Source organism: Kribbella lupini (assembly GCF_039529595.1).
In the GTDB taxonomy this organism is placed as follows: Bacteria; Actinomycetota; Actinomycetes; order Propionibacteriales; family Kribbellaceae; genus Kribbella; species Kribbella lupini.
The window spans coordinates 724,908-780,881 of the sequence record NZ_BAAANC010000003.1 but is presented as its reverse complement, the minus strand read 5'-3'; the positions used below and the strand labels follow the sequence as shown (position 1 = coordinate 780,881).

The window sequence follows — 55,974 nt, the reverse complement described above, 5'->3', positions numbered from 1 at the left end:
AGCAGATCGAAGGCCGTTCGCTCGGGCAGATCGCCTGGGCGCGGCTGCGCAAGGACAAGATCGCGCTGATCAGCGCGATCATCATCGTGCTGATCATCCTGATCGCCATCTGCGCCCCGCTGATCGTGAAGATCAGCGGCTTCCCGCCGGACCAGCCGAACTTCAAGGACAGCCACGGCAACGACCTGCTGGACAACTCCCTGGGTGGCATCCCGGCCGGTGGTCTGTTCGGCAGCGGGATGAGCACCGAGCACTGGCTCGGCGTCGAGCCGCAGAACGGCCGCGACGTGTTCGCGCGGCTCGTGTACGGCGCCCGCTCGTCGCTGCTGGTCGCCCTCGGCGGCACCATCGTGGCCGTCGTCCTCGGCACCGTCATCGGCATGGTGGCCGGCTACTTCCGCGGCTGGGTCGACGCCGTGATCAGCCGCCTGATGGACATCCTGCTCAGCTTCCCGACCCTGCTGTTCATCCTGGCGCTGACGCCGGTGATCGCCGACCGGGCCCAGGACACGTTCGGCATCCCGGACAACAACTCCCTGCGCCTGGGGGTGCTGATCTTCGTGCTCGGGTTCTTCGGGTGGGCCTACCTGGCCCGGATCGTGCGCGGCCAGACGCTGTCGATCCGCGAGCGCGAGTTCATCGACGCGGCCCGCTCGCTCGGTGCCGGTCCCGGGTACGTGATCTTCAAGCAGATCCTGCCCAACCTGATCCCGACGCTGCTGGTCTACGCGACGCTGATCATCCCGACCTACATCACCGCCGAGGCCGCGCTGTCCTTCCTCGGCGTCGGTGTCAAGGAGCCGACCTCGTCGTGGGGCCTGATGATCTCCGACGCCTCGAACTGGTACGAGGGCAACCCGCTCTACCTTGCCTTCCCGGGCGCGATGCTGTTCATCACCGTGCTCGCCTTCAATCTGCTGGGTGACTCGGTGCGCGACGCGCTCGACCCGCGAGCCGGACGGAGCTGACTGAGCCGTGTTCAACTACATCGTCCGCCGGCTGTTGCAGATGATCCTGATCCTGTTCGCGATCAGTGCCATCACCTTCTTCCTGTTCTGGGCGACGCCGGCCAACCCGGCGCTGCTGATCTGCGGCAAGGACTGCAACACCGAGCGGATCGCCGAGGTCAACGCGTCGTACGGGTTCGACGACCCGCTGATCGTCCAGTACGGCCGGTACATGAGTGGCCTGGTGAACCCGGGCGGGCGCGAACTCGGCACCGAGGGGTCGCAGGAGCACTGCTCGTGGCCGTGCCTGGATCGTTCGCTGCAGAACGGCCTGCAGGTCACCGACTCGATCAAGGACGCCATCGGCCCGACGTTCTGGCTGGCCACCGGGGCCGCCGTCCTCTGGCTGGTCTCCGGCGTGCTGCTGGGGCTGGTCGCGGCGTTGCGCAAGGGCAAATGGCTGGACAAGCTCAGCGTCGGACTGGCGTTGTTCGGTGTTTCGTTCCCAACGCTCGTCCTCGGCTACCTGCTGGTGTTCGTCTTCATCGTGAAGGGCGGGCTGCTGCCGTACCCGGACCAGGCGAACTCCAGTCCATCGGCAGGGTTGGTGCCGTTCTTCCAGTTCTTCATCCTGCCGTGGGTGACGCTGGCGCTGGTCAACGCGGCCCTCTACACCCGACTGACCCGGGCCAACATGATCGACACGATGAACGAGGACTTCATCCGCACCGCGCGGGCCAAGGGCCTGGGTGAGCGCAAGGTGGTCTTCAAGCACGGCCTGCGCGCCGCGCTGACCCCGATCGTGACGATCTTCGGGCTCGACCTGGGCGCGCTGCTCGGTGGCGCCGTGATCACCGAACGGATCTTCAGCATCCAGGGCCTGGGCAAGCTGTCGATCGACTCCGTCCTCGGCAACGACCTGCCCGTCGTGATGGGCGTCGTGCTGGTCGCCGCGTTCTTCGTGGTTTTCGCCAACATCGTGGTCGACGTGCTGTACGCCTTCATCGACCCGCGGGTCCGGCTGTCGTGACCACGAGCCGCGTTGTCAGCAAGGAACCCAGCACCAGGATGGAGCCGACACTGTGAGCAAGACCGTTTCCACCAAGCCGGCCAGGCCGTCCGGCAGCCGGGACGCCGAGGCCTTCCTCGAGGTCCGCGACCTGCGGGTGCGCTTCCCCACCGACGACGGCCTGGTCCGCGCGGTGAACGGGCTGAGCTTCTCGCTCAAGCCCGGTGAGACGCTCGGCATCGTCGGCGAGTCCGGCTCGGGCAAGAGCGTGACCAGCCTGGCGATCATGGGCCTGCACAAGGGCAGCCGGGCCCAGGTCGAGGGCGAGATCTGGCTGGACGGCGACGAGCTGGTGTCGATGCGGGTCGAGGAGATGCGGCGGCTGCGCGGCAGCAAGGTCGCGATGATCTTCCAGGACCCGCTGTCGGCGATGCACCCGTTCTACCGGATCGGCGACCAGCTGGTCGAGGCGTACCTGGTGCACAACGACGTGTCCAAGGCGGTCGCCAAGAAGCGGGCGATCGACATGCTCGACCGGGTCGGCATCCCGTCGCCGGCCGGCCGGTTCCACGACTACCCGCACCAGTTCTCCGGCGGCATGCGGCAGCGCGCCATGATCGCGATGGCGCTGATGTGCGACCCGCGGCTGCTGATCGCCGACGAACCGACCACCGCGCTCGACGTCACCGTGCAGGCCCAGATCCTGGACCTGATGAACGACCTGCAGAAGGAGTTCAACTCCGCGATCATCATCATCACCCACGACCTCGGTGTGGTCGCCCAGATGGCGCAGAAGCTGGTCGTGATGTACGGCGGCCGGGTGGTCGAGGCCGGCGACGTCCGGGACATCTTCTACCGGCCCGAGCACCCCTACACCTGGGGCCTGCTCGGCTCGATCCCGCGGATCACCGGTGGTGGTGACCGGCTGAGGTCGATCAAGGGCTCGCCGCCCTCACTGATCAACCTGCCGACCGGCTGCCCGTTCCACCCGCGCTGCGACTTCCGCGGCAAGGTGCCCGGCGACCTCTGCGTCACCGAAGTACCGGAGCTGCTGCAGATCGGCGGCGGTCCGCACGCGGCCCGCTGTCACATCCCGAGCCCGGAGCGGCAGCGGTTGTTCACCGAGCAGATCAAGCCGGCGCTGTGAGCGCGGCCACCCAAGGGGACGACGTGACCACGACCTCCACTCCGAAGCCGACCCGCAAGACCAAGAACAAGCCCGAGCGAACCGGTGGGACGCGCGGCGAGGTGCTGCTGGACGTGCAGGGCCTGCAACGGCACTTCCCGGTCACCCAAGGCATCGTGTTCCAGCGCCAGACCGGCGCGGTCAAGGCGGTCGACGGGATCGACTTCCAGTTGATCGCCGGCGAGACCCTCGGCCTGGTCGGCGAGTCCGGGTGCGGCAAGTCCACCACCGGGCGACTCGTCACCCGGCTGGACGAGCCGACCGGGGGCAAGATCGTCTTCCAGGGCGCCGACATCACGCACATGAACCGGCGCACGATGCGCCCGTTCCGGCGCGACGTGCAGATCATCTTCCAGGACCCGTTCTCGTCGCTGAACCCGCGGCAGACGGTCGGCACGATCATCGCCGCGCCGTTCGACATCCAGGGCATCAAGTCCGAGGGCGGCACCAAGAAGGCCGTCCAGGACCTGATGGCCCGGGTCGGCCTGAACCCCGAGCACTACAACCGCTACCCGCACGAGTTCTCCGGCGGTCAGCGGCAGCGGATCGGGATCGCCCGCGCGCTCGCGCTGCGGCCGAAACTGATCGTCTGCGACGAGCCGGTGTCGGCGCTCGACGTGTCGATCCAGGCCCAGGTCGTGAACCTGCTGGACGACCTGCAGGACGAGTTCGACCTGACCTACCTGTTCGTCGCCCACGACCTGTCCGTGGTGCGGCACATCTCCGACCGGGTGGCGGTGATGTACCTGGGCAAGATCGTCGAGATCGCGACCCGGGACGAGCTGTACAACCACTCGCGTCACCCGTACACCCACGCGCTGCTGTCGGCGGTTCCCGAGCCCGATCCGGACGCGGTCAAGCGCCGCGAACGGATCCGGCTCACCGGCGACGTGCCCAGCCCCCTGAACCCGCCGTCCGGTTGCCGGTTCCGTACTCGCTGCTGGAAGGCGCAGGACGTCTGCGCCGAGCAGGAGCCGCCACTGGTCCAGATCGGAGCTCCCGGCCACTCGGCCGCCTGTCACTTCCCGGAGGAACGCGACGTCGTCTGACGGACACAGACGGTAACAAACGGTCTCCGTCCCGCACTGAAGTCGTCACGATCCGGTGACGGAGGCGAAGAACCGTTGAAGGGGAATCGAGGTCGTGAGTAGATGACCGGCATTCCAGTCACCAGGGCAGCCGTGACCCGGCGTCCCGATGGAGGAAACAGAAAGAAGGATGGCATGAGACACGCCAAGCGCGCCGGATCCGTGGTTGCCACGGGTCTGGCCCTGACCCTCACGCTGGCGGCATGCGGCGGGGACAACAAGAAGGACGACGCCGGCGCACCGAGCTCGCAGCAGGGGGCGAAGGGTGGCATCGTCACGGTGTACTACTCTTCGGACTTCGAGCACCTGGACCCGGCGCGAGCCTTCGTCACGGACACCGGCATGGTCGGCCAGCTCCTCTACCGCACGCTGACCGCGTTCAAGTGGGACCCGCAGGCGAAGAAGGTCTCGCTGGTGGGCGACACCGCGGAGAAGTGGGAGAAGTCGGCGGACTTCAAGACGTGGACCTTCACGCTGAAGGACGGCCTGAAGTACGAGGACGGCTCGCCGATCACCGCCAAGGACATCAAGTACAACGTCGAGCGGTCGTTCTCCGCCGACCTGTCCGAAGGTGCGCCGTACGGCAAGAACTACCTGGACTGCAAGGGCTACGCGGGCCCCTACACGCCGGCCGGCAACAACGGTGGCAAGGGCTGCACCGCGATCGAGGTCCCGGACGACAAGACGATCATCTTCAAGCTGAACCAGGCGGTCTCGGAGTTCGACATGACCGCGTCGATGAAGATCTTCGCGCCGGTGCCGCAGGCCAAGGACACCAAGACCCAGTACGACAACCGGGTGTGGTCCTCAGGCCCGTACAAGATCAAGACCTACACCCGCAACAAGACCCTGGTGCTGGAGCGCAACACCAACTGGGACCAGGCCACCGACCCGATCAACACCGCGATGCCGGACGGGTTCGAGTTCAAGTTCGGTGACGACGAGGCGATCGTCGACCAGCGCCTGATCGCAGGCACCGGCGCCGACGCCAACGCGATCAGCCTGACCGGTCTGCAGCCGCAGAACCTTTCCAAGCTGACCCAGGCCAACGTCAAGGACCGGGTCGTCGAGGGTCCCGACACCTGCCGTCGCTACATCGCGTTCAACCAGCAGAAGCCGCTGCTGAAGAACCAGAAGCTGCGCGAGGCGCTGACCTACGCCTTCGACAAGACCGCGTACATGACCGCCCGCGGTGGCGACAAGCTGAACGTTCCTTCGGACTCGGTCGTGCCGGAGAGCCTCGACGGTTACCGCAAGAACACCGCGTTCGAGGTGCCGCTGACCGGTGACCTCGAGAAGGCGAAGGCCGCGCTGGCCGAGTCCGGCTACAAGGGGGAGAAGCTTCAGCTCGGTGCGTCCGACGCGACCGACATCTCGATCAAGGCCGCCGAGTCGGCTCAGGCCGCCTGGAAGAAGATCGGTGTCAACGTCGACATCAAGAAGATCCCGGGTGACAACTACTACTCGACGCAGCAGAACGACGCGTCGGCGACCGATCTGATCACCGCCGGCTGGTGCCCGGACTGGCCGTCGCTGTCGACGGTCGTTCCGCCGGTCTTCGGCCCGGACAACTCCGCTCCTGGCAAGGCCGCGCAGAACAACTACGCCCGGTCGCCCGTCGGCTGGGACAAGATGAACGAGATCCCGAAGATGGCGGACCAGAAGGAGGCCACCAAGGCCTGGGCCGACGTCCTGGACGAGGTCATGAAGACGTTCCCGGTGATTCCGATCTCCGCGGACAACAACGTCTACGTCTTCGGTGGCAACATCACCGGCGCGACCGCCAACTCCGACATCGGTGGTCTTCCGGACCTGACCAAGATCGCCCTCAAGAAGGTCGGCTGATCTCGAGCAGGTAGCACGAACTAGCTGAACCCGAGGGCGGTACCGGATCTCCGGTACCGCCCTCGGTGCGTCCGGACTCGGTACCCTGTTCGCCTCAGCCGGCGGCAGACGGGACCGACCACGAGTGAACGAGACCTTTGGCGCCGTGCTTCGGCGCCTGCGCCACGTGCGCGGCCTCACCCAGGAACGCCTCGCGGAGACGGCCGGGGTCAGTGCGCAGGCAGTCCGGCTGCTGGAGGCCGGCCGGCGGCGGTTCCCGCGGCCGTCGACCGTGACGGCGCTCGCCGACGCGTTGCGGTGCACCGACAGCCAGCGAGAACTGTTGCTGTCGGCCTCCCAACGAGCCTCGGACCTCACCCGTGGGTTGCCGTCGGCAACGGTCGGCTTCACCGGGCGGGCCGGTGAGGTCGAGGAGCTGACGCAGTTCCTGGCCGCCGGGGTGACGGCACCGGCCGTGCCGATCGCGGCGATCACCGGGATGGGCGGTATCGGCAAGACCAGTCTGGCGCTGAAGGTTGCCGAAGAGCTGGCCGACCAGTTCCCGGACGGGCAGTTCTTGCTCGATCTGCGGGGGTTCAGCCGGTCCGGGGCACTCGATCCGTTGACCGCGCTGGAGTTGCTGCTGGGGATGGTCGGTACAGCCGATGCCGAGCTGCCGGACGACGTGGACCGAGCGTCGGCGCGGTTCCGCAGCGCGGTGGCCGGGCGGCGGATGCTGCTGATCCTCGACAACGCGGCCGACAGCACCCAGGTCCTGCCACTGCTGCCGGGGACGAGTGGCACGGCGGTCGTGGTGACGAGCAGGCGGCTGATGCCCGAGCTCGGCGGCGCACGCCAGCTCCAGCTCGACTCGCTGTCGGAGCAGGAGGCCGTGGACCTGCTGGCCGAGATCGGCGGTCCGACAGTGCGCGCTGAATCCGGCGCCGCGGTGAGAATCGTGCAGTACTGCGCCCGCCTGCCGTTGGCCGTGCGGGTCGCGGGAGCTCAACTGATCGGACGGCCTGCGAGTGCTGCCGGTGCGCTGGCCGATCGGTTGGCTGATCTGTCGGATCGCCTGTCGACGCTGGACGACCATGGGCGGGGGGTGCGCAGCAGCATCGCGGTGTCGGTCGAGCAGCTTGCGGACTCGGACGATCCGACCGATGTGGCCGCCGGTGGACTGCTGCCGCGGTTGGCCGTGCTCGACGGGGCAGATGTCTCCACGCGGGTCGCGAGCCGGGTCGCTGGCGTCTCGACGGGCCAGGCGGAACGCCTGCTGGAAAGGCTGTCCGACGTCAGTCTGACGGAAGCGCTGACGCCGACCAGGTACCGCCTGCACGACCTGGTCGCGGGCTACTTCGACGAGGTCGTGCCTGCTGCCGAGCGCCGTACCGTCCGCTGTGCGGCGCTGGAGACGTACAGCGCGATGACCTGGCAGCTGGGCGGGATGTCCCGCCGGCCGGCGGGACCGCGGGAGGAGTTGGCGGATGAGGGTTGGCGGGTGGGCGCTGCCGACCTGGAGGACCGCGACACGTTGCTCGACCTGCTGGACGACGAACGGGCCAACCTGGTCGCGACCGTACGCCAGGCCGTCGAGGCGAGTCCGGCGGAGCAGGAGCTGGCCGTTCGGCTGGGGATCGGGTTCAAGTACTACGGCGTCGCCCGGAAGCGCTGGGCCGAGTGGCGTGACGTGACGAGTGCGACGGCGCCGGCCGCCGGCGATGCGCTGCCGAAGGCCATGCTGTTCGCCGATCACGGCCTGGCCCGGGCCGAGCTGAACGACTTCGACCTGGCCGCGGACGCCCTGATCCGCGCTACCGAAGTGCTGGCGTCGATCGAGGCTCCGGAGTTCGAGGCGACCACGCTGGTCAACCTGAGCCACGTGCTCGAGCGAGCCGGCCGGATCGACGAGGGGCTCGTGTACGGCACCCGATCGCTGGACCGGGCGATCGCCACCGGATCGCGCGAGGAGGAGGCGGAGTCGTTGCTCGTCCTCGGCATGCTGCACGGCAAGCTGGGGAGTCCCGAGCGGTCGTCGTACTTCACCCGGGCGGTCGAGGTCATGCGTGCCAACGGTCCGCCTCGCGGGTTGGCGATGGTGTTCCAGCAGATCGGTCTGTCGTACCGGGAGTCAGGTGACTTCGCTGCGGCGATCAAGCCCTTGGAGGAGAGCCTGCGTCTTCTCGTGGCGGACAACGCGGGCCCCTACCTGTCGGAGGCCCATGAGGATCTCGGCTGGATCCGTTACCTCTCAGGGGATGCGGCCGGCGCGCTCAAGCCGCTCACCGAGGCACTGCGGGGCGCTCAGGAGTTCGAGTTGTGGGACCGGGAAGGCAGTGTGCGGCTGCACCTCGCGCAGGTACTGATGGCGTTGGGCCGCCGGGACGAGGCGCGCGAGCACCTGGATGAGGCACTGCAGATCTACGGCAGCCGGGGGATGGCCGCTGCTGACGAGGCTCAGGCCCTGCTGGACAAGCTCTAACGGACCGGCGGCTGCCCGAGCAGTTCGCGGAGCTCGGCGGTGCCGTGGGCGTTGTGCTGCTCGCGGATGGACAGGGCGATGCGCCACTCGCGGCGGGCCTCGGCAAGACGGCCCTGGAGGTGGCGGACCTCGCCGAGGGTCTTGCGGATGTCCGCCTCGCAGAGCCAGTCGCCGTGCTGGCCGGCGATGGCCAGGCCCTCGCTCTGGTGCGCCACTGCCTCGTCGAGGTGGTCCTGGGCCAGGCAGAGCTTGCCGAGCTCGTTGAGGACCTCGGCCTGCTGTACGGCGGCGCCCGCCTGGCGGTAGAGGGCGAGGCTCTCCTGGAGGCTGGCGGCGGCCAGCTCGTACCGGCCGGCCTCGCGGTAGGAGACGCCGATGTTCTGGGCGATCATGCCGCGGTAGCGCTCGTGGCCGGGCTCGACCAGGAGATCGAGCGCCTCGGTGAAGTGCCGCTGCGCGGCCTCGGTCGCACCGGTCTTCAGGTACAGCATCCCCAGCGCGAGGCAGGCCCAGGCGGCGCGCGGCGGGATGCCCAGGCGCAGGCCGATCTCGCGGGCGCGTTCGGCGTACGGGATGCCGTCGGCGGTCCGGCCCGTCCGGTCGAGGACGTGGCTGAGGCTGCTCAGGCAGAGGGCCTGCAGGTTGCCGTCGCCGGACGCGTCCGCTGCTTCGATCGCTCGGCGCAGCGGCATCACAGCCTGCTGGTACTGGTCCAGCTCGGCGTGGGCGGCGCCCAGGTCGTGCAGTACGAGTCCCTCGGCGACGCGGTCCGGGCCGCCGCTGACCAGGCGGAGCACCGCCTCGTTGACCTGCAGCCAGTCGAGCCACGCGCGCCGCTGGGCGTAGTACGCCATGAGACCGACCGCCACCCGTACGGCGAGCTCAGGCTGCTCGGTCGCCGCGTGCTGGATGGTGGTGACGAGACCCGAGCGCTGGGCGTCCAGCCAGCCGCGCACGTCCTCCGGCGTCGGCAGGTCGTCGGCGCCCTTCAGCCACTCCTGGTCGAGCCAGCGCTCCCGGGTGACTCCGTGGCCGGCGTACTCGCTGGCCCGCCAGACCACCGCCGAGATCCGCTGCATCCAGCGGGTGGTGACCGCCCGCCGGTCGTCGCGCGACAGCGTCTGCTCGGCGAACTCGCGCGCCGCGACCCGTACGAGGTCGTGCAACCGGTACACGCCGGGCGCCGGCGTGGTGAGCAGGTGGACGTCCACCAGCCGCTCCAGGACGATCTCCGCCTCCGGCTCGGGGCTGTCCGAGAACGAAGCGGCCAGTGCGGAGGTCAGGTCCGGACACTCGGCCAGACCGAGCAGCGCGAACATCGACACGGCCTGGACGTCGATCGGGTCCTCGCTGCCGGCCAGCTGCTCGATCGACAGCACCAGAGTCGCCCGTACGCCGGAGTCGTCGAGCTGGAGCTCGTCCAGCCGGCGGCGGCCGTCCGCGAGCCGGTCAGCCAGGTGCGCGACCGGCCAGGACGGCCTGGAGGCCAGACGGGCGCCGGCCATCCGGATCGCCAGGGGCAGGCCACCGCACTGCCGGACCACCTCGGCGCACTCGTCCTCGGGGGCGTCCGGACGACCGGAGATCCGCCGCAGCATCTCGATCGACTCGTGCAGGGGCGGCTCGCCCAGCTGGTACTGGCGGCCACCCAGTCCCGCCATACTGCGACGGCTGGTCACCACCGCGGCGCAGCCACCGGCTCCTGGCAGTAGCTGTCGTACCTGTTCGTGGTCGGCCGCGTTGTCGAGCAGGAGGACGAGCCGGCGCTCGGCCAGCACGGTCCGGAACCGGGCCGCGGCCGTGGGCAGGTCGGCGGCGGGAGTCTCGCCCAGGTCCTCGAGCAGGTAGGTCAGAGCCTCCAACGGCTCCAGCGGCGGGCCCAGACCGAAGCCGCGCAGGTCCAGGTACAGCTGGCCGTCCGGGAAGTGCTCGGCCACCTCGTGCGCGACGTGGATGGCCAAAGTGGTCTTACCGATGCCGCCCATGCCGGTGATCGCCGTGACGCTCACACCGGGGCTGTCGATCAGGTACCGGCTCAGTTCGGCCAGCTCCTGGACCCGTCCTGTGAAGTCACCACTGGCGAACGGCAGCTGTCGTGGCGAGACTACCGACGTCGCTGGCTCCTCCAGCGGCAGGCGGTCCGTGCGGCCGCGGCGGGAGGCCGCGGTGACCAGGGCGGCCTGCTGATCCTTGTCGAGCCGCAGGGCGGCCGCCAGCGCCTTGACGGTGGCCGGCTGGGGGTACCTCCGGGTGCCGCGCTCCAGCGTGCTGATGGCCTGCACGCTGATGCCGGACACCGTCGACAGCTCGTCCTGGGTGAGGCCGGCCGCCGTCCGGTGCCGGCGCAGCAGCGCCGCGAACTGCGACTCCAACGCCCGGTCACCCCTCACGATCGCGACTTTGTATGGGTGAACTGTATGGGTTGTACCTGGTGACCTCCCCGGGCCGTCAGAAGAATGGGCTGCGCTGGACCAATCTGGGGAGGAGTTGAGGATGTCCGTTTACCAGGCTGTCCCTGTGGTGCGCATGGAGGACTTCGCGCCGGAGGTCGTCTGCGAGGTGTACGAGCTGGGGTCGCGACGGGCCACACCGGCCGTCGTGAAGGACCTGACCACCCGTCAGGTGATGATCGGCCGGCTGATGGCGACCGGCGCCAAGGACGCCGCGATCGCGCGGCAGCTGGGGCTGTCGCTGCGGACGGTGCGGTCCGAGATCAGCGCGCTGATCGCCGGGCTGGGGGCCCGGTCGCGGTTCCAGGCCGGGTGCCTGCTGGTCCGCCGGTTCGGCTGAGCCCAAGCTGGGCCGTGACCTGGTGGTAGCGGCCCGCGGCGGCCGGTCTGCGTCGTCCGGAACTGTCCGGGGTGCGACGTAGGCTGGCCGCATGAGCGAGCTTCCTGACCGCCGGCTGCTGCTGGTGCACGCCCACCCCGACGACGAGACGATCAACAACGGCGCGACGATGGCGAAGTACGTCGCCGAGGGCGCCCACGTCACGCTGATCACCTGCACCCTCGGGGAGGAGGGTGAGGTGCTGGTGCCGGAGCTCGAGCACCTGGCCGCCGACCAGACCGACGGGCTCGGTACGCACCGGATCGGCGAGCTGGCCGCCGCCATGGAGGAGCTCGGCGTCACCGACCACCGCTTCCTCGGCGGCCCCGGCAAGTACCGGGACACCGGGATGATCTACGACGAGAGCGGCAACGCCGCCGTACCGCCGGACACCCGGCCGGACAGCTTCTGGCAGGCCGACCTGGTCACCGCCGCGAACGACCTGGTCTCCGTGATCCGCGAGATCCGCCCGCAGGTCCTGGTCACCTACGACCAGTGGGGCAACTACGGGCACCCCGACCACATCCAGGCCCACCGGGTCGCGACGTACGCCGCGGCGCTGGCAGCGGCCCGCTCGTACCGGGAGGACCTCGGGCCGGCCTGGGACATCGCCAAGATCTACTGGACCGCGATGGCCGAGGGCCCGATGCGCGACAGCCTCCGCAAGCTGCGCGAGGCCGGCGACACCACCACTTTCGAGGGGATGGACCCCGAGGGCCCGATGCCGCCGATGATCACGCCGGACCGGCTGATCGACTGCATCGTGTCCGCCGACGGGTACCTGGACCGCAAGATGAACGCGATGAAGGCGCACGCCACCCAGATCACCGTCGACGGGCCGTTCTTCGCCCTGTCCAACAACAACGGCAGCGAGATCTGGGGCGACGAGGCCTACCGCCTGGTCAAGGGCACGGCCGCCCCCGGCCCCGACGGCCTGGAGTCGGACCTGTTCGCCGGCCTCTGACACTGCGCGACGCCAGCCGTGCTCGCCTGACTACGATCAGGCAGCATGGCCGGCCTCGCTGAACTGCTCAAGGGTTTCCGCAGCGCTGCCGGCCTGACCCAGGAGCAGCTCGCCGAACGCTCCGGCCTCAGCGTCCGCGCGATCGCGACGCTCGAGACCGGGCGGCGCAGGCACCCGTGGGCGTCGACGATCGACCGACTGACCACCGCGCTGGAGCTGTCGGCCGAACAACGTCAGACGTTGGTCGACGCCGCCAGGCGGGGGCCGGCGTCCCCGCGGGACGGCCGGCCCGTGGACCTGACCGACTTCGTCGGCCGGGAGCAGGTCACGGCCGGGCTGGTGGACCTCCTCACCAGCAGGCGAGAGACCGCGGCAGCGCCGATCTCGATCTCCGGGATGGGTGGGATCGGCAAGACGGCTCTGGCCGTGCGGATCGCCGGCCAGGTCGCAGAGTCCTACCCCGACGGCAGCCTGTACCTGAACCTCGGCGGGCACGGTGGCAGTCCGCCACTGAGTCCGGTGCAGGCACTCGGCCACCTGCTCCGCAGACTCGGGGCCCAGCACGTGCCGGACGATCTGCAGACCGCCACGGCACGCTTCCGGTCGCTGATCGCGGACCGGCGGTTGGTGCTCCTGCTCGACGATGCGGCGGAGGTCGCACAGGTCGAGCCGTTGCTGCCGGGGACGGGCGGTTCGGCCGTACTGATCACCAGCAGACCCCGCCTGGTCGACCTGGCCGGCGCCCGCCAGGTCGCGCTGGACCTCCTCGCCGAGGAAGAGGGCCTGCGCCTGCTCGCCGCAGTACTCGACCGGCGGATCGACCAGGAGCCGGAGGCCGCCGCCGAGATCGTGCGCCTGTGCGGCCGGCTGCCGCTGGCTCTCCGGATCGCCGGCAGCCACCTCGCCGACCGGCCCCAGCAGCGTCTGGCCGAACTGGCTACTGCCCTCTCGGACGAGCGCGCCAAGCTGCAGGTCCTGACCGATGAGGACACCGGCGTACGAGCCACGATCGCGTTGTCGGTGCAGTCACTGGCTGCCGGTGAACGTGCGGTGCAGCGAGCGGCCGCACGGGCGTTGCCGCTGGTGTCCCAGCTCGAGGGGGACGAGTTCTCGCTGCGGATCGCGAAGGCGGCACTGGACGTGTCGCTCGACCAGGCCGAGGACGCGCTCGAGCACCTCGTGGATGCGAACCTGCTGGAGACACCGGCTGTGCACGTCTACCGGCTGCACGACTTGGTCCGCGCGGTCGGTCGGGAACTGTCCGGACCGGCTGCGGAGGAGGAGGTCCGTCTCCGGGCGTTGCAGGAGTACTCCGCTCTGCTCTGGCGTGGTGACGAACTGGGTTCCGAGCCCAGCGCCCTGGCCGAGGGCTGGCGGGAGGCGAGTTGGTCGCAGGCAGCCGTGGACCTCGATCAGGACCAGGCCGACGACATCGTCGACGCCGAGCGTGAGGCGCTGCTACGGACGGTGCGGTCGGCGGCGCGCGGATCGGCGGCTGCCCGCGAACTGGTCGTTCGGCTGGCGCCGGCGCTCAACCTCTTCGCGATGAACCGCAAGCGATGGATCGAGTGGCGGGACGTGAACCAGGCCGCCGCGGAGCTGGTCGACGAGCGGGCCGACCCGGTCGCGGCCGCGATGATCACCTTCGACCTGGGCCTGGCGCACAACGAGTTCGGCGACTTCGCCGCCGGAGCGGCTGAGCTGGAGCGAACGCGGCGGCTGGCCAAGGAGCTGGGCGACCGGGCGTTGGAGCACCGGTGCATGCTCAACCTCGCGCACGCCCGCGAGCAGGCGGGCGAGCTGGCGGCGGCGTACGAGCTGACCTTGGAGTGCCTGGAGCCGGCGGTGCAGAACCAGGACCCGGTGCAGGAGTCCTGGGTGCGCTTACTGCTAGGCATCATCGCCGGCAAGCAGGGACGCCAGGACGAGCAGCAGGCGGCCCTCGAACGAGCCGTGGAGCTGTACTCCGGACCGGCCATTCCCAGGACGCGGCTCGGGATGCGGCAACTCGTGGTCGGTGAGTCCTATCGGGAGGCCGGACGGTTCGAGCTGGCCTCCGCCGCGCTGGAGCAGGCGCTCGAGCACTACCGGAGCGAGGAGCGGTGGAACGGCGTGGCCGAGGTTCTCGACCACCTCGGCGCCGTGTCGTTCGGGCTGGGCCGCTGGGACGACGCCTTGGTACGCCACGAGCAGGCCCTGGCGCTGGCCGAGGAGCACAGCCTGTGGGACCGCGAGGCCAACATCCGGGTCAGGCGAGGCCACACCTACCGGGCGATCGGCCGGACGGACGAGGCTCGGCGGGACTGGCGGGAGGCGTTGCGGCTGTACGCGGCGCATGGCTCCGGCGCGGCTGACGACGTACGGGAACTGCTCGAAGGGTTGCCGGCTGCGTGACCGGGGCCACACACCGGGTTGAGACGTCAGCTTCTGGCGGGTCTTAGGCTGCTGGAGTGACCCCGGACTCCAGTGGCAGCATCGCGCCCGCGGACTTCCGTACGGCGTTGAGCCGGTTCGCGTCGGGGATCACGATCATGAGCACGCTGCAGGGTGGGGTCGCGCACGCGATGACGGCGAGCGCGTTCACCTCGGTGTCGCTGGATCCGCCGCTGGTGCTGGTCTGTGTGGACAAAGGTGTGCGGATGCACGAGGCGGTGCTGTCGCGCGGGGACTGGGCCGTGTCGGTGCTGGCCGCCGGTGACCAGGCGGTCGCGGAGCGTTTCGCCCGGTCGGGACGGGACCTCTACAGCCAGTTCGACGGGATTCCGACCGTGCCCGGGCCGAAGACGGGGTGCCCGCTCGTGGCCGGGGCGCCGGCCTGGCTGGAGTGCCGCACCTGGGCGACGTACGAGGGTGGTGACCACACGATCGTGGTCGGTGAGGTGCTCAGCCTGGGCGCCGCGGATGACCCCAGCGCCCTGATCTACTACGCGGGGCAGTACCGGGATCTCCGGGGCAAGTAGGGGCAGATCGGCGGCGAGCCGGCGTGCCCCGGTCGCGTAGGATGTGCCGTCTGTCATCTGGTTCGAGCAGGAGGACTCTGTCCGGTGGGGAGAAACAAGCTCGCGGGGATCATCGCCGCGGCGGGGTTCGGAGTGCTCGTCGTGGCGTACGGCGTGGCGTTCGCGCTGACCGGCGACAAGGTACCGGGGGACACGACCGTACTGGGCATCGACCTCGGCGGACTGTCCGAGAACGAGGCCAAGGCCAAGTTGCAGGCGGGCATCGACGACCGGCTCAAGCTGCCGATCAAGCTCAAGGCCGGCGAGACGACGTACCAGGTGAAGCCGGCCGACGCCGGGCTCAGCCTCGACGTCGACGCCACCGTTGCCGAGGCGGGCGCGGGCCGCAGCCTCAACCCGGCCCGGATGTGGCAGGTGCTGACCGGCAGTGACGCGGTCGCGCCGGTGATCGCGCAGGACGAGGGCAAGCTGAAGGCGGCCGTCGAGAAGCTCGCCCAGCAGGTCAACCGCCCGGCCACCGAGGGCACCATCACCTTCCCCGACGCCAAGGCCGTCCAGCACGCGCCGGCCGACGGGCTGCAGCTCGACAACGACAAGGCCGCCGAGACCGTGGTGTCCGGTTTCCCCTCCGACGGGAACCCGAAGGACCTGCCGGTCGGCGTGACCAAGCCGCAGGCCGGGACCGAGGCGATCACCAAGGCGATGAGCGAGTACGCCGAGCCGGCGATGTCCGGTCCGGTCCGGCTCACCGTCGGCGACAAGGGCGTGAACCTCACCCCGCAGGAGCTGGCGCCGGCGCTGAAGCTGGTCGCCAAGGACGGCAAGTTCACCCCTAGCCTGGACGCGAAGAAGCTCGAGCCGCTGTTCAAGAAGCGGTTCAAGGACCTGGAGACGCTGCCGAAGGACGCCACCATCCAGATCGTCGGTGGCCGGCCGCAGGTGGTGCCCGCGGTCGACGGCGAGGTCGTCGCGCGGGACAAGGTGATCCCGGCCATCCTGTCGATCCTGCCGAAGCCCGAGGGGGAGCGGAAGGCGTCGGTCGGACTGGCCAAGTCGAAGGCCGAGCTGACCACCGAGGCCGCGCAGGGGCTCGGGATCAAGGAGGTGATGGGGCAGTTCACCACCAAGTTCCCGCACGCCGAGTACCGCAACGTCAACATCGGGACCGCGGCCCGCAAGATCAACGGCACCCTGCTCAAGCCGAACGAGACGTTCAGCCTGAACAAGATCGTCGGCGAGCGGACCAAGGAGAACGGCTTCACCGAGGGCAACATCATCAACGGCGGCAAGTTCGTGCTCGACCTCGGCGGCGGTGTCTCGCAGTCGGCGACCACGACCTTCAACGCGGCCTTCTTCGCCGGGCTCAAGGACGTCGAGCACAAGGCGCACAGCGTCTACATCAACCGCTACCCGGTCGGCCGCGAGGCGACCGTCGCGTGGCCGTCGGTGGACCTGAAGTTCCTGAACGACTCCGGGCACGGGGTCTTCGTGCAGACGATCTTCTCGGCGTCGACACCCGGCAAGCAGGGCAGCCTGACGGTGAAGATCTGGGGCACCAAGGTCTGGGACATCACCGCCGGCCAGTCGGCGAAGTACAACTTCCGCTCGCCCGGCCTGGTCTACAGCCAGGAAGCCGGCTGCCGTCCGCAGGCGCCGACCGGTGGTTTCGACATCAAGATCTACCGCTACTTCGCCAAGAACGGCGCCCGCGTGAAGACCGAGTCGTTCACGACGAACTACAACGCGGCCGACGACATCCGCTGCGGCCCGAAGCCCGGCACGCCGCCGAACACCCCGGACACGCCGCCGACCCCCGGCGCGGGCAAGCCGTCCGGCACCACCCGCCCGCCGAGCTGAACCACCGAACAACGAAGGGCCGCCTTCACCGGCGGCCCTTTGTCATGCTCGGTGAAGTTCGTGCAGTTCCGCCGCGACCTGGTTGAACAGCACCTCGCCGATCACCGCGCCCTCCCGGCGGACCTGCGCCGGCTCCACCCGCAGCACGCGGTCCAGGCGGACCTCGCTGTTGCGACCGGCCTTGTCCCACGGCCCGCTGCCGATGTCGAGCCAGACCCGCCCCCAGCGCGCCTCGTCGGCGGCGTCGCGGTCGTGGTCCTTGCTGGTGAGGATCAGCGCCAGCAGGTACGGCCCGTCCGAGCCGACCACGAGCACCGGCCGGTCCTTGCCACGGTGGTGGTCCTCCTCGAACGGCACCCACGTCCACACGATCTCGCCCGGGTCCGCCACGCCGTCGTCCGGGTGCGGCGTGTACTCGACCCGCACGGTCCCCTCGTAGTCACCCGGGTACTCCGGCCGCTCAACCACATGGTCCGCCATGAGCAGACCCTAGTACGCCGCCCTCACACGCCGGCCGTTCCGCACGTTCCACCCCCGTGACAGTGCGGACAACAACCACTCCCAGCCGCGGCGCCATGCTTGCCGTCCTGCTGACCGGGCAGTTCATGGCCAACGTCGACACAGCCGTCGCCAACATCGCGGCCCCGGCGCTGCAAACCGATCTCCACGCCACCGAAGGCCAGGCGGCGCTCGTCGTCTCGGCGTACGTCGTCGCCTTCGCGGTGCTCCTGGTCACCGGCGCCCGCCTCGGCTCGTCGATGGGCTACCGCCGCGTCTTCCTCACCGGCCTGCAACTCTTCACGCTCGCCTCCCTGGCCTGCGGCCTCGCGCCCGACATCCGCACCCTGACCGCTGCCCGCTTCCTCCAGGGCGCCGGAGCCGCGCTGATGGTCCCGCAGGTCCTCAGCGGCATCCAGCTCTCGTACGCCGGACGCGACCGCGTCAAGGCCCTCGGGTGGTTCTCCATCGCCCTCTCCGGCGGTGCGGTCGCCGGCCAGGTCCTCGGCGGCGTGCTGATCTCCGCCGACCTGTTCGGCACGAGCTGGCGCCCGATCTTCCTCGTCAACGTCCCGATCGGCATCGCGCTCACCATCGCGGGCCTGCGCCACCTCGATCCCGCCCGCGGCACCAAGCAGCCGCTCGACGCCAGGGGAGTCCTCACCCTGTCCGCCACGGTCCTCCTGGTGATCGTCCCCCTGCTCCTCGGCTCCGAGCGCGGCTGGCCCACCTGGTCCTGGATCAGCCTGGCCCTCAGCCTCCCCGCGCTCGCCCTCTTCGAGTACGGCGAACGCCGAGCAGCCGCATCCGGCGGCCGCCCGCTCATCGCCCGCCAGGTCCTCCACAACCCCCGCGTCCGGGCCGGCCTGCTCGCTCACGGCGCCACCACCGGCTCGTACTTCGCCCTGCTCTTCGTGCTCGCCCTCTACCTCCAGCAAGGCCTCGGCAAAAGCCCGGCGTACTCAGGCTTGGCCATGGTCGTCTGGGTCGCCGCCTTCGGCATCGCCGGCCCACTGCTCCCCAGACTCCCCGAGGGCATCCGGTGGCTCCCAGTACTCGGCTGCGGGATCCTCGGCGTGGGCTACCTGGCCGTCCTCACCTACCTGCTAGCAGGCGGCACCTCCGGACCTCTCCTGTTCGCCCTGCTCGGCGTAGGCGGCCTGGGCCTGGGCATTAGCGCCAACACCCTGATCGGCGGCATCACCTCGAGCATGCCCACCCAGTACGCCGCCGACCTCTCCGGAGTGGTCGCCACCAACGCCCAGCTCTCCGGAGCCTTCGGCGTCGCCCTGGCCGGCGCCGTCTACTCCGGTCTGAGTACGGACCCGCAGCACGCGCTCAGCGTCGTACTGGCCGGCTTCGCCGCGTTGAGCCTGGTCGGTGCGCTGGCGTCCTACCGCTTGGTCAGGTAGCGGTAGCGGTACGCCTCGACGTACCCGATGCCGATGTAGGCCGCCAGAGCCCCAGCATTCTGCTCCACGACCTCCAGGTAGGTCCTCCGACCGCCCAGAGGTCCTGCCCACCGAGCGAGCCCCTGGAGGAGCGCCGTGGCCAGCCCACGCCGCCGGTACGCCGGGTCGACGCGGACAGCGTCGACACCCAGCCAGTGCCCCGTCATCGAGCCCCGGCCAACCGCCACCAGTCGCCCGTCGAGCTCTACCGACGCGAAGGCCGTCCGGGGAGCACCTTCCATCACCGGAGGCGCGGCAGCAGGCACAGGTCCTTCGAAGGCCGCGTCGTACCACTGAGCGTCCGGCTGGTCCGACACCAGCACCTCGTACGCCGGCTGAGCGTTCACGTGGTCGAGCGTCGTGTGCAGCACCAGGGTGTCGGACTCCTCCGGCCGCGCGTCCGTCCACCCGACTTCGCTGAACGCGTCGGCCTCCGGCGTGCCCAGCCGGACCAGCGCCAGCGGCGGCAGTCCCCGCTCCAGGTAGAACGCCTCCGCCTGCTTGGCCGCGTCACTGAACGCCAACCCCGGGTCACCGGCCGGGAGCACCGAGTTCGCCCGGCCGGTCCAGCCGCCGGACGCGCGCAGCAGCCACTCACCGACGTACTGGGTCTCCACCGCGGGCCGGCCGAGCGCGGTGGTCAGGAACAGCTGCTCCACGTCCACCCGCCGCAGCGGCATCGGAGGGATCGGTTTGGCCGCCACCACCGCTGCCCGCTGGATCCGGTACGGCGTACTGTCGGCATGACGGACCTCCAGGGTCTGCTCGTCGTACGACTGCAGCACTCCGATGACGTCGGTCGCCTGGCCGCCCTCCAGCCGATGGCGGACCACGACACGGTGGCCGATATCACGGGTGCTGACGCCTGACACGATGCGGACTCCTGGCAGAGTGGGTCATCTACTACCGTGATACTAGAGAACCGAGCACTACCGCACCGCAGCATTCCCGACCGCTGCGCCTGCTGGCCATAGGAGGAGTACCAGTGACTTACGTCATCGCGCAGCCGTGTGTTGACCTCAAGGACCTCGCGTGCGTCGAGGAGTGCCCGGTCGACTGCATCTACGAGGGCAACCGGATGCTCTACATCCACCCCGACGAGTGCGTCGACTGCGGAGCGTGCGAGCCGGTCTGCCCGGTCGAGGCGATCTACTACGAGGACGACACGCCGGACCAGTGGAAGGACTACTACACGGCGAACGTCGACTTCTTCAACGACCTCGGCTCGCCCGGTGGCGCGTCGAAGCTCGGCAAGATCGACAAGGACCACCCGTTCATCGCCGCGCTGCCCCCGCAGGAGCACGACGAGTGAGCTGAGCCGTACGCAGAACTGCGGTGCACCCCGACCGGGTGCACCGCAGTTCGTCGTTTACTGCTCGACCACGTCACTGAGCCTATTGGTCGACCACGTCACTGAGCCTATTGGTCGACCACGTCACTGAGCCTATTGGTCGACTACGTCGACGTGAACGTGGTCCAGGTGCCGCAGGGTGTCGCGGTTCCCGGCCCGGTCCGGCGCCTGGTAGTCGCGCCAGCCGCTGTCCGAGCGCCCGCCCGCGGTCCAGATCTTGTCGCTGAAGATGACGGTCTTGATCTTCAGCCGGTCCGCCTGGGCGACCAGGTACTGCGCGAGCGCCCAGCCGCGGGTCGTGTTCGCCGCCGAGATCGGCTTGACGAAGATGTCGACCGCCCGGCCGTCGTAGTGCGCCGAACCCTCCATGTGCCCCGATCGGACGCCACCCTCGGCGTACCCGCCCGTGGACAGCTTGCCGAACGTCTTGACCAGGTCCTGCCGCACGGCCTCGGCCCGCGGCGTCAGACCGTTCCGGCCGATCGTTTCGACCGGGCCCGACGGGTTGTCGAGCGTGCAGCTGAACGCGCTCTTGGTCTGCCCGGTCAGCGCCGAGGCCAGGATCCGCGCGTCGCCCTCGTGGTCGGCGTACGCGTTGGGGAACGCGCTGCGCTGGACCCGGTCGGCCGCGACCGTCACCGCGAGCTTCTCGTAACCCTTGATCTTCACCAGCGCGTCGTAGAACCTCCACGCCGCGTAGTGCGGGTCCTGAACCTGCGCGGCGGTGCCCCAGCCCATCGACGGGCGCTGCTGGAACAGTCCGAGCGAGTCCCGGTCGCCGTGCGCGAGGTTGCGCAGGCCGGACTCCTGGTACGCCGTCGCCAGCGCGATCGTCGCCGCCCGCGGCGGCAGCCCACGCCGTACGGCGACGCCGGTGATCACCGCGGCCCACTGGGCCTGCTCCAGGTCGAGCGTCACGGTGGTGCCGTTGACGGTCGCCTCGCACTGCTCCCGGGGCGGGATCAGCGGCCCGATGCCCTGGCCGCCGACCCACGCGATCGCGCCGCCGACGGCCAGCGCGAGCGCGCCGATCGCGCCGACGGCGACGATCACTCCACGATTCACCGGCATACGGGTCCCAACGAGCGGGGGACGGGGCCGGGTTCCGGTTGGCTGGTCACGAACTGATTGACGTGCGGCGGCCCCGGCCGGTTCGCAGGCTCGGCGGCTGCCGGGGGAAAATCGTCAGAAAGTATGATCACGCGTTGGCGTGCAGGGCTTCGTTGAGCGTGATGCCCTCACCCGTGCGCGGCCGTGCCTCGACCGCGCCGGTGACCGAGTTGCGCAGGAACAGCAGGCCCGACTGTCCGGACAGGTCGCGCGCCTTGACGACGGCGCCGTCCGGCAGCGTCACCTTGGTGCCGGCCGTCACGTACAGCCCCGCCTCGACCACGCAGTCGTCGCCGAGCGAGATGCCGATCCCGCCGTTCGCACCGAGCAGGCAGCGCTTGCCGATCGACACGACCTGCTTGCCGCCGCCGGACAGCGTGCCCATGATCGACGCGCCGGCGCCGATGTCGCTGCCGTCGTCGACCACCACACCGGCCACGATCCGGCCCTCGACCATCGAGGTGCCCAGGGTGCCGGCGTTGAAGTTCACGAAGCCCTCGTGCATCACGGTGGTGCCGTCGGCCAGGTGCGCGCCGAGGCGGACGCGGTCCGCGTCGCCGATCCGGACACCGGACGGTACGACGTAGTCGGTCATCCGGGGGAACTTGTCGACACTCGTCACCGACAGGTGCAGGCCCGCGGCCCGCGCGCGCAGCCGGACCTGCTCGACCTGGTCGACCGGGACCGGGCCGTGCGAGGTCCAGGCGTTGTTCGGCAGGGCGCCGAAGATGCCGTCCAGGTTGACGCCGTGCGGGCGGACCAGACGGTGCGACAGCAGGTGCAGCCGCAGGTACGCGTCCGCCGTACCGTCGGGGGCGGCGTCCAGCGCGATCTCGGCCTTGACGACCTGACGGCGGACCTTGCGCAGGTCGTCGTTGCCCTCGGCAGCGATCAGCGCGGCCGGCGCCTTCGCGTCCGCCGGTGCGGTGCCCAGCTCGGGCGCCGGGTACCAGACGTCGAGCACCGAGCCGGACTCGGTGACGGTGGCGAGGCCGAAGCCCCAGGCGTGCGCGGCAGTCTCAGTCATGCGGGCAAGCCTGCCAGACGGTGCCGAAGCGTTCTAATTGGTACGCACACTGTGGACAGGGCGTGCTTCACTGGCTGGTCTGAGAAAGGGGTGTACGGCGTGCTGCCGGTGTGGATCGAGGCCGTCGAGCCGGCCGTGCTGAAGGCAACCCGGGCGCCGGTGCTGGGCGACGTGAGCGGCGACCGGTTGCGGTACTGGGGGTCGTCGGAGGTCTGGCGGCTGTCGTACGGACTGCGCAGTGTGATCGTGAAGCGGGGGAGCGACGCCCAGAGCACCGAAGGTACGGCGTACGAGCGGTACGTCCGGCCGCTGCGGCTGCCGGCTCCCGAGCTGATCGAGCTGGTGCGGCTGGACGACGCGGTGCTGCTGGTGATGGAGGACGTCGGCCGGGTGACGCTCGAGCAGGAGCCGAGCCTGGACGGTTTCCTGGCGGCGGTCGAGCTGCTGGCGGAGATCCGGTCGGTGAAGGTCTCGGGGGACAGTGAGTTCGACGCGGACCGGTTGGTGGCGCTGGCCGCGGAGATCTCCGCCGGCCGCCCCGAGGTCGCCGGATGGGCGCCTCGCGCCTCCTCCGCCGACCTGGTCGAGCGGGCCGAGATGCGCCTGCGGCCCGCGGTGGACGAGCTGCACCGACTGGTGCGACCGGCCGTGGTGCACGGGGACTACGTCGGCAAGAACCTGGTCACCGACGGTAAACGCTGGACGCCGGTCGACTGGCCGCTGACCTACCTGGCGCCGCAGCTGCCCGACCTCTACACCCTGACGCGCGAAGCCGTTGCCCTAGGCCACGATCGGGACCTGCTCGTCGGCCGGTACTGCGAGGTCGCCGAAGCCGATCGCGGGCTGGTCGAGCGGCAGGTGCTGATCGGCGGCTGCGGCTTCACGCTGCGCGCGCTGGCCTGGGTGATCGAGGAAGGCGTGCACACCGTGCCGTCGTCGAAGGACTGGATCGACCCGCTGCTCGAGGAGCTCGCCGGCCTCCTGGACCAGCTCCCGTGAGGCTGCTCGTCCTCGGCGGCACGAAGAACCTCGGCCGTCACGTCGTCGAGGCCGCGCTGCGGGACGGCCATCAGGTCACGCTGTTCAACCGCGGACCGGCCCGTCGAAGGTCCGCGCCGAGCACCTGCTGACCGACCTGTACGGCGAGCGCACGGCCGCGATCCGCTCCGGCTTCGTCGTCGGACCGTACAACCCCGACTTCGGGAACTGGGGGCAGGCGATCGCCTCGATGGGCACGCTGGAGTGCGCGGCCCGGCCCGAGCAGCCGATCCAGTGGCTGGACGCGCGCGACCTGGCGAACTTCTTGCTGCTGGTCACGACGGGCCGGTTCGCGGGGCCTTTCACCGCGGTCAGCGAGACGTGGACGATGCGGGACCTGGTCGAGGCGTGGCGGTCCGTCGTACCGGCTGAGCTGGCGGTGGACTGGGCGCCGGAGGTCGATCGGTTCCACCTGCCGCACGACGGGTCGAACGATGGGACGTTCCAGCTCGACAATGCGCGCGCTGTCGCCGCCGGGCTGCGGGTGCGACCGCCGGCGGCGAGCGCGTTCGACTGCGTGCGCTGGATCCGCGCCGGGAATGTCCCGCCTCCGCCACCGCACTAGATATCTTCAGCTCATGTATCTTGATGTCGAGAGATACGGAGGAGAGGATGAGCGGCTTCAGTCTCTGGCGGATTGCTGTGCCCGCGTTCGGTCCGACGGTGCTGAACGCCGTGGGGCAGGGCGCTGTGCTGCCCGTGGTCGCGTTGTCGGCACTCCAGCTCGGGGCCTCGGTCGGCTTCGCAGCCTTTCTCGTCGGCGTCCTCGGGATCGGTCAGTTCGCGGGCTCGCTGCCGGCCGGCGCGCTCGTCGCACGGATCGGTGAACGGCACGCACTCCTCGTCGCGGCCGTCGTCAGCGCGGTCGCGTGGTGCGCCGCGATGGTCGTCCGTACGCCGTGGCTGCTCGGCCTCAGCCTGCTGGTCGCGGGCCTGGCCGGAGCGGTGTTCAGCCTGGCCCGCCAGTCGTACGTCACCGAAGTCGTCCCCGTCGAGCTCCGCGCCCGCGCGCTGTCGACGCTCGGCGGGGTGAGCCGGATCGGCCTCTTCGTCGGCCCGTTCCTCGGCGCTTTCGCCGGTCACCACTGGGGCATGCCCGGCGCGTACGGCGTCGGCGTGGCCGGCTCCGTCGGCGCGATCGTCGTCCTGCTCACCGCCGGCGAACCCCAAGGCGCCCACGCGCCAGTCCAGGTCGAACGCCTGCCCCTGAAGCAGGTCCTCTTGGACCACCGCCGCACGTTCCTCACCCTCGGCACGGGCGTCTTCGTCATCGCCGTCGCCCGCGCCGCCCGCACCAGCCTGATCCCCTTGTGGGGCGAGCACCTGGGCCTGTCCGCGACCGACACCTCGATCGTCTTCGGCATCACCAACGGCGTCGAGATGCTGCTCTTCTACCCCGCCGGCGTGATCATGGACCGCCTCGGCCGAGTCTGGATCGCAGTCCCCGCCACAGTCCTCCTGGGCATCGGCATGCTCACCCTCCCGCTCTCCACAGCCTTCACCAGCATTCTCGCGGTCGGCGTCCTCATGGCCGTAGGCAACGGCCTCGGCTCCGGCATCGTCAAAACCCTGGGAGCCGACGCCGCCCCACCCGGCCATCGAGCCCAGTTCCTCGCCGGCTGGACCTTCTGCGCCGAGTTCGGCTCGGTCATCGGCCCGGTCCTCATCGGCGCCATCACCCTGGCTTTCCCGCTGGCCGCAGCCTCCCTGGTCCTAGGAGCCCTGACCCTCACCGGCTCCACCTGGCTGGCCAAATGGGTCCCCACCTACGACCCCCGCCGTACGGCGAAAGCGGAGCAAATCAACCGCACCTGAAGGCGTCCACGAGTGCGCACGTCGCGGTCGGCCACCTGAGGGTCCCGATCGGTGCACCTCTTTTTCCTCGCCGGCAGGTAAGCCAGTACGCCGGTCCGAGCAGATGAAGCGACTCCGTGCCGACAGGCCGCCATACCAGCTGCAGTTCTACAACTACGTCGCCGGTCTGCTGGTGGAACGCAGGCTGCTGACCAGTACGCCGGGATGTTGCGGGCGGCTCTGGAGCCCGACGAGTTCGGGGGATTCGAGCAGCATCATCTGCTGGCGATCAGGCACCAGCTGCGTCGGGTCGAGGGGGAGACCTGGGGGCACGGCTTCAAGGTGATGGCGTTGCCGCGGACGATGGACGCCTACCCGTGGTGGCCGGTGGACGGGCTTTGAGGCAAAGGACGAGGCCTTCGATGGTCCGGAGCGCCGCGACCGGTGCAACCGGAAGGGTCTGGCAGCAGACCTGGCGTTCTCTCCGCGGCCATCGAAGGCCTCGTGCTCACCAGATTAGCAGCTGCTCAGTTCTTCTTCCGCGCGTTCTTGGGAGCCGAGGTTTCGCGGATGTGGAGTTCGGTGCGGAGGGTGACTGTCGACGGCGGGCGGCCGGGGGCGGCGATTCGGTCTTTGAGGAGGAGGCCTGCGGTGCGGCCGAGTTCGTACGTCGGCTGGGCGACCGTGGTGAGGCTGGGGACGACGAGGTCGGCCCAGGGGATGTCGTCGAAGCCGACGACGGCGATGTCGGCGGGGGCTCGGACGCCCTTCTTGGCCAGGCATTCCAGGGCGCCGACGGTCATCAGGTTGTTGGTGACGAAGAGGGCTTCGGGTGGTTCGGGGAGCTCGAGCAGGCTCTCCATCGCGGCGTAGCCGCCGGCTTCGCGGAAGTCGGCGTGGCGGACCAGGTCCTTGTCGTAGCGGATGCCGCCGGCGCGCAGGGCCGCGCGGTACCCGGCGAGGCGGTCCATCGCCGTACTGACGCGACGAGGGCCGGTGATGCAGGCGATCCGCGAGTAGCCGCCGTCGATCAGGTGCTTCACGCCCTCGGCGGCGCCGTGCTCGTTGTCGACCAGGACGGTGTCGGCCTCGACGCCCTCGACGCGGCGGTCGATCAGCACCATCGGGGTCTTCGCCTCGGCCAGCTGCTGCACGCCCTCGGCGGTCGACGTCGGCGAGATCACCACGCCGGCCATCTGCTCGGTCAGCACCGCACCGGCGTACGCCGCTTCCTTGGCCGGGTCCTCGTCGGAGTTGCACAGCACGACGTGGTAGCCCTCGGTCTGCGCGACGTCCTCGAGGCCGCGCACCAGCGACGTGAAGAACGGATTCTCGATGTCGGAGATCACCACGGCCCACAGGTTCGTGCTGGCTCGCCGCAGGTTCCGCGCGACGCCGTTCGGCCGGTACCCGAGCTCGGCGACGGCCGCGCGGACCTTCTCGGACAGCTCCGGGTCCACGTTGCGCCGGCCACTCAGCACCCGCGACACGGTGGCCGGGGACACGCCTGATCTACGCGCGACGTCGTAGATCGTCGTCATGCTCACTCCCCGTTCAACCCGTAGGCGCCGTCTGGACGGCATCTAGAGTCTCACGGTTGGGGCGGAGCGGCGGCGAACGACGACGAATCGATGTCCGAGCCGTCGGCACCGGTCGACAGCAGACCCGAAGCCGCTGCCCGTGAAGGAGCCGAAGCGGCGGCCCCGTTGACGGTCGTCGACAGTGCTCCGGCAGCGTTCGCCAGCCGTACGGCGTCCGCAAGTGACGCCCCTTCCGCCAGCGACGCGGCGAGCGATCCACAGAACGCGTCCCCGGCCCCGACCGTGTCCACGGTGTCGACCCGATGCGCCGCCACCCGCAGTTCAACCCCCGCGGAACGATCCAGCACGTAGGCCCCGCGCGACCCCAGCGTCACCACGCATCCGCGCAGGTCCCACTCGTCGGCGAGCTTGCGCGCGATCACCGGCACCTGCGACTCGTCGTCGCAGTCCAGCCCAGTCAGCGCCGCGGCCTCGACCTCGTTCGGGACCAGGATGTCGACGTACGCCGCGAGCGACGGATCGACCGGGCCGACCGGCGCCGGCGTCAGGATCGTGGTGACGCCCGCGGCCGAGGCGAGCCGGAGGGCAGCGCGGCTCGCCTCGACCGGGAGCTCGAGCTGGACGCTGAGCACCCGGCTGCCGGTCAGTACGCCGGCCGCGGCCTCGATGTCGTCGGGCGTGATCGCGGCGTTGGCCCGCGACACGATGATGATCGAGTTGCTCCCGTCGGGCAGCACCAGCGGCAGCCCGACCCCGGTCCCGAGCGACGGATGCCGGATCACCCCGTCGACGTCGACGCCGTCGGTCTTCAGCAGGTCCAGGAACTCCTCGCCGTACCGGTCGTCGCCGATCGTCCCGACGATCGCGGTCCGCGCCCCCATCCGCGCCGCGGCGATCGCCTGGTTCACGCCCTTGCCGCCGAGGAACTCCGCGAACCCGGTGCCGTGCAGGGTCTCGCCCGGCAGTGGCCGCCGTTCGGCGCTCGCGACCAGGTCCTTCATGAACGAGCCGAGGACGCACACGTCGTACCGGCTCATGCCTCACCGCCCAGCAACCGGCGGCCGAGCGCCCCCGACGGATGGAACCGGGCGAAATCGTGGTGCGTGAACTCCCGCAGTACGACGAGCGCGCACGCGAGCGCGTCACCCATCACCAGCGCGGCCGTCGTCGACGCGGTCGGCGCGAGGTTCAACGGGTCGGCCTCGCGCAGCACCATCGTGTCCAGCGTGTACGTCGCCAACTGTGCGAGCGTCGACTCCTCGGCGCCGGTCATCGCGATCACCGGGATCTGCCGCTCGGCCAGCATCCGCGCGAACGCGCACACCTCGGCCGTCTCGCCCGATGCCGACAAAGCGAGCACGAGATCGCGCGAGGTGACCGCGCCGGAGTCGCCGTGCAGGGCGTCGCCGGAGTGGATGAAGGTCGCCGGCGTCCCGGTCGAGGCCAGCGTCGCGGCGATCTTGCGACCGACCAGGCCGGACTTGCCCAGGCCGGTGACGACCAGATGCCCTTCGCAACCAGCCACCGCGGTCAGTACGTCGAGGAAGACCCCGTCCAGCCGGTCCGCCAGCGCGGAGACCGCCGCGGCCTCGGTCTCGATCGCACTCCGTGCCGCCGCCAGCCCCCGGGTGACCAGATCCCGCGGGAGTTGGGCGGCGGGGCGGTCCGCACGGTTCGGCACTACTGGCATCCTCGACCCGCTTTCCGGTCTGTGTCAGAAATCGATTTCCGAAGACTAGGCAGCGGGTGGCGACAGTGTCAACGCCTGCATCCTGTGCAAAACAAGGGCAACCACCCCGTGCGGCCGAATTCGCGACCGTCACCCTCTTGACCGTTCCGGTGACCGCTCGTAGATTGCGAGAAATCGATTGCCCGTTTCCGGAGCGCTACCCCTGGAGCCCCAGATGCCCGCACGTCCCTCCCCGTCCAGGCCGATCAGCCGGCGTACCGTCCTGCGCGGTGGTCTCGGCGCCCTGGCCGCCGCCGGTCTCGGCGGCCCCCTGCTGACCGCCTGCGGAGGTGACGGCGGTAGCGGTGGCGACGGCAAGGAGATGTCGTTCTGGAACTTCTACGGTCCCTCCGACGACGGCGGCCCGCAGAGCAAGTGGTTCGTCGACGTGGCCGAGCAGTGGAACGCCAACAACGACGTCAAGGTCAAGCTGCGCTACATCCCGGGCAAGGACTACCTGAACGGGACGACGCTGCAGACCGCGTTCCAGTCCGGCGAGGGCCCGGACATCTTCCTGATCAGCCCCGGCGACTTCCTGCGCTACTACAACGGCGGCGTGCTGCAGGACCTCTCGTCCGCGCTGCCCGCCGAGTCGAAGAGCGACTACCTGCCCGGCCTACTGGAGGCGCGATCGGTCGACGGCAAGGTGTACGGCCTGCCGATGGAGATCGAGCCGCTCGCCATGTACTACAGCGAAGCGGCCTTCACCAAGGCCGGGCTGTCCGAGGCCGACCTGCCGAAGACCTGGGACCAGACGCTGGCCGTCGCGGAGAAGCTGACCGGCAAGGACCGGTACGGCGTGATGTTCGAGACGCTGCCCGGCTACTACCAGAACTTCACCTGGTACCCGTTCCTCTGGCAGGGCGGCGGTACGCCGATCAAGGACGGCAAGGTCGCCTTCGACTCGCCGGCCGCCGTCCAGGCGCTCAAGTTCTGGAAGGACACCATCCAGGCCAAGGTCGCGCCGCGCAAGGCGCTCGGCGACGGCGGCGGCGACGTCGTGTCCAACCTCGGCTCCGGCGCGGTCGCGCTGCAGCAGAGCGGGATCTGGGCGGTCGCCGACATGAAGGGCAAGGCCGCCAAGTTCAAGTACGGCATCATTCCGCTGCCGACGCCGGACGGCGGCAAGCCCGCCACCGACCTCGGCGGCTGGGCGTTCGTGGCCAACTCCAAGGGCAAGAACCCCGAGGCCGCGGCCAAGTTCATCACCTGGGCGCTCGGCTCGACCGATGCCGAGGGCATCGAACGGCAGCGGCAGTGGAACACCGTGGTGAAGACCAACGTGCCGCCGCGCAAGTCGGTCCAGCAGGCCGCGGACGCCAAGGGCGCCTTCGACCAGGGCGTGCTGAAGAAGTTCGTCGACGAGATCGCGCCGACCGGTCAGCCCGAGCCGCGGTTCCCACCGGAGGTGTACCAGCCGATCGCCGACGCGATCCAGGCCTGCCAGCTGAACGGCTCCGACCCGGCCAAGGCGGCGGCCGACGCGGCGGAACGGATCGACACCTTCCTGAAGACCTACCAGGGCGCGCCCATCAGCTGATGACCACGACGACAGCGCCCCCGTCCAAGCCGTCGGTCCGCCGTACGGCGGCCACGCCCAAACCTGGTATGACGCGCAAGCGGCGCGAGGCCTTGGCGGCGTACGCCTTCCTCGCCCCCGACCTGCTCGGCCTGCTTGCGTTCGTCGCCGTCCCGATGGTGCTCGCGCTCGGGGTCGCGTTCTTCAAGGTCGACGGGTTCGGCAACTACCAGTACGTCGGCCTGGCCAACTACAAGCTGATGGGCAGCGACGACCAGCTCTGGGCGTCGCTGAAGATCACCGCGATCTACGTGGTCAGCTTCGTGCCGATCGCGTTCGTGATCAGCTTCGGGCTGGCGATGCTGGTCCGCAACCACTTCCGCGGGATCGGCTGGGTCCGGTCCGCGTTCTTCCTGCCGCACGTGGTCAGCCTGGTCGTGGTCGGCCTGATCTGGCAGTTCCTGCTGGTCGACAAGCGCGGCGCGGTCTCCAAGCTGCTGGCGCCGTTCGGGCTCGGCGACGTGTCGTTCCTCGGGACGCCGTCGCTTGCCCTGGGCACCTATGTGGTGATCAGCGTCTGGTTCGTGATGGGCTACCAGATGCTCGTCCTGCTGGCCGGGCTGAAGGACGTGCCGAAGGAGCTCGAGGACGCGGCGCAGATCGACGGCGCCTCGGCCTGGCAGCGGTTCCGGTTCGTGATCTGGCCGTTGATGCGGCCGACCAGCTTCTTCGTCGTGGTCAACTCGACGATCGGCGCGGTGACCGGCCTGCAGGCCTTCGACCTGGTCTTCGTGCTGACCAAGGGCGGCCCGGCCCGGGCCACCAGCACGGTCGTGCTCTACATCTACGAGCAGGCGTTCACCTTCAACAACCTCGGGTACGCCGCGGCGCTGACGACCGTCGTGGTGGCGATCCTCGTGCTCTGCACCGGCCTGATGTTCGCCTTCACGAAGGGAGGCCGTTTCGATGAGGACTAGGTTCTTTCCCGTCTTGGCGCACGTGCTGGCGCTGATCGCCGTCGCGCCGCTGCTGTGGGTGCTGCTGAGCGTGCTGAAGCCGGCCGAGGACGTGTTCTCGTTCGGCTGGCCGTCGAGCTGGACGCTGGACAACCTGCAGTACGTGCTGCTGAAGTTCCCGCTGCCCAGATTCCTGCTCAACTCCGCGATCGTGTCGGTGGCGGTCACCGTGATCGCGCTGTTCTTCCACTCGATGGCGGCGTACGCGCTGGCCCGGCTGCGGTTCCCCGGCCGGGCGCTGATCTTCTCCGGCATCATGTCGACGCTGCTGGTGTCGCTGCCGGTGATCCTGGTCCCGCTGTTCCTGGTCGCCAAGCAGTTCGGCCTGCTGGACAGCTACGCCGGGCTGATCGTGCCGAGCATCTTCCATGCCTTCGGCATCTTCCTGCTGCGCCAGTACTACCTGAACATCCCGCGCGAGCTGGAGGAAGCCGCCGACCTGGACGGCTGCGGCTACTGGCGCCGGTACTGGAGCGTCATTCTGCCGCTGAGCCGCCCGGTCCTGGCGTCGCTGTCCGTACTGTTCTTCCTGGCCAACTGGAACGCGTTCCTCTGGCCGCTGACCATCACGCGCAACCCGGACCTGCGGGTCGTGCAGCTCGGGATCTCCGGCCTGCAAGGCCAGTACGCGTCGGCGTGGAACCTGATCCTCGCTGCCGCGGTGATCGCGGCGATCCCGACCGTGGTGGTCTTCGTCGCCGGCCAGAAGCGACTCGTCGACGCGATGAAGACCACCGGGCTCAAGTAGTCACGGCCAGGGCAGCAGTTCCGGGAGATCGCCGGTGAGGGGTCCCCGGGGCTGTCGCCCGGCCATCCAGGCGGTCAGGTCGGTGAGCTCGCCTTCGACCACCAGGTCGTCGCCCTCGCCGTGCGCCCAGCGGACGTCGGGCGCCTGCAGGACCAGGCGGGTGCCTTCGGGGACGCGCGGTCGGAGGAAGTCGAGCAGGTGCAGGCAGAACTCCTGCGACCAGTCGTCGACGGTATAGCTCAGGTCGAGATCCGCGGCGTGGACGTCGACCTCGCGCCAGGCGTTGTAGACGGTGTCGGCGAGGGTGCCGTTGCGGTGGCGGACCGGACGCGACCAGTCGTCGACGCGTTCCCAGGCGGCCACGAGGTTGGCCAGCGCCTCCTTGGCGTGCTGCGTCAGCTCGCCCGCGGACTTGGCCACGTCGCTCTCGATCGCCGCGTTCCGGGCCGGCGGGCCGCCGTCGTACATGTCGACCAGCCGGCCTTCGAGCGCCTCCTCGACCTGCCGCGTCATCGCGTCGCCGAAGTTCCCCAGGTGCGCCACCACGTGCGCCCGCGACCAGCCCGGCAACGCCGACGGCCCGCGCGCGGTGCTTTCGTCGACCTCGGCCAGTACGACGTTCAACCGCTGCACGGCGGCCGGGACCTCGGGTTTCAGCATGACGCTCCTAACGGCAGTTGCCAGACTTGACGTTAGGACCCTAGAGCAGGCCTTCACATGGCAGCAAGCGGGTATCCCATTAGAATCGGGCTGTGCTCGCCCTGGAACTAGCCCGCACCATCCGCCACGATGGCCACGGCGGCCTGCTCGACGTGCTCGCCACGGATGAGGGCGTCGAGGCCTTTCTGGAGCAGACGGCGCCGGAGGTCGAGCAGGTGGTCGGCCGATCTCTGGAGCTGTCTTCTTCCGACGTCTCGCCTGCGCTGGTCGATCTGCGGAGCGTCGTACGGAACCTGTTTGCTCGGGCCGTTCGGCCGGCGGCTCCTACTCGGGTCGAGCTGGCCGCACCGCTCGATCCCGCGACGGCGCTTCGGCGACTCAACCGGACGGCGGACTTCCTCGGGACGCCTCAGTTGGCCTGGGCGGAGGACGCCGACCTGCCGACGACCACCTGGTCGGCGCGCAGCAGCGACCCGCTGAAACTGCTGACCGGCGCGGTGGCCCGGTCGGCGATCGACTTCCTCAGCGGGCCGGACGTCCTGCGGTTGCGGGCCTGCCCGGCGGCTCGCTGCGTCCGCTACTTCCTGCAGACCGATCCCCGCCAGACCTGGTGCTCACCGTCGTGCGGGAACCGCGAACGCGTCAACCGGCACTACCGGAAACAGTCGGCGGATCCCTCTAGCCTTGGGGGATGAGTGTTGCGCGCTTCAAGGACCTGTGTGTCGACGTGAACTCGGTCGGCCCGATGACCGAGTTCTGGGGGACGGTGCTCGGCCTGACCCCGCCGGTGGACGCGGCGGCGGACGGGCCGGTGCCGCTGCGCGGCGAATCGTCGGAGCAGACCGTCTGGATCAACAAGGTGCCCGAGCCGAAGACCGTCAAGCAGCGCGTCCACCTCGACGTGCACACCTCGGCGATCGCCGACCTGGAGAACCTCCGCGCGACCGTGCAGTCGCCGATCAGCGACGAGCAGAGCTGGGCGGTGATGGAGGACCCGGAGGGCGGCGAGTTCTGCGGGTTCCCGCGCGACAGCGTTCCGGCGTACCGGTTGATGGAGGTGGTCGTGGACTCGGCCGACCCCGAGGCCCAGGCGCGCTGGTGGCACGGTCTGCTCGGCGGCGAGTTCAACGCGGGCGAGGGCAAGCCGTACAGCTGGCTGGAGAACGTGCCGGGCACACCGTTCGACTACTGGGTGTTCATCTCGGTCCCGGAGCCGAAGACGGTGAAGAACCGGATCCACTGGGACGTCGACGCGGACACCCTCGACGCCGTGCTGGCCGCGGGTGCGACACTGCTGCGGCCCCAGGACGACGAGATCGACTGGTCGATCTGCGCCGACCCCGAGGGCAACGAGTTCTGCGTGTTCCTGCCCCAACCAGAGGACGATTGATGGCGAAGTTGGACCTGACGCAATCCGGACCCGACCTGACGGCCGCGCTGGTGGACATCTCCTCGGTGAGTGGGACCGAGGAGGAGCTCGCGGACGCGGTCGAGGCCGCGTTGTCGGCGTACGGGCACCTGAAGGTGTTCCGGCACGGGAACACGGTCGTCGCCCGGACCGACCTGGGCCGCGCCGAGCGGATCGTCCTCGCCGGGCACCTGGACACCGTCCCGCTGAACGACAACCTCCCGTCGCGTCGCGCCGACGGCCTGATCCACGGGCTCGGCGCCTGCGACATGAAGGGCGGGGTCGCCGTCGCGCTCCGGCTGGCCGCGACGCTGGCCGAGCCGAATCGCGACGTCACCTACGTGTTCTACGACTGCGAGGAGGTCGAGGCCGAGCGCAACGGGCTGTTCAAGCTCTCGCAGTCCAACCCCGAGCTGCTCGACGGCGTCTTCGCGGTGGTGATGGAGCCGTCGAACGCGGTCGTCGAGGCCGGTTGCCAGGGCACGATGCGGGCCGAGATCACCACCCGCGGCGAGCGGGCGCACTCGGCGCGCTCGTGGATGGGCGTCAACGCGATCCACGCCGCCGGGGGAGTGCTCGCGCGGCTGGCGGCGTACGAGCCGCGGCGGGTGCCGATCGACGGGCTCGAGTACCGCGAGGGCCTGAACGCGGTCGGGATCAGCGGCGGCGTCGCCGGCAACGTCGTACCGGATCTGTGCACGGTGACGGTCAACTACCGGTTCGCGCCGAGCCGGTCCGAGGCCGAGGCCGAGGCGCACGTGCGCGAGGTCTTCGAGGGGTACGACGTCGTGGTGACCGACAGCGCGCCCGGCGGGCTGCCGGGTCTGCAGCGGCCGGCGGCGGCCGCGTTCCTCGAGGTCGTGGGCGGTGAACCGCAGCCGAAGTTCGGGTGGACCGACGTTGCGCGGTTCACGCTGCTCGGCGTACCGGCGGTGAACTACGGGCCGGGCGACCCGCTGCTCGCGCACAAGCAGGAGGAGTACGTGCCGGAGGCGGAGATCGAGCAGTGTGAACAGCGGTTGAGGAGCTGGTTGACAGCCTGATCCGTCCGCGCGAGTCCCCGCTGGCCGTCGGTGGGCCGCACTAATCTGGGGGCATGGCAGATTCCATTCACCCAGACCGCCCCCAGTCCCAGCAGCGGGGGCCGGTGGTCATGCGGCGCAAGCAGGTGCAGCAGTCGACCTCCGAGCAACGGCTGCTGGACAGCCGCGGCCCGTCGGACTGGGTGCACACCGACCCGTGGCGGGTGCTGCGGATCCAGTCGGAGTTCATCGAGGGCTTCGGCATGCTGGCCGAGCTGGGCGCGGCGATCAGCGTGTTCGGGTCGGCGCGGACCAAGCCCGACGACCCGATGTACGCCGCCGCCGAGTCGTTCGGGCGGAAGCTGGTCGGGGCCGGGTACGCGGTGATCACCGGTGGTGGGCCGGGCGTGATGGAAGCCGCGAACAAGGGTGCCTCCGAGGCCGGCGGGGTGTCGGTCGGGCTCGGCATCGAGCTGCCCTTCGAGAACGGCCTGAACGAGTGGGTCGACATCGGGATGAACTTCCGGTACTTCTTCACCCGCAAGACGATGTTCGTGAAGTACGCCCAGGGCTTCGTGGTGATGCCCGGCGGCTTCGGGACCTTGGACGAGCTGTTCGAGGCGCTGACGCTGGCGCAGACGCGCAAGGTGACGTCGTTCCCGGTGGTGCTGTTCGGCACGTCGTACTGGGGCGGGCTGGCCGACTGGCTCCGCGAGACCATGCTTGCCGACGGCAAGATCTCGGCGGCCGACCTGGACATGTTCACGATCACCGACGACGTCGACGAGGCGATCAGCTACATCGTCAAGGCCGGCGAGATGGCTGATGCAGCGGCCGAGGAAGCGGCGGCTGCCGCGGCGGCGGACGTCGAGGACAACCCCGAGGCGCGCGAACGGCGGGAGCAGCACCGGCTGGGCTCCGACGGCAGCTGACACCGAGCGCGGCAGGTACGTAGCTTCGGCGACTTGCTGACCCCGTCTCGGTGGCGGAAACCCGCGGGGATTGTGCGCCGGTGCACCCCGGCGTGGCACGATCGGTCCCGTGATGTGGTTCTTCGGGCTCGTTGTCGTCGTACTGATCGGGGCTGTCGCCGTCGTCGCCTCCGGGCGCTGGGGCGCGATGAGCCCCGCCTACGACGACCGGCCGGACGTGTCCGTACCCGCCCGCCAAGTGCTGTCGTCCGACGACATCGCCACGACCCGGTTCGCGGTCGCGCTGCGCGGCTACCGGATGGACGAGGTCGACGGCCTGCTCGAACGCCTGGGCCGCGAGGTCGCCGAACGCGACCGCCGGATCGCCGACCTCGAACGCGCCGTCACCCCGATCCTGCACGGCCCCGAAGGCGCCGGCTTCACCTCCCGCGCCGACTACGACCTCACCGACTTCGACGACACCGGCTACCAGAAGCCCATCCTCGTCGGCGGCGACTTCCCCGTCGCCGAGCCCGCAGCCGCAGACCAGCCCGCCGCGGACCAGCAGGCTGCTGCTGACGAGCAGGCTGCTGCTCACCCGGAGGCCGCCGCCGGGCAGCAGGCCGCCGTCGACCCGCAGGCCGCCGCTCCGCAGCCGTCTGCTGCAGAGCAGGCGTCCGTCGTCGAGCAGGGCGCCGCCGCACGGCAGCCGTCGGCTGCCGCAGAGCCGCAGAGCATTCTCGACGCACGGTTGGCCGCCATCGAAGCACGGAAGTCTGCCGCTGAGCCGCAGGAGTCTGCTGCCGAGCCGACACAGACGGACGCCCTGCCTCAAGCCGGCGCGAGCGACCCGACAGACACTCTGCCGCCCCAGCCCGAGCCGGGGCTCCCGCCGGAGCCGGTGCTTCCGCCCGAGCCCGAGCCGGTGCACCCGCCCGAGCCCGAGCCGGTGCACCCGCCCGAGCCCGAGCCGGTACGCCCGCCCGAGCCGGAGCCCACGTTCCCGGAGCCCGAGCCCGTCCTCCCGCCTGACCCGGCTCTCCCGCCGCAGCCGGAGAACAACCGGTACGCCGATGCCGCCGACGTACCGGCAGCGCCGTACGCAGCTCCCGCCAGCCAGCAGGCCGACCCGTACGCCGCTCCCGCAGCCGACCCGACGCAGGCAGTCCCGTACGCCGACCCGGCGAGCACGACACCCTCTGCCCAGTCGACCCCGTACGCACAGCCGACAGACACACTGAGCGCCTCACCGGCTGACGCGCCGGCCGCCGTACAAGCGGACGATGCTCCGGCTGACGCGCCGGGCGCCGTACAAGCAGACCCGTACGAGCCTCCGGCCGCCGTACAAGCTGACCCGTACGAGGCTCCGGCCGATGGGCCCGCGCAGGCAGACCCGCACCCGGCTCCGCAGGCTGACCCGTACTCGACCTCCGGGGAACCGGCCGGGGCGCCGGGGGTGGGGGCTGGTGCGTACCCGATTCGGCAGGTGGATGAGTACTCGCCGACGTTGGACCAGCTCGGGACGCAGGAGCCTGTGGCCGTGCCGCAGGCTGAGGCTGAACCGGAGGCCTGGTTCCAGCATGCGCCGCCGCCCGAGGACCAGCAGGCTGAGCAACTGCCGCTTGACGGCCAGCCCGACGGCGGTCGGCAGGCCGAGACCGACGCCGACGTGGTCGAAGGTGTCTGGCGGCCGGCCACCGCGACCGCTGCTGCGAACTCGGGCGCTGGCGAAGACGTACCTGCGGAGAACGGTGAGGCGGGTGACTCCTCCGAGGAGGCTCCGCGGGGCCGGCACAGTGCGGCGCCTGATGTGGTTCGGCGTCCAGGCTTGTGAGTGTGCTGGGGGCCGACGGGCGGCCTCGGTGTGACTGGGCGGTGTCGGCGCCGGAGTACGTGGCCTACCACGACGACGAGTGGGGGCAGGTGATCCGGGACGACCGCGGGCTGTACGAGCGGATGACGCTCGAGGGGTTCCAGTCGGGGTTGTCGTGGATCACGATTCTGCGGAAGCGGGAGAACTTCCGGCGGGCGTTCGCCGGGTTCGACCCGGAGGTGGTGGCGGCGTACGGCGAGGACGACCGGGCGCGGTTGATGAGCGACGCCGGGATCGTGCGCAACCGGCTGAAGGTCAACGCGGCGATCGTCAACGCGCGGGCTCTGCTGGAGTTGGAGCCGGGGGAGTTCACGGAGTTCCTGTGGTCGTTCCGGCCTGAGCAGCAGCACGTGCCGAAGACGCTGGCCGACGTACCGGCGACCACGCCGGAGTCGATCGCGATGGCCAAAGGGCTGAAGAAGAAGGGGTTCGTCTTCGTCGGGCCCACCACCGCCTACGCGCTGATGCAGGCCACCGGGATCGTCAACGACCACCTCGCTGACTGCATCGCCCGCTGACTTGCCCCTTGCGGCCGCGGTGATGCGGCCGACCAGCTCAGCGCTGGTTGAGGCCGCTCCGGCCGGAAAAAGTTGGGCGCGGAATGGTCCTGGTGCGCCGTACGGGTGCGCGTGCTACTTGCCTTCGAAGACCGGCTTCTGCTTGGCGACGAAGGAGGCGACCGCGTTGCGGTGGTCTTCGGTGCTGCCGGTGGACTGCATCTTGCCCGCCTCGAACGCCAACGCCTCGGCCAACGTGTGGGACGCGGAGTACGCGATGGACTGGCGGACGCCGGCGTACGCCTGGGTGGGGCCCGCAGCGAGCTTCTGAGCGAGGTCTGCGGTGGCGGTGTCCAGGTCGGCGGCTGGTACGACGGACGTGGCCAGGCCCAGCGACAGTGCCTCGGTGGCGGGGATGGTGCGGGGGAAGTACAGGAGCTCGGTGGCCTTGGCCTGGCCGATCAACCGGGGCAGCGTCCACGAGATGCCGGTGTCGCAGGACAGACCGATGCCGGTGAAGGCGAAGTTGAAGCCTGCGGTGTCGGCGACGACGCGGAAGTCGCAGGCGAAGGCCATCGACGCGCCGGCGCCGGCGGCGACGCCGTTCAGCGAGGCGATGACCGGCTTCGGCATCTCGGCCAGGGCCAGCGCGATCGGCGCGTAGTGGTCGGGGACGGTGGACCACAGCGCGTCCAGGTCGTTGGCCTCGAGCAGGGTGATGTGCTCCTTCAGGTCCTGCCCGACGCAGAACGCCCGCCCGGTCCCGGTCAGTACGACGCACCGCACGGCCTCGTCCTCGGCGGCCGCGCGCACGGTGTCGCGCAGCGCGACCTTGGTCGCCGTGTCCAGCGAGTTCATCGCGTCGGGACGGTTCAGCCGGATCGTGCCGACGCCGTCGGTCACGTCGTACACCACAGAGTCACTCATCGTCGCGAGCTCCCAACAATCGGTGAGAAAAGGTCAGTGAACAGTCAGGCAGTTGTCGACGAAACGCCCGGCCGCGTGGCCAAGGCGCGCGGCGTGAAAATCGAAGAACTCGGCCGCCCGCGCACCGGCCCAACCGGCCGGCAGCAGCTCCGCCGGGAGCCCCGGGTCGACGAACAGGAACTTGCGCCACTCGTGCACCAGTTCCGACCGTACGGCGAACGCCTGCTCGTCGCTCACCTCGCCCTCGGCCCGCGCCACCAGCGCCTTCGCCTCGACCAGCCACGCGTCGTACGACGCGCCCAGGTCGTCCAGCTTCCAGACCCGCCGGGCGAACTCCACGGCGTCGTTGTCGACCGGTGCCCGGAACCGGTCCGCGGCGATTCCCTCGGCGGCCAGGATCTGGTCCACCTCGGTGTCGTGGCGCAGCCCGACCCAGGCGCCGTCGGACAGCGGAGCCCAACCCAGGAAGGAAAGTTGGCTCACCAGTTGCTCCCGGCGACGAGCGTTCGGGACCTCGCGCAGGATGCACAGGTGCCAGTGCCGGTCCCACCGTCCGGACGGGGCCGGTACGGTGTCCAGGCCGTCGCTGTCCTGGTCGGTGCGGTAGATCCGGACGGCCGCGTCGTCGAGCCGGCGACGCGCCCGGGTGGTCAGCGCGTACCCCGGTTGCCCGTCGGTCCGGACCGGCTCGAGCCAGCCCTGCCGGACCATCCGCGAGACGGCTGTCCGGACCGCCGGCGGCTGGACGCCCAGAGGCGCGAGCAGCCGGACCAGGGCGGCCACGGGCGCCCGCGCGCCGCGGGCACGCAGGTGGTCGCCGTACAGGTCGAAAAGGGCTGATCGGGCGTGCACGAGACCTGAGTCTGCCGTATGGTGCGCGGCTCTGGCCTCGGATCGGGGATAATGGGTCCTGATACACACTGCGATACGCGCCGACGGCGCATCACCGCGTGGCGCCGGCGACGGTCACCGCGCGGTGTCGTCGCTCAAAACCGATGAGGACAGTATCCGAATGAGGGAAGGGGTGCGCGCATGGCGGCGATGAAGCCGCGGACGGGCGATGGTCCGCTCGAGGTCACCAAGGAGGGCCGGGGCATCGTGATGCGGGTTCCGCTCGAAGGCGGCGGTCGGCTCGTCGTCGAGCTGAACGCGGATGAGGCGACCGAGCTGGGGAACGCGCTCAAGGCCGTAGTCGGCTAGCTGTCCCCGCAGGGTGACGCCACGCGCACCCTCCTGACAAAACCCGTAACAACCCCGGTGGCTGCCTGGTTCCAGGCACCCGCCGGGGTTGTTACTTCTGCTCCCGAAGTAAAGTCCCGGTCGGAACAACCAAGGCACGTTTGATCAAACCTCGTGAGGTCTCCTGTGGCTCGCCGTAGCGCCAAGTTCGTCTTCCCCACCTTGCCGGCCGTGGCCTGGCAGCCCGGGCTCCCTGTGCACGGTGCCCCCAGTTGGGTCGTCGTGGTCGGCGAGGCCGGTCTGCCCGCCGCCGCGAAACAAGCCGGTGAGCGGCTCGGGGTCGATCTCGACCGCCTGCTCGAGGTGCAGCGCGACACGGGGTTCAGCACGACGGCCGGCGCCACCGCGGCGTACCCGTTGCTGTCCGGCGAGGTCACCGAGGTGCTGCTCGTCGGCGCCGGGTCCGGTACGTCGGCCGAGCTGCGACACGCCGGTGCGGCGGTCGCCCGCTTCGGCCGCGGCAAGGACGAGCTCACCGCACTTGTTGCCGAAGGCATCGATGACGAGGCGCTCCAGGGCTTCGCCGAGGGCCTTGTGCTCGGCTCGTTCACGTACACCCTCAAGACCGTCGACCCGGGCCAGCCGGTGGCCGGCCGGATCACGCTGACCGACGGCTCGGACGCCGACCGGTCCGCCGCGGTCGACCGCGGCCTGGTGGTCGGCCGGACCGGCTGGCTGGCCCGCCAGTTCGCCACCACCCCGTCGAACGAGAAGGACCCGGCCTGGCTCGCGGCCCGGGCCACCGAGCTGGCCGCGCACGGCGGGCTCGAGGTGAAGGTCTGGGACGAGAAGGCGCTCGCGGCCGACGGGTTCGGCGGCATCCTTGCGGTCGGCAAGGGCTCGACCCGGCCGCCGCGGCTGATCCGGATCGACTACACGCCGGACGGCGCCGGCCCCGACACGCCGTACGTCGTACTGGTCGGCAAGGGCATCACCTACGACACCGGCGGCCTGTCGCTGAAGCCGCGCGAGTCGATGGTGTCGATGAAGCGCGACATGACCGGCGGCGGTTCGGTGATCGCGACGATGTCGGCGCTGCGCGAGCTCGGCGCGAAGATCCGGGTCACCGGTCTGGTCTGCTCGGCCGAGAACATGCCGTCCGGCACGGCGTACCGCCCCGACGACGTGATCCGCCACTACGGCGGCCGGACCACCGAGGTGAAGAACACCGATGCCGAGGGCCGGCTGGTGCTGGCCGACGGGCTCGCCTACGCGGTCAAGGAGCTGAAGCCCGACGCGCTGGTCGACGTCGCGACGCTGACCGGCGCGATCAAGGTGTCGCTCGGCGCGATGCTGTACGGCGGGCTGTTCGCGACCGACGACGCGCTGGCCGATCAGCTCACCGCGGCCGGCGAGGTGTCCGGCGAGCGCCTGTGGCGGATGCCGCTGCCGGCCGAGTACGCCGACCTGATCTCGACGCCGATCGCCGACTCGGTCAACAGCTCTAAGGGCCCGGGGTCGATCACCGCCGCGCTGTTCCTGAAGGCGTTCGCGGGTGACGTCCCGTGGGCGCACCTCGACCTGTCGAGCATCGCCGAGTCCCCGCGCGACGAGTACGAGTACTCGATCGGCGCCACCGGCGCCGGCGCCCGGCTCCTCACCACGTGGCTCACGTCGGAGGACCCGCTCGCCGGTATCGCCTGATCGCCGACGTGCACCACTGATCAACCTCGGCGGGCTCGCCGGCCGAACGCTCAGCGGCGGGCCCGGCCGCGGCCCACGCGAAGGTTAGTCAGTGGTGGGCGTCGACCCGGCGATTCCATCCAGCTCGGCGATCGCGTCGGCCGGGAGGACCAGGTCGGCGGCCGCGACGTTTTCGCGCAGGTGGGCGATCGACGACGTGCCAGGGATGACGACGCTGGTGCTCGAGCGCTGCAGCAGCCAGGCGAGGGCGACCTGCTGGGGTGTGGCGTCGAGGCGCTGGGCGACGGAGGTCAGCGTGCCGGACTGCAGCGGTGTGAAGCCGCCGAGCGGGAAGTATGACGCGAACGCGATGTTCTCCCGCGCGCAGAGCTCGACCAGCGCGTCGTCGCGCCGCTGAGCCAGGTTGTACAGGTTCTGCACGGTGACCACCGGCGCGATTGCCTGGGCCTCGGCGAGCTGCCCGGCGGTCACGCTGCTGAGCCCCAGGTGCCGGATCAGGCCCTCCTTCTGCAATTCGGCCAGCGCACCGAACTGCTCGGCGATCGAGTCGTCGTTCAGCCGGTCGTTGTCGCCGGCCCGGAGGTTGACGGCGTCGAGCACGTCGACGCCCAGGTGCTCGAGGTTCTCGTGGACCTGCGCCTTCAGCTCGGCCGGGTCGCGGGACATGATCCAGCTGGCGTCCGGACCGCGCCGGGCGCCGACCTTGGTGATGATCCGCAGGTCGGCCGGGTACGGGTGCAGGGCCTCCTTGATCAGCTGGTTGGTGACGTACGGGCCGTAGAAGTCGCTGGTGTCGATGTGCGTGATGCCGAGCGCGACCACCTCGCGCAGGACGGCGATCGCGGCGTCGTGGTCCTTCGGCGGTCCGAAGACGTGCGGGCCGGCCAGCTGCATCGCGCCGTACCCCATCCTGCTGATGACGAGGTCGTCGGCGAGGCGGAGGGTGCCGCCGGGAACGTTGCTCATGAGCTGCCTTTCGACGAAGTGGATCTACCACCCACTCTTCGTCGGCACCGGCGGATCAGGGAGTGCCCTGCTGTTCCTGGGACTGACAGGACCCAGGCTGTTCCAGCGGAAGGCGCCACGATCCGCGCTCGCCGCGAGAAGCTCAGAGCAGCGAGTTGTACAGCGCGACCGTCCGGTCCGCGACGGCGTCCCAGCCGAACTCCGAGACCGCGCGTTCGCGGCCGGCCTTGCCCATCGCCTCGGCCTTGGCCGGGTTCGCGACCAGGTCGTTGATGCCCTCGGCCAGCTGTCGCTCGAACGTGACGACGTCGTTCTCGTCGTACGCGACCAAGGTGCCGGTGACGCCGTCGTTCACGACCTCGGGGATGCCGCCGACCGCGCTCGCGACGACGGCGGTCTCGCAGGCCATCGCCTCCAGGTTGACGATGCCGAGCGGTTCGTAGACCGACGGGCAGCAGAACGCCAGCGCGTGCGTGAGCACCTGCCGGACGTCCTCGCGCGGCAGCATCTCCGACACCACGAACACACCGTCGCGAGCCGCCTTCAGCTCGTCGATCAGCGCGTCGGTCTCGGCCTTCAGCTCCGGCGTGTCGGCGGCTCCGGCGAGCAGCACGAGCTGCACGGACGGGTCCAGCTGCAGCCCGGCGCGGAGCAGGTGCGGCACGCCCTTCTGCCGGGTGATCCGGCCGACGAAGGTGACGTACGGGCGGCTCTGGTCGACACCGAGCCGGTCGAGCACGTGGGTGGCCGGGTCCGGGTGGTAGAAGTCGGCGTCGATCCCGTTCGAGATGACGTGGACCTTGGCCGGGTCGACGGTCGGGTAGCACTCCAGGACGTCGTCGCGCATGCCCCGGCTGACCGCGACGACGGCGTCCGCCGACTCGTACGCCGTGCGCTCGGCCCAGCTCGACAGCCGGTAGCCGCCGCCGAGCTGCTCGGCCTTCCACGGCCGGCGCGGCTCGAGCGAGTGCGCGGTGACCACGTGAGGTACGCCGTACAGGAGCTTGGCCCAGTGGCCGGCCATGTTCGCGTACCAGGTGTGGGAGTGGACGAGGTCGCTGTCGCCGACTCCGGCGGTCATCGTCAGGTCGGTCGACAGCACGCGCAGCGCGGAGTTGGCGGTCGCGATCCGGTCGTCGTCCTCGGAGTGCGCGGTCGCGCCGGCCCGTGGCTCGCCCATGCAGTGCACGTCCACGTCGATCAGGCGGCGCAGCTCGCGGACCAGGAAGTCCACGTGCACACCGGCCCCGCCGTACACGTCCGGAGGGTACTCACGCGTCAGGATGCCGACCTTCATGCTCCCGACCATAGATCAGCTCAGCGTTGTGGGCACCCAGAAACGCAGCTTGCCGTGCCGCTCGTCCTCCAGTTCGCCGCCGGCCGCCTCGATCACCTTGCGGGAGGCGTCGTGGCCGACGTCACAGGTGAGCAGCGCGGGGTCGATGCCGAGCTTGGCCGCGAGGGGCAGCGACTGGGTGAGCATGTCGGACGCATGGCCCCGGCGCCGGGCCGACGGCCGTACGACGTACCCGATGTGGCCGCCGAGCTCGAGCAGCGCGGGCGTGAGCTCGTGACGGATGGACAGACGGCCGAGCCACTCGGCGCCGTCGACGAACCAGAGCACGGTCTGGTGGACCAGGCCGGGCGGGAGCTCGGTGCGCTCATCTGATTCCGACCGGATGCGGTCGACCAGTCGCGCGAACTCCGCGGGGTCCTCGGCCTGGGTCCTGGTCCAGTCCTCGTCGAGGGCGTGCGCGCCCATCCACCGCTCCTCTTCCGGCCGCAGTTCGTCCCACGCGGCGAGGAAGGAACGGTGAACGGCGACAGTCGGCTCGATGAGGGTTGGCATGTACTCAGTGTGGCGACACTCGCAAGCGTCTATTGCGCGGCGGCATCCACGGTTAGGGTGCGGACATGGCGAAGGCACCCAGAGTTCTCGGAATCGTGCTGGCCGGCGGCGAGGGCAAGCGGCTGATGCCGCTGACGGCGGACCGGGCCAAACCGGCCGTGCCGTTCGGCGGGAGTTATCGCCTGATCGACTTCGTGCTGTCCAACCTGGTCAACGCGGGCATCCGCAGCTTGTGCGTGCTGACCCAGTACAAGTCGCACTCGCTGGACCGGCACGTCACGATCACCTGGCGGATGTCGACCTTCCTCGGCAACTACGTCACCTGCGTGCCGGCCCAGCAGCGGCTCGGCCCGCAGTGGTACCAGGGCAGCGCGGACGCGATCTACCAGTCGATGAACCTGATCAACGACGCCAAGCCCGACATCATCGTCGTGTTCGGCGCCGACCACGTGTACCGGATGGACGCCTCGCAGATGGTCGCCGACCACATCGCGCGCGGCAACGGCGTGACCGTGGCCGGCATCCGGGTGCCGCGGGCCGAGGCGTCGGAGTTCGGCGTGATCAAGACCGCCGACGACGGCCACACGATCGCGGAGTTCCTGGAGAAGCCGGCCGACCCGCCGGGGCTGCCGGACTCCCCGGACGAGACGTTCGCCTCGATGGGCAACTACGTGTTCTCGGCCGACGTCCTGGTCGAGGCGCTGCGCAAGGACGCCGCGAACCCGGCCAGCCGGCACGACATGGGCGGCGACATCGTCCCGATGCTGGTTGCCGAGGGCAAGGCGGGCGTCTACGACTTCAAGGACAACGACGTCCCGGGCGCGCTCGACCGCGACCGCTCGTACTGGCGCGACGTCGGTTCGCTGGACTCGTACCACGAGGCGCACATGGATCTGGTCTCGGTCCAACCGGTGTTCAACCTGTACAACTCCGACTGGCCGATCTTCACCTCGCACCCGCAGCTGCCCGGCGCGAAGTTCACCGACCACGCGACCGTCAGCGAGTCGATCGTCTGCCAGGGCTCGATCGTGTCCGGCGCGGTCGTCGACCACTCGGTGCTCGGCTCGAACGTGATCGTTGCCGTCGGCGCGCACGTCGAGCGCGCGGTGATCATGGACAACTGCAAGATCGGCGCCGGCGCGGTGCTGAAGAACGTGATCCTGGACAAGAACGTGGAGGTCCCGCCGGGCGTGCAGATCGGGGTCGACCCCGAGCACGACCGGGCGCGCGGGTTCACCGTGTCCAAGGGCGGGGTCACCGTGCTCGGCAAGGGCCAGGTGGTCGAGCCGCCGGCGGCCGTCGCCGAGCCCGCGGACGAGGCCGCCGAGGCGTGACCGCGGAGAGCGGCGGATCGGCGCGACCCGGCTCGGAGGCCGAGGCGTTCGCGCTGGACGCCGGGGATCCGGGGCATCGCGAGCTGTTCGACGTACCGCCGGTGGACGGTGGGCCCTACCCGGACGTCGCGTACTTCGCGGGGAACTCGCTCGGGCTGCGGCCTCGGGCGACCCGGGGTGAACTGCTGGCCGACCTCGACGCCTGGGCTGCTCTCGGAGTCGAGGGGCATCTGGAGGCCGAGCGCCCCTGGTTGCCGTACCACGAGTCGCTGACGGCACCGGCGGCCCGGCTGGTTGGCGCGCTGCCGAACGAGACGGTGGTGATGAACTCGCTCACCGTCAACCTGCACCTGCTGATGGTCTCGTTCTACCGCCCGACCGCTGAGCGCTTCCGGATCGTCATCGAGGACTCGGCGTTTCCGTCCGACAGCTACGCCGTCCGGTCGCAGGCGCGTTTCCACGGGCTCGATCCGGACGACGCGATCGTGCGGTTGAAGCCGCGCGCCGGTGAAGACGCGCTGCGCACCGAGGACGTGGTCGGGGTTCTCGGCCCGGACACCGCGCTGGTGCTGCTCGGCGGCGTCAACTACCTGACCGGCGAGCTGATGGACATCCCCGCGATCACCGCCGCCGGTCACGCGGCCGGCGCGGTCGTCGGCTGGGACCTGGCGCATGCCGCGGGCAACGTTCCGCTCCAGCTGCACGACTGGGACGTGGACTTCGCCGCGTGGTGCTCGTACAAGTACCTGAACTCCGGCCCGGGCGCGCTCGCCGGGGCCTTCGTGCACGAGCGGCACCACGGCGGCGACCTGCCGCGGTTCGAGGGCTGGTGGAGCACCGAGCCGGCGACCCGGTTCGAGATGGCGCCGGAGTCGCGGCCGCCGCGCTCGGCCGACGCGTGGCAGGTGTCGAACCCGCCGATCTTCGCGATGAGCCCGGTGCGGACGTCGTACGAGCTGTTCGACAAGGTCGGGATGGACGTACTGCGGGCGCGCAGCCTGCGGTTGACGGCGTACCTGGAACGGTTGCTGCTGGAGGTCACGGCCGGCCGGCCTCTGGAGATCATCACGCCTTCCGATCCCACCCGGCGCGGCGCGCAACTGTCGATCCGGGTCGGCGGTGGGCTGCGGGCGGGGGAGCTGTGCAAGACGCTGAGATTCGAGTACGGCGTGATCGCCGACGCGCGCGAGCCGGACGTCGTACGGCTCGCGCCGGTGCCGTTGTACTCGCTCTACCACGACTGCTGGCGTGCGGCGCGGGCTCTCGCGGCCGCCGTACCCGAGACTGCCTGACGGAGGCCAGATGACTGTCGCGATCGTTGGTGCCGGGCTGACGGGCAGTCTGCTCGCCTGCTTCCTGGCGCGGCGCGGTCTGTCGGTGACCCTGTACGAGAAGCGCGCCGACCCGCGGACCGGCGCGGCCGAGCGCGGGCGGTCGATCAACCTGGCGATCTCCGAACGCGGGCTGGACGCGTTGCGGCGGATCGGGCTCGACGACGAGGTGATGGCCGACGCGCTGCCGATGAAGGGGCGGATGATCCACCCGGTCGACGGGCCGCTGGACTTCCAGGCCTACAGCGCGTCGCAGGATCGCGCGATCAACTCGATCAGCCGGGGTGCGCTGAACAACGCGCTGCTCGACGCGGCCGAGAAGGCTCCTGGCGTTTCGATCGTCTTCGAGCACCGGCTGGTGTCGCTGGACTCGCAGACCGGGGCTCTGGGGTTCGAGACACCGGGCGGTCTGGTCGAGGTGTCGGCGGACGTCGTACTGGGGGCTGATGGGGCTGGGTCCGCGGTGCGTGGGCAGTTGGTCGCGGACGGGTCGGTGGTGGACGACGTCGACTTCCTGGACTACGGGTACAAGGAGCTGTCGATCCCCCCGGCCGGTGGGGACTTCGTGCTGGATCCCGGCGCGCTGCACATCTGGCCGCGCGGGACGTCGATGATGATCGCGCTGCCGAACCCGGACAAGTCCTTCACCTGCACGCTGTTCTGGCCTTCCGGGTCGTTCGACGCGTTGACGACGCCGGCCCTGATCCTGGGGTACTTCGGGGAGCACTACCCGGATCTGTTGCCGTTGGCCCCTACCTTGGTGGACGACTACCTGCAGAATCCGGTGGGTGTGCTGGGGACTGTGCACACGCATCCGTGGCAGGCGCACGGCCGGACGGCACTGATCGGCGACGCCGCGCACGCGATCGTGCCGTTCTACGGGCAGGGCGCGAACTGCGCCTTCGAGGACGTCGTCGCCCTGGACCGCTGCCTGGACGAAACCGGTGGTTCCTGGGCTCGCGCCCTCCCACTCTTCGAGGCGCGCCGCCGCGACAACACCGAGGCGATCGCCGAGATGGCGCTGGCCAACTTCGTCGAGATGCGCGACAAGGTCGCCTCCCCGGTCTTCCGCCTGACCAAGCAGTTCGAGCACTTCGTGGAGCGGCTGCTGCCCGGGCGGTATGTGTCCCGCTACGAGCTGGTGAGCTTCAGCACGACGCCGTACGCCGAAGTCCGCCAGCGCGTCCGGCGGCAGCATCAGGCGCTGGGTTTGGCGGTTGGTGTGGGAGTCGGCGCGGTAGGTGCGTTGGTCAGAGCGGTGGTGAAGAGACGATGACTTCGTTGTGGCGACCCGAGTTGTTGACCGGCGTAGTGACTGAGCCTGGGCTGTTGCGGAACTTCGTCGACGGCTCCTTTGTCGAGAGTGCTTCGAGGTTCGCCAAGCACAGCCCGGTGACCGGCGCGCACATCTTCGACGTGTGTGAGGCTGATGCTTCGACCGTGGACGCGGCGGTTGGCGCTGCGCAGGCCGCTTTGAAAGGCCCCTGGGGCCGGATGAGCGAGCAGGAGCGGGCCGTCGTACTGCGTCGCGTCGCCGACGAACTGGAACGGCGGTTCGACGATCTGGTGGCGGCCGAGGTGGGCGACACGGGGAAGTCGATCAGCCAGGCGCGCACGCTCGACATCCCGCGCGGCGCGGCCAACTTCCGGGCGTTCGCTGACTTCGCGACGACCGCGCCGACCGAGTCCTACACGACCACGCTCCCGGACGGCCGCCGGGCGCTGAACTACGCCGTCCGCAAGCCCGCCGGCGTCGTCGCGATCATCGTCCCCTGGAACCTGCCGCTGCTCCTCCTCACCTGGAAGGTCGCGCCGGCGCTTGCCTGCGGCAACGCTGTCGTGGTGAAGCCGTCCGAGGAGACCCCGGCGTCGGCGACCGTGCTCGCCGAGGTGATGGCGGCGGCCGGCGTACCGGACGGGGTCTTCAACCTCGTGCACGGCTTCGGCCCGTCGTCGGCGGGGGAGTTCCTGACCACGCATCCCGGCGTCGACGCGATCACGTTCACCGGCGAGTCGGCGACGGGGTCAGCGATCGCCAAGGCTGCGGCCGACGGCGTCAAGGCGGTGTCGTTCGAGCTCGGCGGCAAGAACGCCGGGCTGGTCTTCGCCGACGCCGACCTGGACGCGGCGATCGAGGGCTCGGTCCGCTCGGTGTTCACCAACGGCGGTCAGGTCTGCCTGTGCACCGAGCGCCTGTACGTCGAACGCCCGGTGTACGACGAGTTCTGCGCGCGCCTCGCCACCCGGGCCGAGGGGTTGACCTTCGGCGGGCCGTCCGACGAGGCGACGGTGAACATGCCGTTGATCTCGCAGGACCACCGGACGAAGGTTCTGTCGTACTACGACCTGGCCCGCTCCGAGGGCGCGACGGTCCTGGCCGGCGGCGGCGTCCCGTCGTTCGGCGACGCCCGCGACAACGGTTGCTACGTGCAACCGACGGTCGTCACCGGCCTGCCCGCCGACGCCCGCACGAACACCGAGGAGGTGTTCGGCCCGATCTGCCACATCGCGCCGTTCGACACCGAGGACGAGGCGTTCGCCCTGGCCAACAACAGCAAGTACGGGCTGGCGGCAACGGTCTGGACACGCGACGTAGGCCGCGCTCACCGCGCCGGCTTCGCTTTGGACGTCGGCCTGGTGTGGGTCAACACCTGGTTCCTCCGCGACCTGCGGACGCCGTTCGGGGGCATGAAGCTCTCGGGTCTCGGCCGCGAAGGTGGGACTCACTCGGTGGACTTCTACTCCGACCTGACCAACGTCTGCGTGGAGCTCTCATGACCGTCGTACCGGGCAAGGCGGTGCCGCGCGGGCGGTTCCCGCACGTGAAGGTGGCGGGCGGGTTCGCCTACGTGTCCGGGACGTCGAGCCGGCTGCCGGACAACACGATCGCCGGCGCGGCGGTCGACGAGCTCGGGACGACGACGCTCGACATCCGGGTCCAGACGCGCGCCGTGCTGGAGAACATCCGCGACATCCTGGCGTCGGTCGGCGCCGGGCTGGAGGACCTGGTCAGCGTCACGTCGTACCTGGTGTCGATGAACGACTTCGGCGGGTACAACGAGGTGTACGGCGAGTTCTTCGACGAGACCGGGCCCGCTCGTACGACGGTGGCGGTGCATCAGCTGCCGCATCCGCAGTTGTTGATTGAAATCCAAGCCGTGGCGGCGATCCCGCAGAGGAGCTGACAATGGTCAACCTGGAGTCGACGAACTTTCCGGAGTGGGTCGAGCAGAACAAGCACCTACTGAAGCCGCCGGTCGGCAACAAGCAGATGTTCCCGACCGGGGACGACTTCATCACGATGGTCGTCGGCGGGCCGAACCAGCGCACCGACTTCCACGTCGACCCGTACGAGGAGTTCTTCTACCAGATCTCCGGAGAGCTGCGGGTGAACGTGATGACAGAGGACGGTCCCGCGACCGTCGAGGTGAACGCCGGCGAGATGTGGGTGCTGCCGCGCAACATGCCGCACTCGCCGCAGCGCGGGCCGGAGTCGATCGGCCTGGTGATCGAGCGGGTGCGCGAGCCCGGCGTACTGGAGAAGTTCCGCTGGTACTGCGCCAACTGCAACGCGATCGTGCACGAGGTCGAGCTGCAGGTCACCGACATCGTCGAGGACCTGCCGCCGGTCTTCAAGGCCTTCTACGACAGCGAGGACGCCCGCACCTGCCCGGAGTGCGGCACGCTGCACCCCGGCAAAGTCTGATGGCGGTTGACGTTCACACCCACCTCGTCCCCAAGGGCTGGCCGGACCTGGCCGAGGCCTGTGGGGGGACCGGCTGGCCGTGGTTGCGGATCGACTCCGAGCGGGCCGCGATGATCATGGTCGGCGAGACCGAGTTCCGGCCGGTCGGTCCGCAGGCCTGGGACACCGGCGTACGGCGTACCGACATGGATGCCGACGGCATCGACCTGCAGGTGGTGTCGCCGACCCCGGTGTTCTTCGGGTACGAACGCCCCACCGTCCAGGCGGTCAAGCTGGCCCGGATCTTCAACGACCGCACGCTGGAGACGCTCGCCGGGGACGAGCGGTTCGTCCCGTTCTGCCAGGTCCCGCTGCAGGATCCGGACGCAGCCTGCGCGGAGCTGGATCGTTGCCTCGACGCCGGACATGTGGGCGTCGAGATCGGCAACCACGTCGGCGACCGCGACCTCGACGACGAGGGGATCGTTGCCTTTCTCACCCATTGCGCCCACGTCGGCGCCCCGGTGCTGGTGCATCCCTGGGACATGCCGGGCGGCCCGCGGATCGACCGCTGGATGGCGCGCTGGCTGACCGGGATGCCCGCGGAGACCCATCTGTCCGTGCTCGCGATGATCCTCGGCGGGGCCTTCGACCGGATCCCTCCGGAGCTGCGGATCTGCTTCGCGCACGGCGGCGGGAGCTTCCCGTTCTGGATCGGCCGGCTCGACAACGCCTGGCACCGGCGAGGCGACATCGTCCGCGGCGCCTCGATGCATGCCCCGAGCCACTATCTGGACCGCTTCTTTGTCGATACCGTGGTGTTCGACGAAGCCCCGCTGCGGCTGCTGGTCGACACGCTGGGTGAGGACCGGGTGATGGTCGGCAGTGACTACCCGTACCCGCTGGGTGAGCGTCCGGCCGGTGAGGTGGTGCGCAAGGCCGCCTTCCTGTCCGACGATCAGCGGCACAAGCTGCTGACCGCCAACGCGACGCGTTACCTGGGGAGGTCTGGATGACCGAGGACCGCTCAGTGCTGTCCCGCGAGGCCCGTGAGCCCGACGAGCAGCTCCGGTACGGCGAGGACGCCGACCACGTGGTCGACGTCTGGCACGCCAAGGAGTACCGCCCGGCCGTGATCTTCCTGCACGGCGGCTTCTGGCGGCCGGAGTACGACCGCATCCACGCCCGCCCGCTCGGCGAGGCCCTGGCCGCCGAGGGCTGGCCCGTGGCGTCCGTGGAGTACCGCCGGGTCCCCGGGCATCCCGACATCACGACGAACGACGTCCGCGAGGCCCTGGACCGCCTGCCCAGCCTGATGGACCTGCACGCCGGCTACGTCCTCGTAGGCCACTCAGCAGGCGGCCACCTGGCCCTGTGGGCCGCAGCCACGCTCAACCCGGTCCAGCTTCGCGGCGTGGTTGCTCTGGCCCCCGTGGCCGACCTCCTCCTCGCCGACCAGCTCTGGCTCGACGACGGCGCCGTACAGGCCTTCATCAGCTCCGGAGTCCGCAACGACCTGGACCCGACCCACCTCCCGGCTCCCATCGCCCCGGTAGCCCTCATCCACGGCACCCGCGACCAGCGCGTCCCGCTGTCGGTCTCCGAGTCCTACTTCGCCGCCCACCCCACCGCCAAGCTCGACCGCCTGGACGGCGTGGGCCACTACGAGCTCATCGACCCACTCAGCGAGGCCTGGCACACGGTCACCAACGAAATCACCCGCCTCACCGGCCATGCCGAGCAGGCTTAGCGGCGCAGCTGGCTCGCGTCGGGCGATCGCCTCCACACTGCGCCCCGCCCTACTCCGTCGGGGGTGACCAGGCCCTCGGCCTTGAGCTGGTCAAGCACCAAGCGGATGGTCTGATCACTGATGCCCGGCAGGGCCGACCGTATGTCGGCCAGCCGAAACACCGGAGCAGCGTGTTCGAGGACGTACTTCCGGACCCGCTCCTGCTTGGTCCCACCAGAGCGATCGGACGCTGCGCGCTGCGCAAAGGTCTCGTACGCCGACGACAGAACCGTGACGAAGTACTTCAACCACGGCCAGGGGTCCGCACTGTCCTCGTGCCAGTCGTTCGTGGAGGCCAGCAGCGCGTCGTAGTACCCGTCCGCGGACTCGGCGATCAGCTGCTCGAGTGAAACCCAACGACAGACTTCGTACCCCGCGTCGATCAGCAGGGCGTTCGTCAACGCCCGAGCGACGCGGCCGTTGCCGTCAGCAAAGGGATGGATGACCAGCAGATCCAGGACCGCGAGCCCGACCAGCAGCACAGGATGATGCCGGCCGGCGCGCTGCGCCGCGTCGTACCGGTCGATCAGGTTCACCAGGCAGTCCGGCGTCTCACTCGCCGGTACGGGCCGAAACCGGACGGTCTGCGTCCCATCAGGCGACCGGTCGACGACCAGGTTGTCGTCGGTCTTCAGCTGTCCACCGCCGTACTCGGTCTCCGACCAGAGCAGCCGATGCAGGTGCAGGAGGAGCCCCAGGTTCAGCGGGTGCCAGTCCTCCTGAAACAGGTAGTCGAGAGTCTTGCGGTAGCCGGCAAGCTCCTTCTCACTTCTCGTACGCAGCACCCCTGCCCGCCCGTCGATGACTTCAGCGGCTCGGCGTACGTCGGGAACGACGACACCCTCGATCGCCGACGACGCGGTGATGCTCTGGACCCGCGCTCGGTTGGCGAGCTCCGTCAGCAGGGCGGGTAGCTGGTGGCGGAAAAGAACCCCCAAAGAACCAACAAACATACTAATCAGAGTCCATCTTAGTATGTTTGTTGGTTTTATTAGGTAGTTCCCTGCTCTTTCAGTGACTCAGGGTGCGCGGGTCGGTCACTCCGCGCGTTTGACGGCGGCCAGGAGGCCGTCGCCGCAGGGGAGGAGGGCGGAGACCAGGTCGTCGTCGTCGCGGACGGCTCGGATCAGGTCGCGGACGGCGGTGGTGTCGGCGTCGCGGTGGGAGGGGTCGGCGACCCGGCCCGCGTGCAGGGCGTTGTCGAAAGCGACGACGCCGCCGGGGCGGAGCAGGCGCAGGGCCTCGTGCAGGTACGCCGTGTACTCGCGCTTGTCGGCGTCGCAGAAGACCAGGTCGTAGTGGCCGTCGGTCAGGCGGGTGACGACGTCCAGGGCGGAGCCGGCGATCAGGCGGAAGCGGTTCGCGGGGATGCCGGCGTCGAGGAAGGTCTTGCGGGCCAGGCGCTGGTTCTCGGCGTCGATGTCGACCGTGGTCAGCGTGCCGTCGGGGCGCATGCCGCGCAGCAGCGCGAGGCCGGACACGCCCGTGCCGGTGCCGATCTCGACCACCGACTTGGCGCCGACGGCGGCGGCCAGCACGCTCAGGGCGGAGGCGGCGCCGGGTCCGATCGCGGAGATCCCGCTGTCGTTGGCGCTCGCCCGGGCACCGGCGACCGTGTCGGTCTCGCCGGTGTAGTCCTCGGCGTACGCCCAGGACGCGGGGTCGATGCCGGTGGCGATGATGCCCTCCCAATGTCTCGCCGCTGCAGTCCTCATCCGTCGAAAGCCTAGCGCCCTGCGGTGCTGCTTCCGTGTCTCCCGCGCTGAGACTGCGCACTCTTGCTCATTACAGGGCCCCTTGAGTCAGATATGATCGTGCTGACGAGTCAGAGATCACCCCTGGGAGGTGGCCGTGCGGAATTTCAGTCGATCAGGACCGGATCACGTCGATGCCGGCTTCCTTGAACACGGCCAGCTGGGACTCGTCGGCCTGCGCGTCGGTGACGAGCGTGTCGATCTCGCTCAGCTCGCAGATCCGGGCGAAGGCGCGCTGGCCGAGCTTGCTGGAGTCGGCGACCACGACGACCTTGGCGGCCCGGCTGACGATCAGCTGGTTGATGTTCGCCTCGCCCTCGTGGTGGGCGGTGGCGCCGGTCTCGTCGATGCCGTCGACGCCGATGAAGGCGATGTCCAGCGACAGGTCGGCCAGGATCCGGTGCGACAGCGGCCCGATCATCTCGTACGACTGCGGCCGCGCCACGCCGCCGGTGAGCACCATCTTCACGTGCGGCCGGACGATCAGCTCGTTGGCGATGTTCAGCGCATTCGTGACGAGGGTGAAGGCCGGCTCGCCGTGCTCGGCCGACAGCTCCGGCCGGGTCGCCAGCGTGCGCGCCACCTCCGAGATGGTGGTGCCGCCGTTCATGCCGATCACCATGCCGCGCCGGACCAGCGTGGCCGCGGCTTGCGCGATCCGCTGCTTCTCCGACGCGAAACGCGCAGTCTTGTAGCGCAGCGGCAGGTCGTAGGAGACCGCGTTGGCGACCGCGCCACCGCGGGTCCGGGTGAGGAGCTGCTGCTTGCCCAGGTGGTCCAGGTCGCGGCGGATCGTCGCCGCGGACACGTGCAGCTGCTCGGCGAGCTCGTCGACGTCGATCGCGCCCTTTTCGGCCAGCGACTCGAGCAACGTGTTCAGCCGTTCATAACGCTTCACCCGGGGCTCCTCCTCTACACAATCGGTCAGCCGGGCGGCTGCCGGTTGGCACCATTCGATCACGTTCGAGCAGTTTCGACCATTACAACGACGGAGACGACATGACCGACACCCCGTTCGTGAGCACCGAGATCGCCACTCAGCCGGCCCTGTGGCGACAGGTCGCGACCGGTTTCGCGCAGTACGGTGGCGCACTCCCGCAGTCCGGTCAACGGGTCG

At 69.9% G+C, this 55,974-nt stretch carries 55 protein-coding genes (2 of these 55 running past the window's edge); 38 read left to right on the top strand and 17 right to left on the bottom strand.

The genetic code is table 11. The annotated features are described in order from the left end of the window. The 6 genes from ABD235_RS29830 to ABD235_RS29805 all read left to right on the top strand — a co-directional run. Positions 1–968, top strand: partial view of an ABC transporter permease gene (locus tag ABD235_RS29830; protein WP_344180175.1) — the 3' portion only. Its footprint begins 79 nt before the window's first position; the window shows 968 of its 1,047 coding nt (coding positions 80–1,047); its start codon lies beyond the left edge, outside the window; its stop codon occupies positions 966–968. Positions 969–975: 7 nt separating this feature from the next. Continuing rightward, positions 976–1,977, top strand: coding sequence for an ABC transporter permease (locus ABD235_RS29825; RefSeq protein ID WP_344180173.1), 1,002 nt, complete (start codon positions 976–978; stop codon positions 1,975–1,977). 52 nt (positions 1,978–2,029) lie between these two features. After that, a complete protein-coding gene (locus ABD235_RS29820) occupies positions 2,030–3,103 on the top strand; it encodes an ABC transporter ATP-binding protein (protein ID WP_344180171.1) in 1,074 nt (357 codons plus the stop codon). 23 nt (positions 3,104–3,126) lie between these two features. Then, positions 3,127–4,191, top strand: coding sequence for an ABC transporter ATP-binding protein (locus ABD235_RS29815; RefSeq protein ID WP_425553196.1), 1,065 nt, complete (start codon positions 3,127–3,129; stop codon positions 4,189–4,191). A 174-nt stretch (positions 4,192–4,365) separates the two neighbouring features. Beyond that, the gene (locus tag ABD235_RS29810; protein WP_344180169.1) at positions 4,366–6,075 is read left to right on the top strand and encodes an ABC transporter substrate-binding protein; all 1,710 of its coding nucleotides are present in this window, start codon (positions 4,366–4,368) and stop codon (positions 6,073–6,075) included. Positions 6,076–6,199: 124 nt separating this feature from the next. Beyond that, positions 6,200–8,536, top strand: a complete 2,337-nt coding sequence (locus ABD235_RS29805) for a helix-turn-helix domain-containing protein (RefSeq protein WP_344180168.1) — start codon at positions 6,200–6,202, stop codon at positions 8,534–8,536. Here ABD235_RS29805 and ABD235_RS29800 read toward each other — a convergent pair. Beyond that, the gene (locus tag ABD235_RS29800; protein WP_344180166.1) at positions 8,533–10,926 is read right to left on the bottom strand and encodes a tetratricopeptide repeat protein; all 2,394 of its coding nucleotides are present in this window, start codon (positions 10,924–10,926) and stop codon (positions 8,533–8,535) included. The two genes, ABD235_RS29805 and ABD235_RS29800, sit on opposite strands and share 4 nt — an antisense overlap. Positions 10,927–11,029: 103 nt before the next feature. Between ABD235_RS29800 and ABD235_RS29795 the strand changes: the two genes are divergently transcribed. From ABD235_RS29795 to ABD235_RS29775, 5 genes are all read left to right on the top strand, one after another. Beyond that, the gene (locus tag ABD235_RS29795) at positions 11,030–11,326 is read left to right on the top strand and encodes a response regulator transcription factor (RefSeq protein WP_344180164.1); all 297 of its coding nucleotides are present in this window, start codon (positions 11,030–11,032) and stop codon (positions 11,324–11,326) included. Between the two features lie 91 nt (positions 11,327–11,417). Beyond that, positions 11,418–12,329, top strand: a complete 912-nt coding sequence (gene mshB / locus ABD235_RS29790) for an N-acetyl-1-D-myo-inositol-2-amino-2-deoxy-alpha-D-glucopyranoside deacetylase (RefSeq protein ID WP_344180162.1) — start codon at positions 11,418–11,420, stop codon at positions 12,327–12,329. 45 nt (positions 12,330–12,374) lie between these two features. Next, positions 12,375–14,723, top strand: a complete 2,349-nt coding sequence (locus tag ABD235_RS29785; protein ID WP_344180160.1) for a tetratricopeptide repeat protein — start codon at positions 12,375–12,377, stop codon at positions 14,721–14,723. A 56-nt stretch (positions 14,724–14,779) separates the two neighbouring features. Beyond that, the gene (locus ABD235_RS29780; RefSeq protein ID WP_344180158.1) at positions 14,780–15,289 is read left to right on the top strand and encodes a flavin reductase family protein; all 510 of its coding nucleotides are present in this window, start codon (positions 14,780–14,782) and stop codon (positions 15,287–15,289) included. 84 nt (positions 15,290–15,373) lie between these two features. Continuing rightward, on the top strand, positions 15,374–17,146 hold the full coding sequence (locus tag ABD235_RS29775) for a VanW family protein (RefSeq protein WP_344180156.1): 1,773 nt from the start codon (positions 15,374–15,376) through the stop codon (positions 17,144–17,146). A gap of 42 nt (positions 17,147–17,188) precedes the next feature. Here the strand turns inward: ABD235_RS29775 and ABD235_RS29770 are convergent, their stop codons facing one another. Then, the gene (locus ABD235_RS29770; RefSeq protein WP_344180154.1) at positions 17,189–17,626 is read right to left on the bottom strand and encodes a type II toxin-antitoxin system PemK/MazF family toxin; all 438 of its coding nucleotides are present in this window, start codon (positions 17,624–17,626) and stop codon (positions 17,189–17,191) included. 56 nt (positions 17,627–17,682) lie between these two features. On the opposite strand from ABD235_RS29770, the gene ABD235_RS29765 reads away from it, so the two are divergent. Beyond that, on the top strand, positions 17,683–19,056 hold the full coding sequence (locus ABD235_RS29765) for an MFS transporter (RefSeq protein ID WP_344180152.1): 1,374 nt from the start codon (positions 17,683–17,685) through the stop codon (positions 19,054–19,056). Here ABD235_RS29765 and ABD235_RS29760 read toward each other — a convergent pair. Beyond that, positions 19,038–19,967, bottom strand: a complete 930-nt coding sequence (locus tag ABD235_RS29760; RefSeq protein WP_344180150.1) for a GNAT family N-acetyltransferase — start codon at positions 19,965–19,967, stop codon at positions 19,038–19,040. The genes ABD235_RS29765 and ABD235_RS29760 overlap by 19 nt on opposite strands. Before the next feature lie 113 nt (positions 19,968–20,080). On the opposite strand from ABD235_RS29760, the gene fdxA reads away from it, so the two are divergent. Next, positions 20,081–20,407 carry a ferredoxin gene (fdxA, locus tag ABD235_RS29755; protein ID WP_344110301.1) on the top strand — a complete coding sequence of 109 codons (327 nt, stop codon included), beginning with the start codon at positions 20,081–20,083 and terminating at the stop codon, positions 20,405–20,407. A gap of 132 nt (positions 20,408–20,539) precedes the next feature. On the opposite strand, the gene ABD235_RS29750 is transcribed toward fdxA, so the two are convergent. Together ABD235_RS29750 and dapD are read right to left on the bottom strand one after the other, a co-directional pair. Next, positions 20,540–21,517, bottom strand: coding sequence for a VldE C-terminal domain-containing protein (locus ABD235_RS29750; protein WP_344180148.1), 978 nt, complete (start codon positions 21,515–21,517; stop codon positions 20,540–20,542). Positions 21,518–21,644: 127 nt separating this feature from the next. Further along, positions 21,645–22,583 (bottom strand): 2,3,4,5-tetrahydropyridine-2,6-dicarboxylate N-succinyltransferase, encoded by a 939-nt coding sequence (gene dapD / locus ABD235_RS29745; RefSeq protein WP_344180147.1) that lies wholly within the window; start codon positions 22,581–22,583, stop codon positions 21,645–21,647. 99 nt (positions 22,584–22,682) lie between these two features. On the opposite strand from dapD, the gene ABD235_RS29740 reads away from it, so the two are divergent. The 5 genes from ABD235_RS29740 to ABD235_RS29720 all read left to right on the top strand — a co-directional run bounded on the left by ABD235_RS29740 (position 22,683) and on the right by ABD235_RS29720 (position 25,817). Continuing rightward, entirely contained in the window at positions 22,683–23,582 is a 900-nt protein-coding gene (locus tag ABD235_RS29740; protein ID WP_344180145.1) for a phosphotransferase family protein, read from the top strand. After that, positions 23,579–23,713: a hypothetical protein gene (locus ABD235_RS29735; RefSeq protein ID WP_344180143.1), complete on the top strand. Its 135-nt coding sequence runs from the start codon at positions 23,579–23,581 to the stop codon at positions 23,711–23,713. Before ABD235_RS29740 ends, ABD235_RS29735 begins: the two co-directional genes overlap by 4 nt. Before the next feature lie 98 nt (positions 23,714–23,811). Further along, positions 23,812–24,186 (top strand): NAD-dependent epimerase/dehydratase family protein, encoded by a 375-nt coding sequence (locus ABD235_RS29730; RefSeq protein WP_344180141.1) that lies wholly within the window; start codon positions 23,812–23,814, stop codon positions 24,184–24,186. Positions 24,187–24,233: 47 nt separating this feature from the next. Continuing rightward, a complete protein-coding gene (locus ABD235_RS29725) occupies positions 24,234–25,436 on the top strand; it encodes an MFS transporter (RefSeq protein WP_344180139.1) in 1,203 nt (400 codons plus the stop codon). A 204-nt stretch (positions 25,437–25,640) separates the two neighbouring features. Next, entirely contained in the window at positions 25,641–25,817 is a 177-nt protein-coding gene (locus ABD235_RS29720; protein ID WP_344180138.1) for a hypothetical protein, read from the top strand. 125 nt (positions 25,818–25,942) lie between these two features. Here the strand turns inward: ABD235_RS29720 and ABD235_RS29715 are convergent, their stop codons facing one another. From ABD235_RS29715 to ABD235_RS29705, 3 genes are read right to left on the bottom strand one after another with little or no spacing between them, the layout of a single operon-like run. After that, a complete protein-coding gene (locus tag ABD235_RS29715) occupies positions 25,943–26,998 on the bottom strand; it encodes a LacI family DNA-binding transcriptional regulator (protein ID WP_344180136.1) in 1,056 nt (351 codons plus the stop codon). Positions 26,999–27,006: 8 nt separating this feature from the next. Further along, the gene (locus ABD235_RS29710; protein WP_344180133.1) at positions 27,007–27,993 is read right to left on the bottom strand and encodes a ribokinase; all 987 of its coding nucleotides are present in this window, start codon (positions 27,991–27,993) and stop codon (positions 27,007–27,009) included. Beyond that, positions 27,990–28,637, bottom strand: a complete 648-nt coding sequence (locus ABD235_RS29705) for a KpsF/GutQ family sugar-phosphate isomerase (protein WP_344180131.1) — start codon at positions 28,635–28,637, stop codon at positions 27,990–27,992. The genes ABD235_RS29710 and ABD235_RS29705 overlap by 4 nt, the downstream gene beginning before the upstream one ends. A 223-nt stretch (positions 28,638–28,860) precedes the next feature. Between ABD235_RS29705 and ABD235_RS29700 the strand changes: the two genes are divergently transcribed. The 3 genes from ABD235_RS29700 to ABD235_RS29690 are packed head-to-tail and all read left to right on the top strand — an operon-like array spanning position 28,861 to position 31,968. Beyond that, a complete protein-coding gene (locus tag ABD235_RS29700; RefSeq protein WP_344180130.1) occupies positions 28,861–30,225 on the top strand; it encodes an ABC transporter substrate-binding protein in 1,365 nt (454 codons plus the stop codon). After that, positions 30,225–31,181 carry a carbohydrate ABC transporter permease gene (locus ABD235_RS29695; protein WP_344180129.1) on the top strand — a complete coding sequence of 319 codons (957 nt, stop codon included), beginning with the start codon at positions 30,225–30,227 and terminating at the stop codon, positions 31,179–31,181. The genes ABD235_RS29700 and ABD235_RS29695 overlap by 1 nt, the downstream gene beginning before the upstream one ends. Further along, on the top strand, positions 31,171–31,968 hold the full coding sequence (locus ABD235_RS29690; protein ID WP_344180127.1) for a carbohydrate ABC transporter permease: 798 nt from the start codon (positions 31,171–31,173) through the stop codon (positions 31,966–31,968). The genes ABD235_RS29695 and ABD235_RS29690 overlap by 11 nt, the downstream gene beginning before the upstream one ends. On the opposite strand, the gene ABD235_RS29685 is transcribed toward ABD235_RS29690, so the two are convergent. Continuing rightward, positions 31,969–32,628, bottom strand: coding sequence for a maleylpyruvate isomerase family mycothiol-dependent enzyme (locus tag ABD235_RS29685; RefSeq protein WP_344180125.1), 660 nt, complete (start codon positions 32,626–32,628; stop codon positions 31,969–31,971). It abuts the gene before it with no gap. 92 nt (positions 32,629–32,720) lie between these two features. Here ABD235_RS29685 and ABD235_RS29680 point away from each other — a divergent pair, with 92 nt between their 5' ends. The 6 genes from ABD235_RS29680 (at position 32,721) to ABD235_RS29655 (ending at position 38,360) form a co-directional block, all read left to right on the top strand. Next, complete coding sequence (locus tag ABD235_RS29680) at positions 32,721–33,323, top strand: CGNR zinc finger domain-containing protein (RefSeq protein WP_344180123.1); 603 nt, start codon at positions 32,721–32,723, stop codon at positions 33,321–33,323. Further along, positions 33,320–34,018, top strand: a complete 699-nt coding sequence (locus ABD235_RS29675) for a VOC family protein (protein ID WP_344180121.1) — start codon at positions 33,320–33,322, stop codon at positions 34,016–34,018. Before ABD235_RS29680 ends, ABD235_RS29675 begins: the two co-directional genes overlap by 4 nt. Continuing rightward, a complete protein-coding gene (gene dapE / locus ABD235_RS29670; RefSeq protein ID WP_344180119.1) occupies positions 34,018–35,079 on the top strand; it encodes a succinyl-diaminopimelate desuccinylase in 1,062 nt (353 codons plus the stop codon). Before ABD235_RS29675 ends, dapE begins: the two co-directional genes overlap by 1 nt. 53 nt (positions 35,080–35,132) lie before the next feature. After that, positions 35,133–35,990 carry an LOG family protein gene (locus tag ABD235_RS29665; protein ID WP_344180117.1) on the top strand — a complete coding sequence of 286 codons (858 nt, stop codon included), beginning with the start codon at positions 35,133–35,135 and terminating at the stop codon, positions 35,988–35,990. A gap of 112 nt (positions 35,991–36,102) precedes the next feature. Beyond that, positions 36,103–37,803: a DivIVA domain-containing protein gene (locus tag ABD235_RS29660; RefSeq protein WP_344181338.1), complete on the top strand. Its 1,701-nt coding sequence runs from the start codon at positions 36,103–36,105 to the stop codon at positions 37,801–37,803. After that, positions 37,800–38,360: a DNA-3-methyladenine glycosylase I gene (locus ABD235_RS29655; protein WP_344180115.1), complete on the top strand. Its 561-nt coding sequence runs from the start codon at positions 37,800–37,802 to the stop codon at positions 38,358–38,360. Before ABD235_RS29660 ends, ABD235_RS29655 begins: the two co-directional genes overlap by 4 nt. Positions 38,361–38,474: 114 nt before the next feature. Here ABD235_RS29655 and ABD235_RS29650 read toward each other — a convergent pair whose 3' ends face one another. Next, on the bottom strand, positions 38,475–39,266 hold the full coding sequence (locus tag ABD235_RS29650) for an enoyl-CoA hydratase/isomerase family protein (protein ID WP_344180113.1): 792 nt from the start codon (positions 39,264–39,266) through the stop codon (positions 38,475–38,477). Positions 39,267–39,299: 33 nt separating this feature from the next. Then, on the bottom strand, positions 39,300–40,118 hold the full coding sequence (locus ABD235_RS29645) for a PaaX family transcriptional regulator (protein WP_344180111.1): 819 nt from the start codon (positions 40,116–40,118) through the stop codon (positions 39,300–39,302). A gap of 180 nt (positions 40,119–40,298) precedes the next feature. Between ABD235_RS29645 and ABD235_RS29640 the strand changes: the two genes are divergently transcribed. Next, a complete protein-coding gene (locus ABD235_RS29640; protein ID WP_012923066.1) occupies positions 40,299–40,466 on the top strand; it encodes a DUF3117 domain-containing protein in 168 nt (55 codons plus the stop codon). A 165-nt stretch (positions 40,467–40,631) separates the two neighbouring features. Continuing rightward, positions 40,632–42,149, top strand: coding sequence for a leucyl aminopeptidase family protein (locus ABD235_RS29635; protein WP_344180109.1), 1,518 nt, complete (start codon positions 40,632–40,634; stop codon positions 42,147–42,149). 84 nt (positions 42,150–42,233) lie between these two features. On the opposite strand, the gene ABD235_RS29630 is transcribed toward ABD235_RS29635, so the two are convergent. The 3 genes from ABD235_RS29630 to ABD235_RS29620 form a co-directional block, all read right to left on the bottom strand. Beyond that, complete coding sequence (locus ABD235_RS29630; protein WP_344180107.1) at positions 42,234–43,115, bottom strand: oxidoreductase; 882 nt, start codon at positions 43,113–43,115, stop codon at positions 42,234–42,236. 142 nt (positions 43,116–43,257) lie between these two features. After that, positions 43,258–44,412: a glycogen synthase gene (glgA, locus tag ABD235_RS29625; protein WP_344180106.1), complete on the bottom strand. Its 1,155-nt coding sequence runs from the start codon at positions 44,410–44,412 to the stop codon at positions 43,258–43,260. 15 nt (positions 44,413–44,427) lie between these two features. Continuing rightward, a complete protein-coding gene (locus ABD235_RS29620) occupies positions 44,428–44,964 on the bottom strand; it encodes a GNAT family N-acetyltransferase (protein WP_344180105.1) in 537 nt (178 codons plus the stop codon). Between the two features lie 65 nt (positions 44,965–45,029). Between ABD235_RS29620 and glgC the strand changes: the two genes are divergently transcribed. From glgC to ABD235_RS29580, 8 genes are read left to right on the top strand one after another with little or no spacing between them, the layout of a single operon-like run. Beyond that, a complete protein-coding gene (gene glgC / locus ABD235_RS29615; RefSeq protein ID WP_344180103.1) occupies positions 45,030–46,298 on the top strand; it encodes a glucose-1-phosphate adenylyltransferase in 1,269 nt (422 codons plus the stop codon). Then, positions 46,295–47,590: a kynureninase gene (kynU, locus tag ABD235_RS29610; protein WP_344180101.1), complete on the top strand. Its 1,296-nt coding sequence runs from the start codon at positions 46,295–46,297 to the stop codon at positions 47,588–47,590. Before glgC ends, kynU begins: the two co-directional genes overlap by 4 nt. Before the next feature lie 10 nt (positions 47,591–47,600). After that, on the top strand, positions 47,601–48,905 hold the full coding sequence (locus tag ABD235_RS29605; protein WP_344180099.1) for an FAD-dependent oxidoreductase: 1,305 nt from the start codon (positions 47,601–47,603) through the stop codon (positions 48,903–48,905). Between the two features lie 53 nt (positions 48,906–48,958). Then, the gene (locus ABD235_RS29600; protein ID WP_344180097.1) at positions 48,959–50,407 is read left to right on the top strand and encodes a 2-hydroxymuconic semialdehyde dehydrogenase; all 1,449 of its coding nucleotides are present in this window, start codon (positions 48,959–48,961) and stop codon (positions 50,405–50,407) included. Beyond that, positions 50,404–50,814 carry a RidA family protein gene (locus ABD235_RS29595; protein WP_344180095.1) on the top strand — a complete coding sequence of 137 codons (411 nt, stop codon included), beginning with the start codon at positions 50,404–50,406 and terminating at the stop codon, positions 50,812–50,814. The genes ABD235_RS29600 and ABD235_RS29595 overlap by 4 nt, the downstream gene beginning before the upstream one ends. Positions 50,815–50,816: 2 nt before the next feature. Next, positions 50,817–51,335, top strand: a complete 519-nt coding sequence (locus ABD235_RS29590; protein ID WP_344180093.1) for a 3-hydroxyanthranilate 3,4-dioxygenase — start codon at positions 50,817–50,819, stop codon at positions 51,333–51,335. Further along, the gene (locus tag ABD235_RS29585) at positions 51,335–52,330 is read left to right on the top strand and encodes an amidohydrolase family protein (RefSeq protein WP_344180091.1); all 996 of its coding nucleotides are present in this window, start codon (positions 51,335–51,337) and stop codon (positions 52,328–52,330) included. Before ABD235_RS29590 ends, ABD235_RS29585 begins: the two co-directional genes overlap by 1 nt. Beyond that, positions 52,327–53,064, top strand: coding sequence for an alpha/beta hydrolase (locus tag ABD235_RS29580; RefSeq protein WP_344180089.1), 738 nt, complete (start codon positions 52,327–52,329; stop codon positions 53,062–53,064). The genes ABD235_RS29585 and ABD235_RS29580 overlap by 4 nt, the downstream gene beginning before the upstream one ends. Here the strand turns inward: ABD235_RS29580 and ABD235_RS29575 are convergent. The 3 genes from ABD235_RS29575 to ABD235_RS29565 form a co-directional block, all read right to left on the bottom strand. Beyond that, a complete protein-coding gene (locus tag ABD235_RS29575; protein ID WP_344180087.1) occupies positions 53,061–54,041 on the bottom strand; it encodes a Fic family protein in 981 nt (326 codons plus the stop codon). The two genes, ABD235_RS29580 and ABD235_RS29575, sit on opposite strands and share 4 nt — an antisense overlap. A gap of 99 nt (positions 54,042–54,140) precedes the next feature. After that, on the bottom strand, positions 54,141–54,818 hold the full coding sequence (locus ABD235_RS29570; RefSeq protein ID WP_344180085.1) for an O-methyltransferase: 678 nt from the start codon (positions 54,816–54,818) through the stop codon (positions 54,141–54,143). 154 nt (positions 54,819–54,972) lie between these two features. Then, entirely contained in the window at positions 54,973–55,755 is a 783-nt protein-coding gene (locus ABD235_RS29565) for a DeoR/GlpR family DNA-binding transcription regulator (protein ID WP_112244167.1), read from the bottom strand. Positions 55,756–55,856: 101 nt separating this feature from the next. On the opposite strand from ABD235_RS29565, the gene ABD235_RS29560 reads away from it, so the two are divergent. Continuing rightward, positions 55,857–55,974: the 5' portion of an SIS domain-containing protein gene (locus ABD235_RS29560; RefSeq protein ID WP_344180082.1), read on the top strand. It continues 764 nt past the right edge of the window; 118 of the gene's 882 nt are visible here — the first part of the coding sequence; its start codon is at positions 55,857–55,859; its stop codon lies off the right edge, out of view.

Excerpts from the sequence above, each read along its gene's own strand:
- ABD235_RS29810 (WP_344180169.1), top strand. The coding sequence starts at position 4,366 with ATGAGACACGCCAAGCGCGCCGGATCCGTGGTTGCCACGGGTCTGGCC.
- ABD235_RS29795 (WP_344180164.1), top strand. The coding sequence starts at position 11,030 with ATGTCCGTTTACCAGGCTGTCCCTGTGGTGCGCATGGAGGACTTCGCG.
- mshB (WP_344180162.1), top strand. The coding sequence starts at position 11,418 with ATGAGCGAGCTTCCTGACCGCCGGCTGCTGCTGGTGCACGCCCACCCC.
- ABD235_RS29785 (WP_344180160.1), top strand. The coding sequence starts at position 12,375 with ATGGCCGGCCTCGCTGAACTGCTCAAGGGTTTCCGCAGCGCTGCCGGC.
- ABD235_RS29770 (WP_344180154.1), bottom strand. The coding sequence starts at position 17,626 with ATGGCGGACCATGTGGTTGAGCGGCCGGAGTACCCGGGTGACTACGAG.
- ABD235_RS29750 (WP_344180148.1), bottom strand. The coding sequence starts at position 21,517 with ATGCCGGTGAATCGTGGAGTGATCGTCGCCGTCGGCGCGATCGGCGCG.
- dapD (WP_344180147.1), bottom strand. The coding sequence starts at position 22,583 with ATGACTGAGACTGCCGCGCACGCCTGGGGCTTCGGCCTCGCCACCGTC.
- ABD235_RS29730 (WP_344180141.1), top strand. The coding sequence starts at position 23,812 with ATGGGCACGCTGGAGTGCGCGGCCCGGCCCGAGCAGCCGATCCAGTGG.
- ABD235_RS29725 (WP_344180139.1), top strand. The coding sequence starts at position 24,234 with ATGAGCGGCTTCAGTCTCTGGCGGATTGCTGTGCCCGCGTTCGGTCCG.
- ABD235_RS29720 (WP_344180138.1), top strand. The coding sequence starts at position 25,641 with ATGTTGCGGGCGGCTCTGGAGCCCGACGAGTTCGGGGGATTCGAGCAG.
- ABD235_RS29715 (WP_344180136.1), bottom strand. The coding sequence starts at position 26,998 with ATGCCGTCCAGACGGCGCCTACGGGTTGAACGGGGAGTGAGCATGACG.
- ABD235_RS29710 (WP_344180133.1), bottom strand. The coding sequence starts at position 27,993 with ATGAGCCGGTACGACGTGTGCGTCCTCGGCTCGTTCATGAAGGACCTG.
- ABD235_RS29700 (WP_344180130.1), top strand. The coding sequence starts at position 28,861 with ATGCCCGCACGTCCCTCCCCGTCCAGGCCGATCAGCCGGCGTACCGTC.
- ABD235_RS29695 (WP_344180129.1), top strand. The coding sequence starts at position 30,225 with ATGACCACGACGACAGCGCCCCCGTCCAAGCCGTCGGTCCGCCGTACG.
- ABD235_RS29690 (WP_344180127.1), top strand. The coding sequence starts at position 31,171 with ATGAGGACTAGGTTCTTTCCCGTCTTGGCGCACGTGCTGGCGCTGATC.
- ABD235_RS29685 (WP_344180125.1), bottom strand. The coding sequence starts at position 32,628 with ATGCTGAAACCCGAGGTCCCGGCCGCCGTGCAGCGGTTGAACGTCGTA.
- ABD235_RS29675 (WP_344180121.1), top strand. The coding sequence starts at position 33,320 with ATGAGTGTTGCGCGCTTCAAGGACCTGTGTGTCGACGTGAACTCGGTC.
- dapE (WP_344180119.1), top strand. The coding sequence starts at position 34,018 with ATGGCGAAGTTGGACCTGACGCAATCCGGACCCGACCTGACGGCCGCG.
- ABD235_RS29665 (WP_344180117.1), top strand. The coding sequence starts at position 35,133 with ATGGCAGATTCCATTCACCCAGACCGCCCCCAGTCCCAGCAGCGGGGG.
- ABD235_RS29660 (WP_344181338.1), top strand. The coding sequence starts at position 36,103 with ATGTGGTTCTTCGGGCTCGTTGTCGTCGTACTGATCGGGGCTGTCGCC.
- ABD235_RS29650 (WP_344180113.1), bottom strand. The coding sequence starts at position 39,266 with ATGAGTGACTCTGTGGTGTACGACGTGACCGACGGCGTCGGCACGATC.
- ABD235_RS29640 (WP_012923066.1), top strand. The coding sequence starts at position 40,299 with ATGGCGGCGATGAAGCCGCGGACGGGCGATGGTCCGCTCGAGGTCACC.
- ABD235_RS29630 (WP_344180107.1), bottom strand. The coding sequence starts at position 43,115 with ATGAGCAACGTTCCCGGCGGCACCCTCCGCCTCGCCGACGACCTCGTC.
- glgA (WP_344180106.1), bottom strand. The coding sequence starts at position 44,412 with ATGAAGGTCGGCATCCTGACGCGTGAGTACCCTCCGGACGTGTACGGC.
- ABD235_RS29620 (WP_344180105.1), bottom strand. The coding sequence starts at position 44,964 with ATGCCAACCCTCATCGAGCCGACTGTCGCCGTTCACCGTTCCTTCCTC.
- glgC (WP_344180103.1), top strand. The coding sequence starts at position 45,030 with ATGGCGAAGGCACCCAGAGTTCTCGGAATCGTGCTGGCCGGCGGCGAG.
- ABD235_RS29605 (WP_344180099.1), top strand. The coding sequence starts at position 47,601 with ATGACTGTCGCGATCGTTGGTGCCGGGCTGACGGGCAGTCTGCTCGCC.
- ABD235_RS29595 (WP_344180095.1), top strand. The coding sequence starts at position 50,404 with ATGACCGTCGTACCGGGCAAGGCGGTGCCGCGCGGGCGGTTCCCGCAC.
- ABD235_RS29590 (WP_344180093.1), top strand. The coding sequence starts at position 50,817 with ATGGTCAACCTGGAGTCGACGAACTTTCCGGAGTGGGTCGAGCAGAAC.
- ABD235_RS29585 (WP_344180091.1), top strand. The coding sequence starts at position 51,335 with ATGGCGGTTGACGTTCACACCCACCTCGTCCCCAAGGGCTGGCCGGAC.
- ABD235_RS29580 (WP_344180089.1), top strand. The coding sequence starts at position 52,327 with ATGACCGAGGACCGCTCAGTGCTGTCCCGCGAGGCCCGTGAGCCCGAC.
- ABD235_RS29570 (WP_344180085.1), bottom strand. The coding sequence starts at position 54,818 with ATGAGGACTGCAGCGGCGAGACATTGGGAGGGCATCATCGCCACCGGC.